General features: G+C 70.9%; 51 protein-coding genes, 1 tRNA gene, 2 pseudogenes, 1 riboswitch and 1 other annotated feature (2 of these 56 cut by a window edge). Of the genes and pseudogenes, 48 read left to right on the plus strand and 6 right to left on the minus strand.

Features of this window, described 5'->3' with window-relative positions:
- The 13 genes and pseudogenes from carB to ACYVLP_RS18590 all read left to right on the plus strand — a co-directional run.
- Positions 1-639: the 3' end of a carbamoyl-phosphate synthase large subunit gene (carB, locus tag ACYVLP_RS18530; protein WP_460628809.1), read on the plus strand. Its footprint begins 2691 nt before the window's first position; only the last 639 of its 3330 coding nucleotides appear in the window; its start codon lies beyond the left edge, outside the window; the stop codon is at positions 637-639.
- Positions 636-1541 (plus strand): dihydroorotate dehydrogenase electron transfer subunit, encoded by a 906-nt coding sequence (locus ACYVLP_RS18535; protein ID WP_460628810.1) that lies wholly within the window; start codon positions 636-638, stop codon positions 1539-1541. The genes carB and ACYVLP_RS18535 overlap by 4 nt, the downstream gene beginning before the upstream one ends.
- Positions 1541-2488: a dihydroorotate dehydrogenase gene (locus ACYVLP_RS18540; protein ID WP_460628811.1), complete on the plus strand. Its 948-nt coding sequence runs from the start codon at positions 1541-1543 to the stop codon at positions 2486-2488. Before ACYVLP_RS18535 ends, ACYVLP_RS18540 begins: the two co-directional genes overlap by 1 nt.
- Positions 2489-2537: 49 nt before the next feature.
- The gene (gene pyrF / locus ACYVLP_RS18545) at positions 2538-3380 is read left to right on the plus strand and encodes an orotidine-5'-phosphate decarboxylase (protein WP_460628812.1); all 843 of its coding nucleotides are present in this window, start codon (positions 2538-2540) and stop codon (positions 3378-3380) included.
- A gap of 62 nt (positions 3381-3442) precedes the next feature.
- Complete coding sequence (locus tag ACYVLP_RS18550) at positions 3443-3817, plus strand: hypothetical protein (protein WP_460628813.1); 375 nt, start codon at positions 3443-3445, stop codon at positions 3815-3817.
- A 174-nt stretch (positions 3818-3991) separates the two neighbouring features.
- Positions 3992-4309 carry an integration host factor, actinobacterial type gene (gene mihF, locus ACYVLP_RS18555; RefSeq protein ID WP_460628814.1) on the plus strand — a complete coding sequence of 106 codons (318 nt, stop codon included), beginning with the start codon at positions 3992-3994 and terminating at the stop codon, positions 4307-4309.
- A complete protein-coding gene (gene gmk / locus ACYVLP_RS18560; protein WP_460628815.1) occupies positions 4309-4923 on the plus strand; it encodes a guanylate kinase in 615 nt (204 codons plus the stop codon). The genes mihF and gmk overlap by 1 nt, the downstream gene beginning before the upstream one ends.
- Positions 4924-5003: 80 nt before the next feature.
- Positions 5004-5267, plus strand: coding sequence for a DNA-directed RNA polymerase subunit omega (rpoZ, locus tag ACYVLP_RS18565; RefSeq protein ID WP_452271448.1), 264 nt, complete (start codon positions 5004-5006; stop codon positions 5265-5267).
- Positions 5268-5321: 54 nt separating this feature from the next.
- Positions 5322-6626: a bifunctional phosphopantothenoylcysteine decarboxylase/phosphopantothenate--cysteine ligase CoaBC gene (coaBC, locus tag ACYVLP_RS18570; RefSeq protein ID WP_460629055.1), complete on the plus strand. Its 1305-nt coding sequence runs from the start codon at positions 5322-5324 to the stop codon at positions 6624-6626.
- Positions 6627-6713: 87 nt separating this feature from the next.
- Positions 6714-7934 carry a methionine adenosyltransferase gene (metK, locus tag ACYVLP_RS18575; RefSeq protein ID WP_460628816.1) on the plus strand — a complete coding sequence of 407 codons (1221 nt, stop codon included), beginning with the start codon at positions 6714-6716 and terminating at the stop codon, positions 7932-7934.
- 16 nt (positions 7935-7950) lie between these two features.
- Positions 7951-10053 (plus strand): primosomal protein N', encoded by a 2103-nt coding sequence (locus ACYVLP_RS18580; RefSeq protein ID WP_460628817.1) that lies wholly within the window; start codon positions 7951-7953, stop codon positions 10051-10053.
- 181 nt (positions 10054-10234) lie between these two features.
- Positions 10235-11547, plus strand: a pseudogene (locus tag ACYVLP_RS18585) (IS3 family transposase).
- Positions 10532-10660: a sequence feature (AL1L pseudoknot), on the plus strand. (Overlaps the previous pseudogene by 129 nt.)
- Before the next feature lie 1190 nt (positions 11548-12737).
- Positions 12738-13184: pseudogene (locus ACYVLP_RS18590) on the plus strand (HNH endonuclease signature motif containing protein); the annotation flags it as partial.
- Between the two features lie 49 nt (positions 13185-13233).
- Here ACYVLP_RS18590 and ACYVLP_RS18595 read toward each other — a convergent pair.
- Complete coding sequence (locus ACYVLP_RS18595; protein WP_460629065.1) at positions 13234-13374, minus strand: hypothetical protein; 141 nt, start codon at positions 13372-13374, stop codon at positions 13234-13236.
- A 211-nt stretch (positions 13375-13585) separates the two neighbouring features.
- On the opposite strand from ACYVLP_RS18595, the gene ACYVLP_RS18600 reads away from it, so the two are divergent.
- From ACYVLP_RS18600 to ACYVLP_RS18675, 16 genes are all read left to right on the plus strand, one after another.
- The gene (locus tag ACYVLP_RS18600) at positions 13586-14848 is read left to right on the plus strand and encodes a saccharopine dehydrogenase family protein (RefSeq protein WP_460628818.1); all 1263 of its coding nucleotides are present in this window, start codon (positions 13586-13588) and stop codon (positions 14846-14848) included.
- A 92-nt stretch (positions 14849-14940) separates the two neighbouring features.
- Positions 14941-15480: an ArsR/SmtB family transcription factor gene (locus ACYVLP_RS18605; protein WP_460628819.1), complete on the plus strand. Its 540-nt coding sequence runs from the start codon at positions 14941-14943 to the stop codon at positions 15478-15480.
- A complete protein-coding gene (locus ACYVLP_RS18610; protein WP_460628820.1) occupies positions 15477-16802 on the plus strand; it encodes an MFS transporter in 1326 nt (441 codons plus the stop codon). The genes ACYVLP_RS18605 and ACYVLP_RS18610 overlap by 4 nt, the downstream gene beginning before the upstream one ends.
- 191 nt (positions 16803-16993) lie before the next feature.
- Positions 16994-17539: a peptide deformylase gene (gene def, locus ACYVLP_RS18615; protein WP_460628821.1), complete on the plus strand. Its 546-nt coding sequence runs from the start codon at positions 16994-16996 to the stop codon at positions 17537-17539.
- A gap of 1 nt (position 17540) precedes the next feature.
- Positions 17541-18572: a methionyl-tRNA formyltransferase gene (locus ACYVLP_RS18620; protein WP_460628822.1), complete on the plus strand. Its 1032-nt coding sequence runs from the start codon at positions 17541-17543 to the stop codon at positions 18570-18572.
- Positions 18565-20067, plus strand: coding sequence for an RsmB/NOP family class I SAM-dependent RNA methyltransferase (locus tag ACYVLP_RS18625; protein WP_460628823.1), 1503 nt, complete (start codon positions 18565-18567; stop codon positions 20065-20067). Before ACYVLP_RS18620 ends, ACYVLP_RS18625 begins: the two co-directional genes overlap by 8 nt.
- Positions 20068-20077: 10 nt before the next feature.
- A complete protein-coding gene (gene rpe, locus ACYVLP_RS18630) occupies positions 20078-20734 on the plus strand; it encodes a ribulose-phosphate 3-epimerase (protein ID WP_460628824.1) in 657 nt (218 codons plus the stop codon).
- A gap of 99 nt (positions 20735-20833) precedes the next feature.
- Positions 20834-20962, plus strand: a riboswitch (FMN riboswitch).
- Positions 20963-21083: 121 nt separating this feature from the next.
- Positions 21084-21845, plus strand: a complete 762-nt coding sequence (gene pnuC, locus ACYVLP_RS18635) for a nicotinamide riboside transporter PnuC (RefSeq protein ID WP_460628825.1) — start codon at positions 21084-21086, stop codon at positions 21843-21845.
- Positions 21846-21862: 17 nt separating this feature from the next.
- Entirely contained in the window at positions 21863-22990 is a 1128-nt protein-coding gene (gene ribD / locus ACYVLP_RS18640; RefSeq protein ID WP_460628826.1) for a bifunctional diaminohydroxyphosphoribosylaminopyrimidine deaminase/5-amino-6-(5-phosphoribosylamino)uracil reductase RibD, read from the plus strand.
- Between the two features lie 6 nt (positions 22991-22996).
- Positions 22997-23680 carry a riboflavin synthase gene (locus tag ACYVLP_RS18645; protein ID WP_460628827.1) on the plus strand — a complete coding sequence of 228 codons (684 nt, stop codon included), beginning with the start codon at positions 22997-22999 and terminating at the stop codon, positions 23678-23680.
- The gene (gene ribB / locus ACYVLP_RS18650; protein ID WP_460628828.1) at positions 23677-24927 is read left to right on the plus strand and encodes a 3,4-dihydroxy-2-butanone-4-phosphate synthase; all 1251 of its coding nucleotides are present in this window, start codon (positions 23677-23679) and stop codon (positions 24925-24927) included. Before ACYVLP_RS18645 ends, ribB begins: the two co-directional genes overlap by 4 nt.
- The gene (ribH, locus tag ACYVLP_RS18655; protein ID WP_460628829.1) at positions 24924-25406 is read left to right on the plus strand and encodes a 6,7-dimethyl-8-ribityllumazine synthase; all 483 of its coding nucleotides are present in this window, start codon (positions 24924-24926) and stop codon (positions 25404-25406) included. Before ribB ends, ribH begins: the two co-directional genes overlap by 4 nt.
- 122 nt (positions 25407-25528) lie before the next feature.
- Positions 25529-25792, plus strand: a complete 264-nt coding sequence (locus ACYVLP_RS18660; RefSeq protein ID WP_460628830.1) for a phosphoribosyl-ATP diphosphatase — start codon at positions 25529-25531, stop codon at positions 25790-25792.
- 46 nt (positions 25793-25838) lie between these two features.
- A complete protein-coding gene (hisG, locus tag ACYVLP_RS18665) occupies positions 25839-26684 on the plus strand; it encodes an ATP phosphoribosyltransferase (RefSeq protein ID WP_460628831.1) in 846 nt (281 codons plus the stop codon).
- Positions 26685-26727: 43 nt separating this feature from the next.
- Positions 26728-27234 (plus strand): PH domain-containing protein, encoded by a 507-nt coding sequence (locus ACYVLP_RS18670; RefSeq protein WP_460628832.1) that lies wholly within the window; start codon positions 26728-26730, stop codon positions 27232-27234.
- On the plus strand, positions 27231-27770 hold the full coding sequence (locus ACYVLP_RS18675) for a flavin reductase family protein (RefSeq protein WP_460628833.1): 540 nt from the start codon (positions 27231-27233) through the stop codon (positions 27768-27770). The genes ACYVLP_RS18670 and ACYVLP_RS18675 overlap by 4 nt, the downstream gene beginning before the upstream one ends.
- A gap of 33 nt (positions 27771-27803) precedes the next feature.
- On the opposite strand, the gene ACYVLP_RS18680 is transcribed toward ACYVLP_RS18675, so the two are convergent.
- From ACYVLP_RS18680 to ACYVLP_RS18695, 4 genes are all read right to left on the minus strand, one after another.
- The gene (locus ACYVLP_RS18680; RefSeq protein ID WP_460628834.1) at positions 27804-30812 is read right to left on the minus strand and encodes a hypothetical protein; all 3009 of its coding nucleotides are present in this window, start codon (positions 30810-30812) and stop codon (positions 27804-27806) included.
- Between the two features lie 81 nt (positions 30813-30893).
- Positions 30894-32084, minus strand: coding sequence for an MFS transporter (locus tag ACYVLP_RS18685; protein WP_460628835.1), 1191 nt, complete (start codon positions 32082-32084; stop codon positions 30894-30896).
- On the minus strand, positions 32081-32656 hold the full coding sequence (locus ACYVLP_RS18690) for a DUF5655 domain-containing protein (RefSeq protein ID WP_460628836.1): 576 nt from the start codon (positions 32654-32656) through the stop codon (positions 32081-32083). Before ACYVLP_RS18690 ends, ACYVLP_RS18685 begins: the two co-directional genes overlap by 4 nt.
- A 3-nt stretch (positions 32657-32659) precedes the next feature.
- Positions 32660-33247, minus strand: a complete 588-nt coding sequence (locus ACYVLP_RS18695) for a nucleoside/nucleotide kinase family protein (RefSeq protein WP_460628837.1) — start codon at positions 33245-33247, stop codon at positions 32660-32662.
- A 44-nt stretch (positions 33248-33291) separates the two neighbouring features.
- Here ACYVLP_RS18695 and hisF point away from each other — a divergent pair, with 44 nt between their 5' ends.
- The gene (gene hisF, locus ACYVLP_RS18700; RefSeq protein ID WP_460628838.1) at positions 33292-34065 is read left to right on the plus strand and encodes an imidazole glycerol phosphate synthase subunit HisF; all 774 of its coding nucleotides are present in this window, start codon (positions 33292-33294) and stop codon (positions 34063-34065) included.
- Between the two features lie 53 nt (positions 34066-34118).
- Here the strand turns inward: hisF and ACYVLP_RS18705 are convergent, their stop codons facing one another.
- Complete coding sequence (locus ACYVLP_RS18705; RefSeq protein WP_460628839.1) at positions 34119-34760, minus strand: TIGR03085 family metal-binding protein; 642 nt, start codon at positions 34758-34760, stop codon at positions 34119-34121.
- Positions 34761-34847: 87 nt separating this feature from the next.
- Between ACYVLP_RS18705 and ACYVLP_RS18710 the strand changes: the two genes are divergently transcribed.
- From ACYVLP_RS18710 to ACYVLP_RS18795, 18 genes are all read left to right on the plus strand, one after another.
- A complete protein-coding gene (locus tag ACYVLP_RS18710; protein ID WP_460628840.1) occupies positions 34848-35897 on the plus strand; it encodes a GNAT family N-acetyltransferase in 1050 nt (349 codons plus the stop codon).
- A 79-nt stretch (positions 35898-35976) separates the two neighbouring features.
- Entirely contained in the window at positions 35977-37842 is a 1866-nt protein-coding gene (locus ACYVLP_RS18715) for an ABC transporter ATP-binding protein (protein WP_460628841.1), read from the plus strand.
- Complete coding sequence (locus ACYVLP_RS18720; protein ID WP_460628842.1) at positions 37839-39650, plus strand: ABC transporter ATP-binding protein; 1812 nt, start codon at positions 37839-37841, stop codon at positions 39648-39650. The genes ACYVLP_RS18715 and ACYVLP_RS18720 overlap by 4 nt, the downstream gene beginning before the upstream one ends.
- Before the next feature lie 113 nt (positions 39651-39763).
- A complete protein-coding gene (hisI, locus tag ACYVLP_RS18725) occupies positions 39764-40153 on the plus strand; it encodes a phosphoribosyl-AMP cyclohydrolase (protein ID WP_460628843.1) in 390 nt (129 codons plus the stop codon).
- Between the two features lie 108 nt (positions 40154-40261).
- Entirely contained in the window at positions 40262-41848 is a 1587-nt protein-coding gene (locus tag ACYVLP_RS18730) for an anthranilate synthase component I (RefSeq protein ID WP_460628844.1), read from the plus strand.
- Positions 41845-42429, plus strand: coding sequence for a Trp biosynthesis-associated membrane protein (locus tag ACYVLP_RS18735; protein ID WP_460628845.1), 585 nt, complete (start codon positions 41845-41847; stop codon positions 42427-42429). Before ACYVLP_RS18730 ends, ACYVLP_RS18735 begins: the two co-directional genes overlap by 4 nt.
- Before the next feature lie 70 nt (positions 42430-42499).
- Positions 42500-42769: an HGxxPAAW family protein gene (locus ACYVLP_RS18740; protein WP_452269577.1), complete on the plus strand. Its 270-nt coding sequence runs from the start codon at positions 42500-42502 to the stop codon at positions 42767-42769.
- A 5-nt stretch (positions 42770-42774) separates the two neighbouring features.
- The gene (gene trpC, locus ACYVLP_RS18745; protein WP_460628846.1) at positions 42775-43608 is read left to right on the plus strand and encodes an indole-3-glycerol phosphate synthase TrpC; all 834 of its coding nucleotides are present in this window, start codon (positions 42775-42777) and stop codon (positions 43606-43608) included.
- Entirely contained in the window at positions 43605-44873 is a 1269-nt protein-coding gene (gene trpB, locus ACYVLP_RS18750; RefSeq protein ID WP_460628847.1) for a tryptophan synthase subunit beta, read from the plus strand. The genes trpC and trpB overlap by 4 nt, the downstream gene beginning before the upstream one ends.
- Positions 44870-45670 (plus strand): tryptophan synthase subunit alpha, encoded by an 801-nt coding sequence (gene trpA, locus ACYVLP_RS18755; RefSeq protein ID WP_460628848.1) that lies wholly within the window; start codon positions 44870-44872, stop codon positions 45668-45670. Before trpB ends, trpA begins: the two co-directional genes overlap by 4 nt.
- Positions 45667-46779 (plus strand): prolipoprotein diacylglyceryl transferase, encoded by a 1113-nt coding sequence (lgt, locus tag ACYVLP_RS18760; protein ID WP_460628849.1) that lies wholly within the window; start codon positions 45667-45669, stop codon positions 46777-46779. The genes trpA and lgt overlap by 4 nt, the downstream gene beginning before the upstream one ends.
- Before the next feature lie 255 nt (positions 46780-47034).
- Entirely contained in the window at positions 47035-51600 is a 4566-nt protein-coding gene (gene gltB, locus ACYVLP_RS18765) for a glutamate synthase large subunit (protein ID WP_460628850.1), read from the plus strand.
- Positions 51593-53050 carry a glutamate synthase subunit beta gene (locus ACYVLP_RS18770; protein ID WP_460628851.1) on the plus strand — a complete coding sequence of 486 codons (1458 nt, stop codon included), beginning with the start codon at positions 51593-51595 and terminating at the stop codon, positions 53048-53050. The genes gltB and ACYVLP_RS18770 overlap by 8 nt, the downstream gene beginning before the upstream one ends.
- 194 nt (positions 53051-53244) lie before the next feature.
- Entirely contained in the window at positions 53245-54702 is a 1458-nt protein-coding gene (pyk, locus tag ACYVLP_RS18775; RefSeq protein WP_460628852.1) for a pyruvate kinase, read from the plus strand.
- Positions 54703-54883: 181 nt separating this feature from the next.
- Positions 54884-54966, plus strand: a tRNA-Leu gene (locus ACYVLP_RS18780).
- A 140-nt stretch (positions 54967-55106) separates the two neighbouring features.
- The gene (locus ACYVLP_RS18785; RefSeq protein WP_460628853.1) at positions 55107-55751 is read left to right on the plus strand and encodes an ANTAR domain-containing response regulator; all 645 of its coding nucleotides are present in this window, start codon (positions 55107-55109) and stop codon (positions 55749-55751) included.
- 152 nt (positions 55752-55903) lie between these two features.
- Positions 55904-57049 (plus strand): branched-chain amino acid ABC transporter substrate-binding protein, encoded by a 1146-nt coding sequence (locus ACYVLP_RS18790; RefSeq protein ID WP_460628854.1) that lies wholly within the window; start codon positions 55904-55906, stop codon positions 57047-57049.
- A 114-nt stretch (positions 57050-57163) separates the two neighbouring features.
- On the plus strand, positions 57164-57671 hold the 5' portion of the coding sequence (locus tag ACYVLP_RS18795; protein ID WP_460628855.1) for a branched-chain amino acid ABC transporter permease. It continues 482 nt past the right edge of the window; the window shows 508 of its 990 coding nt (coding positions 1-508); the start codon lies at positions 57164-57166; its stop codon lies beyond the right edge, outside the window.

Here is a 57671-nt window from a genome sequence, read left to right on the forward strand (position 1 = left end):
TCGTGCAAGGAGGCGGTGCTGCCCTTCAAGCGGTTCCGCACCAAGGAGGGTGTGGCCGTCGACTCGCTGCTCGGCCCGGAGATGCGCTCGACGGGCGAGGTCATGGGCATCGACGTCGACTTCGGTTCGGCGTTCTCCAAGGCCCAGCAGGGCAGCGGCTCGGCCCTGCCGCGCTCAGGCGCGATCTTCGTCTCTGTCGCGAACCGCGACAAGCGCGCCATGCTCTTCCCGGTCAAGCGGCTCGTCGACCTCGGCTTCACGATCCTTGCGACGAGCGGCACCGCTGCGGTCCTCAAGCGCAACGGCATCGAGGCGACCCTCGTGCGCAAGATCACGGAGCGCGGCGACGCCGACCGTGGCGAGCCCTCGATCGTCGACCTCATCCTCGACGGCACCGTGCAGATGGTCGTCAATACCCCCTCAGGGCAGGATGCGCGTGCCGACGGCTACGCGATCCGGGCGGCGACGACCAGCGCCGACAAGCCCATCGTCACGACGATCGCGACCCTGGCCGCAGCCGTGCTCGGCATCGAGGCGCAGCTGACCGAGGAGATCCGCGTCAAGTCGCTCCAGGACCACGCCCGCGACCTCGACCTCTACGGTCGCCGGGCCCTCGTCGGCACGGGGGCGGAAGCGTGACGGGCTCGACCGTGGGTGGGACCGGCCTGCGGGCCAAGGTGGTGCAGGAGGTTGCCGAGGTGATCGCCACCCGGCGCGTCGGGGCCTACCAGCACATCACTCTCGTCGCGCCCGGCGTCGCCGAGCTGGCGCGGCCCGGTCAGTTCGTTGCGCTCGCCGTCGGCGGCGAGGCGTCGGCGACCCTGCTGCGCCGGTCGTTCTCGATCCACAGGGCCACTCCCAGCGGGACCTACGGCGGCACTGTCGAGATCGTGGTCTCCGCCGTCGGCGTCGGCACCCGGTGGATCGTCGAGCGCGAGCCGCACGACACCATCGACGTCGTCGGCCCGCTGGGCAAGCAGTTCCCCCTGACGACCGAGCCCGTCCCGTGTGTCCTCGTCGGCGGCGGCTACGGCAGCGCCCCGCTCTTCTGGCTCGCGTCCGACCTGCGCGAACGCGGCTGTCACGTCGAGATGGTGCTCGGCGCCGCGAGCGAGGACCGCCTTTTCGGCGTCGTCGAGGCACGACGCAGCTGTGACGGCGTGACCGTGACCACCGACGACGGGTCCGCCGGACAGCGTGGCTGGGTGAGCGACGTGCTGCCCGGCATCATCGAGCGCACCGGCGCAGCGGTCGTCTACGGCTGCGGGCCGATGGGCATGCTGCGCGCCATCACCGAGGTGGCCCGCGACCACGGAGCGGTCGCCCAGGTCGCGGTCGAGGAGTCGATGGCGTGCGGTGTCGGCGTGTGCATGACGTGCGTCATGCCGGTCGTCGGCACGGACGGGCTGACGAGGATGGTCCGTTCGTGCGTCGAAGGGCCCGTGTTCAGGGGGGATCGGGTGCGCTGGGACGCCTTCGACGGCAATCACGCCCGAGTGCCCGACGACGCGGTCGGCGCACCGAAGGTGGGGGGTCACTGATGGTCGACCTCGCCGTGGACCTGGCCGGACAGCGTCTGCCCAACCCGCTCATGACCGCATCGGGGTGTGCGGCAAACGGCAAGGAGCTCCACCGCTTCTTCGACGTCGCCGACCTCGGAGCGTTCGTCACCAAGTCGGTCATGGCCGAGCCGCGCTCGGGCCGGGGCACGCCCCGGATGGCCGAGACGCCCTCGGGGATGCTCAACTCCATCGGGCTCCAGGGGCCGGGCATCGAGGCGTTCGTCGACGAGGACCTCGCCTGGCTCGCGTCCGTCGGCGCTCGGGTCCTGCCGTCGATCGCCGGTAGCTCGAGCGCGGAGTACGCCCATGTGGCCGCGACCCTGCGGGCGAGCCGCCACGTCGGCGCCGTCGTCGGAGTCGAGGTCAACATCTCGTGCCCCAACGTCGCGAACCGCGGCCTGGTGTTCGCGTGCGACCCGGGGGCCTCGGCCAAGGTCATCGGGCTGGTGCGAGAGCAGCTGCCGCCGGAGATCCCGGTCTTCGCCAAGCTGAGCCCGGACGTCACGGACATCACCGCGATCGCGTCGGCTTGCGTCGATGCAGGCGCCGACGGTCTCACCATGATCAACACCCTGCTCGGCCTCGTGATCGACACCGACACCATGCGACCACAGCTCGGCGGCATCACGGGCGGTCTCTCCGGGCCGGCCATCCGGCCGGTCGCGGTGCGCGCCATCTGGCAGGTCCGTCGAGCGATGATCGAGGGCCGCATCCGGACCGTGCCGATCATCGGCGTCGGCGGCGTGCGGACCGGCCGCGACGCACTCGAGCTCGTCGCCGCCGGTGCCAGCGCCATCCAGGTCGGCACGGCCGTGTTCAACGACCCGTCGGCCCCGGTGCGGGTTCTCCGTGAGCTGTGCGAGCTGCTCGACGCCAAGGGGTACGCCCGCTTCGCAGACGCGGTGGGGATCGCCCACCGAGACTGAGTCGACACCGGGCTGCGAGCCCCTCCCAAACCAGAACTGGAGTCCGACGATGACCACAAGCTTCGGGGCCCGCCTCCAGGCCGCGATGCGCCTCAACGGTCCGCTCTGTGCCGGCATCGACCCCCACCGGTCACTCGTCGAGTCGTGGGGGCTGACCTACGACGTCGCCGGGCTGGAGCGGTTCGCGCTCACGTGCGTCGAGGCCTTCGCCGGCCGCGTCGCCGCGGTCAAGCCGCAGTCGGCATTCTTCGAGGTGTTCGGCAGCCGCGGGCTCGCCGTGCTCGAACGCGTCATCACCGAGCTCCGCGAGGCCGAGACCCTGACGATCCTCGACGCCAAGCGCGGTGACATCGGGTCGACGATGACGGCATACGCGGAGGCCTATCTCGGCAAGGACGCCGTCGCGCCACCGGACGCGCTCACCGTGAGCCCCTACCTCGGCTACGAGTCGCTCCGGCCTGCCATCGACCTCGCCGAGCAGACCGGCCGGGGTGTCTTCGTCCTAGCTCTCACCTCGAACCCGGAGGGCGCGACCGTCCAGCACGCCGTCCGAGATGGACGTTATGTGGCGGCCTCAATGGTGGAGGGCGCGTCAGCCGACAACGCCCAGGCTCGCGCTCGTGGCGAGCTGGGCAGCGTCGGCCTCGTCATCGGCGCGACCGTCGGCAGCGCGGTCTCCGACCTCGGGCTCGACCTCGTCGCCGCCGCGACGCCCGTTCTGGCGCCGGGCATCGGGGCGCAGGGCGGCACGGTGGACACGATCGCCGCGACGTTCGGTCGGGCGCGGGGACAGGTGCTCGCCGCGTCGAGCCGCGAGATCCTCTCCGCAGGTCCCGAGCCGGGACGCCTGGCTGCGCAGACCCGGCGCGTCGCCGAGTCGCTCCTGGCCTGACTCAGGGCACCCACTTGTGCCACTCGCAGGACGCACCAACGCGCACGGCATACGGTGGGGTCGTGCGAGCGACGACCGCGCGCACGGGGACGCTGATCCTCGTGGCGGCGATACTGTCGATCTCTGCCTGCTCGTCGTCGAGCCAGGCATACTGCGACGCGCTCACGTCGGCCGAGTCCGAGTGGGCGTCGGCCGGTGCCTCCCTGCAGAACAAGGAGGCCGCGACCCATTTCGTCGCGACCGTCAGGCAGATCGAGGTCAAGGCGCCCGACGAGGTGAGGTCGGAGTGGATCTCGCTCGAGTCACTGTTCGAGAAGTTCACCGTGGACAAGCCGGACCTCACGGCGCTCACGCAACAGATGCAGGGCTTCGAGAGCGCCGCCAAGAAGATCGAGACCCACGCGAAGGAGACCTGCGGGATCGACCTCTCCAAGTGAGGCGGTGCCGCCGCGACGATGCGCGGCGATGACCACGGCCGTGGGGATCGCGGCCGTGGGGATCGCGCCCCCGCGTTGCGGCGCGGACGTGCGGCTCGCTAGGTTCGGCGGAGACAACATCTGGATCGGGCGGGGGCGCAGTCGTTCCCGCAGGCAGCGAGGAGACCGAAGACCGTGGCGCTTCCACCGCTCACCCCTGAGCAACGGGCAGCAGCTCTTGAGAAGGCTGCGGCCGCTCGTCGGGAGCGGGCGGCGGTCAAGAACCGCCTCAAGTACTCCAGCGGCTCGCTCGCCGAGGTCCTCGAGGATGGCAAGATCGACCCCGTCATCGGCAAGCTGAAGGTGACCGAGCTGCTCGAGTCGATGCCGGGCGTCGGCCGGGTCCGGGCCAAGGCGATCATGGCCGAGGTCGGCATCGCCGAGTCCCGCCGCGTGCGCGGCCTCGGGGCCAACCAGGTCGCGGCCCTGTTGCGCCGCTTCGAACGGCAGTGATGTCGGCGGAGCCCACCACCAGGACGCCCTCGCAGAACCACGGCCCACGGCCGGGCAGTCTCACAGTGCTCGCCGGGCCGACCGCTGTCGGCAAGGGCACCATCGCCTCCTATGTCCGCACGCACTTCCCCGGAGTGTGGTTCTCGGTCTCGATGACGACGCGCAAGCCACGTCCGGGGGAGGTCGACGGGGTGCATTACCACTTCGTCGATGACCAGGAGTTCGACCGTCTCGTGGCCGCCGGACAGTTCCTCGAGTACGCCGTCGTGCACGGCGCGGCGAAGTACGGCACGCCGCGCGGTCCCGTCGAGCGGGCGATCCGCGAGGGCCGGGACGCCCTGCTCGAGATCGACCTGCAGGGAGCGCGCCAGGTGCGGGAGAGCTGGCCCGACGCGCTCTTCGTGTTCCTCGACCCGCCGAGCTGGGACGAGCTGGTGCGTCGTCTCGTCGGCAGAGGCACCGAGGGGGAGGCCGAGCGGGAGCGCCGGCTCGAGACCGCGCGGGCCGAGCTGGCAGCCAAGCCCGAGTTCGACGAGGTCATCGTCAACGACGATGTTCGGCGTGCGAGCGAGGAACTCGTATCATTGATGAGATCGGGGCACGCCACCCGGTGAGCCTTGCTGCGCGTCCATCCGCATGGAGCACAAGGTTCGCCCCGATTCACCACGATTCACCGAAACGAAACGAGATCACTGTGTCCGGTACCCAGGCTGCTCCCATCGGCATCACCAACCCGCCGATCGACGACCTCCTGACCGCCGCCGACTCCAAGTACGCGCTCGTCATCTACTCCGCGAAGCGGGCTCGCCAGATCAACGCCTACTACTCCCAGCTGCAGGAGGGTCTGCTCGACTACGTCGGCCCGCTCGTCGAGACCGAGGTCCACGAGAAGCCGCTGTCGATCGCGCTGCGCGAGATCAACGAGGGCCTGCTCACCTCCGAGCCGACCGAGGCCTGAGTCGGTCCGACACCCGGACCGAAGAGCAGGGAGCACCCACCACTGATGCAGTCGCTGCGGGTCGTCCTCGGAGTGAGCGGCGGGATCGCCGCCTACAAGGCGTGCTCCCTGCTACGGCTGTTCACGGAGAACGGCCACGACGTCACGGTCGTGCCGACCGAGGCTGCCCTGCGGTTCGTGGGGGCGCCGACCTGGTCTGCGCTCTCCGGCAAGCCGGTGAGCACCGACGTGTGGTCATCAGTGCACGAGGTCCCGCACGTGCGGATCGGGCAGAACGCCGACCTCGTTGTCGTCGCGCCGGCCACGGCTGACGTGCTCGCCAAGGCTGCCGCCGGTCTCGCTGACGACCTGCTCACCAACACGCTGCTCACGGCGCGCTGCCCGGTGGCGTTCGCGCCAGCCATGCACACCGAGATGTGGGAGCACCCTGCCACGCGCGCGAACGTCGCGACGCTCCGCTCGCGCGGCGCGCATGTCATCGACCCCGCCTCCGGGCGGCTGACGGGCGCCGACACCGGGCCGGGCCGGCTGCCTGAGCCCGAGGACCTGTATGCCGCGTGCCTGGCGATCGTGTCCCGCGGGCACTCCGAGGGCTCGTCGGAGGTGGTCGATCGCCCGCCGACTGTCGAGCGCCCCGTCGGTCGCCTCGACCTGGCCGGCCGCAAGGTCGTCGTCAGTGCTGGTGGGACCCGCGAGCCGCTGGACCCAGTGCGGTTCCTCGGCAACCGCAGCTCGGGCAAGCAGGGCTGGGCCATCGCGCGGGCTGCAGCCGCGCGTGGTGCCGAGGTCACGCTCGTCGCGGCGAACGTCGCGCTTCCCGCGCCCGACGGCATACGCGTGCTCCCGGTCGAGACCACCCTCGAGCTGATGGGGTCGGTGCTCGGCGAGGCGGCCACCTCCGACGTCGTCGTCATGGCGGCCGCGCCGGCCGACTTCCGCCCGGCCCAGGTGAGCGACAGCAAGATCAAGAAGGCAAGCACTTCCCGGGATGACGGTTCCGTCGACGGGTCGGGCAGCGCGCTGACCCTGCGCCTCGTCGAGAACCCCGACATCGTCCGTGCCCTCGTCGGCGAGCGTGCCGAGCGTGGCGACGGGCGGCGGCCGGTCGTGGTGAGCTTCGCCGCCGAGACCGGCGACGCCACCGGAAGTGTCATGGACCACGCGCGAGCGAAGTTCGAACGCAAGGGCAGCGACGTCCAGGTCGTCAACGAGGTCGGGGTCGACAAGACCTTCGGCCGCGACGACACGACCGTGCACATCCTGCTTCGCGGCAGCGACGACGTGACCACCGTCGGTCCGACGACCAAGGACGTCGTGGCCGATGCGCTGTGGGACGCCGTCGTGCCGCTACTGACCTGAGGATTACACTCGGCGCCCTACGCCGACCACGGGCTCATCGTGGTCGCGACGCGGCGCACAACCACCGCACAGAGCTAGGGAGAGCAAGTGACCGCACGTCTGTTCACGTCCGAGTCCGTCACCGAGGGGCACCCGGACAAGATCTGCGACCAGATCAGCGACTCGATCCTCGATGCCCTCCTCGCCGAGGACAAGCACGCGCGCGTCGCAGTCGAGACGTTGGTCACGACCGGCCTGGTGCACGTGGCCGGGGAGGTGTCCACGACGGGGTACGTCGAGATCCCCAAGCTGGTGCGCGACACGATCCTCGAGGTGGGCTACGACGGCTCGCAGAAGGGCTTCGACGGTCGCACCTGTGGCGTGTCCATCTCCATCGGCGCCCAGTCGCCCGACATCGCCCAGGGCGTTGACACGGCGCACGAGAACCGCCACGGCGGCGTCGACCCGCTCGACAAGCAAGGGGCCGGCGACCAGGGCCTCATGTTCGGCTACGCCTGCGACGACACCGCCGAGCTCATGCCCCTGCCGATCTTCCTGGCCCATCGGCTCGCCGAGCGCCTGACCCAGGTGCGCAAGAGCGAGGAGCTGGCCTACCTGCGCCCCGACGGCAAGACCCAGGTCACCATCGCCTACGAGGGCGACAAGGCGGTCAAGCTCGACACGGTCGTGCTCTCGACGCAGCACGCCCCTGACGTCTCGCTCGAGGGCATGCTCGAGCCGGACATCAAGGCACACGTGTTCGAGCCCGTTCTCGCCGAGCTCGCCGCCGAGGGGACCGACCTCGACACGTCCGACTTCCGTGCGCTCATCAACCCCACCGGCCGGTTCGAGATCGGCGGGCCGATGGGCGACGCCGGGCTCACCGGCCGCAAGATCATCGTCGACACCTACGGTGGCATGGCCCGCCACGGCGGTGGCGCCTTCTCGGGCAAGGACCCGAGCAAGGTCGACCGCTCCGGCGCCTACGCCATGCGCTGGGTCGCCAAGAACATCGTGGCTGCGGGTCTCGCTCGCCGTTGCGAGGTCCAGGTTGCGTACGCCATCGGCAAGGCCCAGCCCGTGGGCCTCTACGTCGAGACGTTCGGCACCGAGACCGTGCCGACCGACGCCATCCAGGGCGCCATCACGAAGGTCTTCGACCTGCGGCCCGCCGCTATCGTCGACGCGCTCGACCTGCTCCGGCCGATCTACCGGCCCACCGCGGCATACGGCCACTTCGGCCGCACCAAGGCCGACGGCGTCGAGAACGGCTTCACGTGGGAGCGGACCGACCGTGTGGATGCGCTGAGGGCCGCCGTCTCCGGCTGAGACTAGATTCGCCCCCGTGGGCGACGACCTCAATCCGCAGCGACCGGCCGACCGGCCGGTCGCTGCGGTTGTCGTGGAGACCCCGCTGGCCCATCTGGACCGCCTCTTCGAGTACGCCGTGCCTGACGAGCTGGCCACGGACGCCGTGCCGGGCGCTCGGGTGCGGGTGCGCTTCTCTGGCCGCGATCTCGACGGTTTCGTCGTCGAGCGACGCGAGCGGGCCGAGCACGCCGGACAGCTGACGCCCTTGCGCCGCGTGGTCAGTCCCGAGCCGGTGCTCACGCCGGAAGTGCTGGAGCTGTCGCGTGCCGTCGCCGGACGGTATGCCGGCACCGTGAGCGATGTGCTCCGGCTCGCCGTGCCCAAGCGGCACGCCACCGCGGAGCGGAACCTGCCCGTCGAGCCGCCACCGTGCGGGCCGGTGACGGCGCCCGCTCCGGGCCCGTGGGCGGCATACCCGGCCGGGCCCGCATGGCTGCGCCGCATAGCCGACGGTGAGGGGCCGGCCGCCGCCTGGCAGGCGCTGCCCGGACGGCGGACCGACGAGGACTGGCCGGCCGCCTTCGCGACCGCCGCCGCGACGGCCATGGCGGCGGGGCGCGGCTCCGTGCTCATCGTGCCGGACCATCGTGATGTCGACCGGCTCGAGTCCGCTCTCGTCGCCTTGGTCGGCAAGGGGAGGCACGTCCGGCTCACCGCGGACCAAGGACCGCAGGCGAGGTACACCGCGTGGCTGAAGGTGCTTCGGGGCCACGTTCGTGTCGTCATCGGCACGAGGGCCGCGGCCTTCGCGCCGGTGCACGACCTCGGGCTGGTCGCGTGGTGGGACGACGGGGATGACCTCCTGGCCGAGCCGAGGGCGCCCTATCACCAGGTCGGTGTCGTGCTCCAGCTGCGTGCCGCTGCCACCGGCGCCGCGCTGCTTTCGGGAGGGTTCGGCCGCAGCCTGCGAGTCCAGCTCGGCGTCGAGGCCGGGCTCATGGTGCCCGTCGAGCCGACCCCGGCCGCCCTGCGCGAGGCAATGCCGCGCGTCACCATTGCGGGCGAAGGCGCCGACGAGGAGCGTGACGGTCCTGCCGCACGCGCACACATCCCCTCCCGCGCGTGGCGGATCGCCAAGGACGGCCTCGTCGACGGGCCGGTCCTGCTTCAGGTGCCCAGGCGGGGGTACCTCCCCGCACTCAGCTGTGCGCAGTGCCGCACCCCGGTGCGCTGTGCTCGCTGCCAGGGTCCCGTAGCGCTCGGTTCGCCGGGGGCCGCGCCCACGTGTCGGTGGTGCGCCCTGCCGGTGGCCGGTGGACGCTTCGAGTGCGTCCATTGTGGCTCGCATCGGCTGCGGTCCGCGGTCACCGGAGCGCGGCGGACCGCCGAGGAGATCGGCCGGGCCTTCCCGGGTGTGCCTGTTCACACGTCCGGATCGGGGGAGGTGCTGGCGACCGTGGGGGCAGCGCCGTCGCTCGTGATCTCCACACCGGGCGCGGAGCCCGTGGCCGATGGGGGTTACTCGGCCGTCGTGCTCCTTGACGCCTGGGCGATGCTCGACCTTCCCGTGCTCGACGCACCGCTGGAAGCGGCTCGGCGGTGGATGGCGGCCGCCGCCCTGGCGAGTGAGGGTCGCGCTGTGGTCCTCTGCGGCGCTCCGGAGGCGATCGCTCTGCCAGCCGTCGAGGCGCTGGTGCGCTGGGACCCCGCGTGGCTGGCCGCCCGCGAGCTTGCCGACCGGCGCGAGCTGGGACTGCCTCCGGCCGTGCGAATCGCCCAGCTGACGGGCCGCCGGCGGGCCCTCGAGGAAGCGTTGACCCAGGTGGACCTGCCAGCGGCGGCCCAGGTGCTCGGTCCTCTGCCGTTCTCGCCGGGCTTCGGCGGAGCCAGGTCGGCGGGTGGGGAGCGCGGACCGGGTATGCCGGTGGGGTCGAGAACCTCGGCAGCGGGCGGAGGCGCGGGAGCGGTGGGAGCTGCGGGGGAGCGGTCACCGGCTGACCATCAGGTGCTGGTGAGGGTGCCCGTGGGGGACACCACGGCACTCACGCACGCGCTCGTGGCCCTGAAGGCCTTTCGGTCCGCACGCAAGGCGTCTGAGGTCGTCGCCGTGCGAGTGGACCCGCTGGACATGGGGTGACCGCGACCTGTGAGTTGCTGCTCGCGGCGATCCGGTGATGTTCCGGTGGTGATGAGGCCAAGCGGTGATTGCCTGGTGATTGCGTCGGGTGGTGACGCGGCCTAGTGGTGATGTCGGTCGGGTGGTGATTTGAATCGCCCCGGGTCTGGTGGAGGGTCTGATCCCACGAAAGGGTGGAGTCATGCCTGTTCCGAGGAAGTACACGGACGAGCTGCGTGAGCGCTCGGTTCGGATGGTCAAGGAGACGCTCGGGGACAACCCCGGGATGGGTCTGCGGACGGCCTGTAGCCAGGTGGGTGACCAGTTGGGGATCCCGGCGGCGACGTTGCGGAACTGGCTGGCGCTCGGGCCGGTCGAGCGCCCCGGGCCAGGTCGCGGGAGGGTCGCCGGGACCGGTCGACGCGGCCGGGCGGATTGCTCAGCTGGAGAAGGAGAACCGGGAGCTGCGCCGGGCGAACGCGATTCTGAAGAGCGCGTCGGCTTTCTTCGCGGCGGAGCTCGACCGCCCATCGCCACGTTGATCGCGTACATCGAGGAGTACAAGGACCAGTTCGGGGTCGAGCCGAGCTGCTCAGTCTTGACCGAGGCTGAGGCAAAGATCGCCCCGAGCACGTACTACGCCGCCAGGTCCCGGCCCCCGTCGCGGCGGGCGCTCAGTGACGCGGCGCTGGATGAGCGGATCGCGCGGCTGTGGGAGGCCAACTATGGCGTGTACGGGGCTCGCAAGATGTGGAAGGCGCTGAACCGGGAGCATCGCGCGGATGCGTTCGGTCAGGCCACGACCCAGCGGTACGAGCCAGTCGCGCGGTGCACGGTGGAACGGCGATGCGCGCGCTGGGGTACGTGGGTGCGGTCGCCGGTGACCACAAGCGGGCCCGCACCACGATCCGGGGCAAGGCGCCGTGCCCGCGGGACGCGCTGAACCGGGACTTCACCGCTGAGGCGCCCAACACCCGCTGGGTCGCGGACATCACCTACGTGCCCAGCTGGGCCGGGTTCGTGTACGTCGCGTTCGTGACGGACCTGTACAGCCGCCGCATCGTGGGCTGGCGGGTGGCCTCGACGCTGCGCTCGGACCTGGCGCTGGACGCCCTCGAGCAGGGCATCTGGCAGCGACGGCACGAGGGCCACGACCTGGCCGGGCTGGTGCACCACTCCGACCGCGGCGTTCAGTACCTGTCGATCCGCTACACCGAACGCCTCGACGAGGCCGGCATCATCGCCTCGGTTGGGTCCAAGGGCGACTCCTATGACAACGCCGCCGCGGAGGCCCTCAACCGGCTGTTCAAGACCGAGCTGATCCACCGAGCCGGCCCATGGCGGTCCCTCGAGCATGTCGAGTTCGAGGTCCTCAAATGGGTCGACTGGTACAACCGCGAACGACTCCACTCCTGGTGCGACGACATCCCGCCAATCGAGTACGAGACCAACTACTACGCTGCCAACACCGCTGCCCCGGCACCCGCCGAGGAAGCACACCTGACTCTCCACTGAACCCGGGGCGATTCAATTCGCGGCCTTTGAGACCGTGCCTCGTGGCGATCCGCTTCGATGATCGGTCGCCGCGTGGCCCTGTGGATGGCGGGACTGGACTGTCGGTGGTCGAACGTATGTTCTACTCATGACGACGACGACCCGTGAGCCGGTGGCCGGTGTGGAGGCTGGTCTGGGCCCGGCGCTGGACCCGGTGGCGGTGTTGGCGGCGCTGGCGTCCTCGGAGCCGGATCCGGGGGCCGAGCTGGAGGGGTTCCGGGGGTTGCCGGGGCTGGCGGCGCGGTTGGCGCGGATCGCGGCCGAGCTGCGGCTGGTGACCCGCTCGTTCCCGACGTGGTGCATGCCCGAGGCCGGGGTGGGTGATGCGATCGAGCAGGCGCAGGCGGTGCGGGAGCTGGCGCACAGCCTGTGCGCGGTGCTGGCCGGTGAGGTGACCTCGCGGGGGCTGGGGGCTCGGGAGGGTCTGTCGCGCAATGACTGGGTGGCGGCGCGGGCGCCGGTGCTGGAGGGGGCCGGGGCGGCCGAGCTGACCGCGGTCGGGGCGATCATGACCGAGCCGCGGTGGCGGGTGCTGGCGGGCAAGGTGCGCTGCGGGGCGGCCACGGTCGCGCAGGCGGCGGTGCTGGTGCGGTTCCACGACGAGGTGGCCGGGGTCGCCGACCGGGGGCAGCTGGACGCGGTGGTCGATGCGATGGTGGAGCAGGTCGAGGTGTTGGGGGTGCGTCAGCTGCGTCGGCTGGTGCGTCAGGCGCGGGTGTCGCTGCGCCCGCCGGAACAGGTCCAGGATGAGGAGGCGCGGCTGCGGGCCGGGCGGGCGTTGTCCCGGGTGGGCCGCTCGGCGGGTCTGATCGAGTACCGGCTGCGGCTGGACCCGGAGGGCGCCGCGGTGCTCGACGCGGCGATCGACCCGCTGGCCCGGCCCCGGCCGGACCTGGACTGGGACGCCGCGCCGGCCCCGTACCGGCACCCGGTCTGCGGACACCTGACCCGCCCGCCACACACCGACGACACGGCCGACACGGACGGCACGGACGACACCGACGGCACGGACGACACGGCCGGCACGGACGACACGGCCGGCACGGACGGCACCGACGGCACGGACGGCACCGACGACACCGACGCCGCGGCCGGCACGGCCGGCACGGACGGCACCGACGGCACGGCCGGTGCGGCGGGCGTGGCCGGTGATGCGACGCCTGCGGCGCGTGGGGTGTGTGGGGTGTGTGCCGGGGTGCCGGCGGATCCGCGGCTGCCGGCGACCCGGCGCGCGGACGCGTTGCTGGAGCTGGTCGCTCGGGCGGTCGCGGCCCCGCAGGGGGTNGGGGCAGGTCCGCGGCGCCGGGCTGGCCGACAACGACGAGGTCCTGTCCGCGGCCGCGGTGCGGCGCCTGGCGTGTGAGGCCGAGATCATCCCGGTCGTGCTCGGCACGCCCTCACGGGTGCTGGACCTGGGCCGCACGCAGCGGTTCTTCACCCCCGCGCAGCGGCTGGCGCTGGCGGTGCGGGACCGGGGCTGTTCCTACCCGGGGTGCACGGTCCCGCCGCAGTGGTGCGAGGCGCACCACGTCCAGCCGTGGTCCACCGGCGGGCCCACCGACCTGGGCAACGGGGCGCTGCTGTGCGGGCGGCACCACACCCGGGTGCACGAGCTGGGCCTGGACGCCGAGGTCACCCCCTGGGAAGTCACCTGGCACCGACCCCCACCACCAGCACCACCACCAGCACCACCACCGGCATCGGCGGCACCACCGGCACCACGGGCACTACCGGCACTACCGGCACTACCGGCACCACCGGCACCACCAGCAGCACCGGCAGCGACACCGGCAGTCCCGGATCGCCCGCCGCCCGTCGCCGCCACCGCGACCAGCGCTGGGACCCGGACCGAAGCCGGGTCCGGTGCCGGTCCTGCACCACCCTGACCCGCCGAGTCGGCGGGCGGGAAGGAAAACACTGTCCGGACTGTGATCGAGGCGCCCCGTCGTCTGGGGGGTAACGCGACGCCATCGGGGACCTGGACTGGCAGAGTAGCGGCATGGCCCCACGAGAGCTCGACGTCGTCCTTTACGGTGCAACGGGGTTCGTCGGTTCGCTGACCGCCGCACATCTGGCGAAGCACGCCGATCCGGACTTGCGAGTCGCACTCGCCGGTCGCTCCCGGTCCAAGCTCGACGCCCTCCGATCGGAGCTCGGCGACAGCGCGCGCGCCTGGGAGCTGGCCACCGTCGACGCCAGCGACGAAGCCGGGCTCCGTGCCCTCGCGGCGCGGACCACAGTGCTCGGGACCACGGTTGGGCCGTACGGGGCATACGGCAGGGACGTGGCGCGCGCCTGCGCCGAAGAAGGGACGCACTATGCGGACCTGACGGGCGAGGTGCTCTTCGTGCGCTGGTCGCTCGACGAGCTCGACGCGCGCGCCAAGGAGACCGGCGCCGCGATCGTCCATGCCTGTGGGTTCGACTCGATCCCTTCCGACCTCGGTGTTCTCATCACGGCCCAGCGCGCCAGCGCAGACGGTGAGGGGAGCCTGGGCGAGACCACGCTGCTCGTGCGGTCGCTGAAGGGCGGCTTCTCAGGTGGCACGGTCGACTCGGCCCGCAAGCAGGCGATCGCGGCCCGCGCCGACCAGTCCGCGCGCCGGACGTTGAGCGATCCGTACGCCCTCAGCCCGCGTCGGGCCGAGGAGCCGAAGTCCACGCGGACCCCCACGAACGGCATCGCAGGGACGCTGCGACGGTTCGTTCCTATCGACCGCGACCCCGGCACGGGCCGATGGACCGGTCCTTTCGTCATGGCGTCCTTCAACACTCGAGTCGTGCGGCTGTCGAACACCTTGAGCGACTGGTCATACGGACGCGGGCTGCGCTACCGGGAGGTGACCGACTTCGGGACCGGACCGATGTCGCCCGTGATGGCGGCCGGGATGGCCATCGGTCTGGGAGGGGTCGCCACCGGCCTGGCCTTCGGACCGACCCGAGCCGTGCTGGACCGAGTGCTTCCGCGGCCGGGAGAGGGCCCGAGCCCCGAGCAGCAGGCCGCGGGCAGGTTCCGGATGGACATCCGGGCCACGACGACCACCGGCGCGCGATACGTCACGCGTGTCGGCGCCGACCACGATCCCGGCTACAGCGGGACCGCGGTGATGTTCGGCCAGTCCCTCATCTGCCTGGCGCGCGACCAAGGAGTCCCGGGGCGGGTGGGTGTCTGCACGCCGGCTACCGCGATGGGCGACGCCCTGGTCGACCGGCTGCGCCAGCACGACTTCACCTTCGAGGTTGAGCGCGTCGCCTCGACCTGAGCGCCCACGACACCGAGCCCGGCGGCTGAGCGTTCCGCCACCCCCAAAGAAATGCTTGACAGTGCTCAGGCCTTCGCGCCATACTCCCAAACATGTCTTTGGAAGAGGGTCGCATCAGCGAGCTGCGGGCCACCGCGCACCCGCTCCGGCTGCAGATGCTCTCGCTGCTGACCGGTGCGGAGCTGTCGGCCGCCGAGGTCGCGCGTGAGCTCGACATCACGCAGGCGAACGCCAGCTACCACCTGAGGTTCCTCGAGGCAGCGGGACTGATCGTGGTGGCCGGTGAGGAGAAGGTCCGTGGCGGCCGCGCGAAGAAGTACCGGCATCCGTGGGACGCGCATCGCTCCCCGTCGACACCGGGCGACGAGACAGACCTTCGCCACTACGTCCGCGTTCTCGCCGATGCGATCCCGGCGCGCTTCGAGGATCGCCAACCGGGGGAGCAGACCCTCTCGACCGATGCCGACCTCTGGCTCGAGCCGGAGGACTGGCAGCGTGTCGTGGACCTCGTGACCGAGGCGAGCCTGCTCATGCACGCGAGCGCCAAGCCACCCCGCACGGCGGGCACGGTGCGCGCCAACCTGTCCGTGATCGCCTTCCGCATGAAGCCTGAAAGCAGGGGAACCCGATGAAGGTCAAGGAGTCGTTCGCCGCACTGGGGGACCGGCGTTTCGCGTGGTACTTCGCAGCTCGGACCGTGTCGACCGCGGGCACGGCCATGGTGCCCGTCGCCCTGGCGTTCGCCGTGCTGCACATCGACCAGTCCGCAGGAGCCCTGGCGCAGGTGCTCGGCGTGCGCACCCTGCTCATGGTCGTGTTCCTGCTCGTTGGGGGAGTGATTGCAGACCGCTTCTCGCGGATCGTCGTCCTGCAGGTGTCGCACGTGCTGACCATGCTCACGCAGGGCGTCGCGGCGGCGCTCATCATCAGCGGCCACGCAACCCTCACCCAGCTGACCATCCTCGAGGGCGTCAACGGTGCCGTCTCGGCATTCACGATGCCGGCCATGATGGGCGTGGTCCCGCTCGTCGTCGACCGCCGGCTGCTGCAACAGGCCAATGCGCTGCTGTCTTTCAGCCGAAGCGGGCTGACCATCATCGGCCCTGCCGTCGCGGGTGCCCTCGTCGTCGGCATCGGGCCCGGGTGGGCTCTCGCGGTCGACGCCTTCACGTATGCCGTCGCGATCGTCTGCCTGACCCGGATCCGGCTCCCGCGGCGTGAAGAGGAGAACCGCCCGGCCCGGGCCTCGATGCTGCGCGAGCTCCGCGAAGGGTGGGGTGAGTTCACCCGACGCCAGTGGCTCTGGGTCATCGTGCTCGCCTTCGGCCTCACCAACGCGATCCACGTCGGGGTCATCGGTGTCCTCGGGCCACTCATCGCCTCCTCCACTGCCGCCATCGGCGAGGCCGGCTGGGGGCTCATCCTCAGCGCAGAGGCCCTCGGGACCGTGCTCATGACGCTGGTCATGCTGCGGCTGAGGCTTGCCCATCCGCTCCGCGCCGGGATGATCGCGATCACGGTGGTCGCGATCCCGATGGCCCTGCTGGGGCTCGCGCCCGCGCTCGTGCCGGTTGCGGTCGGCTTCTTCCTGGCTGGAGCGGCAGTGGAGGTCTTCAGTGTCGGGTGGAGCACGGCGCTCCACGAGCACATCCCGCTCGGGGTGCTCTCGCGAGTCTCGAGCTACGACGCGCTGGGCTCGTTCGTGGCCATGCCGATCGGCACCTTCCTCTACGGCTGGCTGGCCTTCCACGTCGACGTCGAGACACTCCTCGTCGTGAGCGCGGCCGTCTACGCGGCGATCTCGCTCTCGGCACTGCTGTCGCGTTCCGTGCGCGACCTGGGCAGAAGCATCGAGGAACCGACCGACACACCCCGAGAGGGGACCGCTCCAGTGCCCGCCGACGGCGTGCCCGACCCAACAAGGGACCGGATTGTCGACGCCGTCGCCGACTGAGCCCGCAGCACGCCACCGCACACACCAGCGGCAAGCCGCTGGGCCAAGAGGTTGGGCCAAGCGGTTGGGCAAGCCGCTGGGGCAAGCCGCGTGGGCGCGCCGCGGGCTCGACGCTTGGCTCGCCACGCGAGGCTCGCTACCCGGCCCGGCCCTAGACTGTCGGTCGCCCCTTTGCCGACGTCAGGAGCCTCATGTCGATCAAGGACATCCGCCTGTTCGGGGACCCGGTGCTGCGCAGCCGCGCCGCCGAGGTCGCCGACTTCGACAAAGAGCTCCGTGCCTTGGTCAAGGACCTCGAGGACACGATGATGGACGCGCCCGGCGCAGGCCTGGCCGCCCCCCAGCTCGGCGTCGGACTGCGGGTGTTCACCTACCACGTCGACGGAGCCCTTGGTCACCTCGTGAACCCGGTGCTGGACCTGTCTGACGAGGAGCAGGACGGCCCGGAGGGGTGCCTGTCGATCCCCGGCCTCGCATTCGACACCAAGCGCGCCCTGTCCGTCGTGGCCAAGGGCCAGAACATGTGGGGTGAGCCGGTCGTCGTCGAGGGCAGCGAGCTGCTCGCCCGCTGCGTGCAGCACGAGACTGACCATCTCGACGGGATCCTCTTCATCGACCGGCTCGACCCGGAGGCCCGCAAGGAGGCCATGCGCGCGATCCGCGAGGCGGAGTGGTTCGCAGAGAACCCGCCCGAGGTACGGATCAGCCCCCACTCCACCTTCGGTCGGGCGATGTGACATGAGGGTGGTGTTCGCGGGCACACCCGAGGCGGCCGTGCCTAGCCTCGACGCGGTGGCTGCCTCGAGCCACGAGCTCGTCGCGGTGGTGACGCGGCCTGATGCGCCCTCGGGGCGAGGGCGGCGTCTCGAGGCGTCTCCGGTACGCCTGCGCGCAGACGAGCTCGGCGTGCCCGTGCTGACGCCGACCCGGGTGCGCGATGACGACTTCCTCGAGCGGCTTCGCGACATCGGTCCGGATGCATGTCCGGTCGTCGCGTACGGCAACCTGATCCCGCCGGTCGCACTCGACATCCCGCGACACGGATGGGTCAACCTGCACTTCTCGTTGCTGCCCGCCTGGCGGGGAGCGGCCCCGGTCCAGCACGCGGTGATGGCAGGTGACGAGGTCACCGGCGCGTCGACCTTCCTCATCGAGAAGGGCCTCGACACCGGACCGGTCTACGGCGTGATGACCGAGGCGATCCGGCCGACCGACACCGCGGGCGACCTTCTGGACCGCCTCGCCGTTGCCGGGGCAGGTCTGCTGGTGGCCACTCTGGATGGCATCGAGACCGGTGCGCTCGTCGCGAAACCGCAACCGGCGGAAGGTGTTTCACTGGCGCCGAAGATCGACGTCGAGGATGCCCGCATCGGGTGGGGCCGACCTGCCCTCGCCATCGACCGCCTGGTCCGAGGCTGCACCCCGGCTCCAGGTGCGTGGACGACGTTCCGTGGGGAGCGCCTCAAGGTCGCCCCGCTCGTCCTCGCGACGCCCGATGAGCTGCCCGATGAGCTGCCCGACGAGCTGCCCGGCCAGGTGCCTGGTAGCTCCCACGCGGACGCGCAGGCCGACGGACCCGGCGACGGCACGCGTCCCACCCGGCTCGACCCGGGCCGAATCATCGTCACGAAGCGCGCCGTGTTCGTCGGAACCGGCAGTGTTCCCGTACGGCTCGGCGTCGTTCAGGCGCACGGAAAGAAGCCGATGCCGGCGGCGGACTGGGCCCGCGGCTCCAGGATCGAGCCGGGGGAGGGCTTCGGCGATGGGTGAGTCCAGAGGTCGCGGGCGGCAGCGCCCACCCGCGCGCGAGCGGTCTGCCCAGCACCGTTCGGCACAGCGGCCGGCGGAGCGAAGCCGACGCACCGACCTTCCCCGCCTCACGGCATACACCGTCATGCGGGAGATCGCCGAGGGCGCCTATGCCAACCTCGTCCTCCCGCGACTGTTGCGCGAGAAGCGCCTCACCGGCCGCGACGCCGCCTTCACGACCGAGCTGGTCTACGGCGCGACGCGCCTGCACCGTCTTTACGACGCCGTCGCGGCGCGAGCTGCCGACCGCCCGGTCGACAAGATCGACCCGCGGGTGCTCGACACGATCCGGCTCGGCGCTCACCAGCTGCTCGGCATGCGCGTCCCGACACACGCCGCGGTCGACGAGACCGTCGCGCTGGCGCGGCAGGTCAACGGGGCCGGGGCGGCGGGTTTCGTCAACGCGGTGATGCGACGGATCAGTGAACGTGACCTCGACGAGTGGCTCGAGGTCGTCACGGCCGGGGTCACCGACCCGTTGGAGGCTCTCGCGATCCGCACCTCGCACCCGCTCTGGGTCGTCAAGGCCCTTCGGGCTGCCCTCATCGGTCATGGGGCGGCGACATCAGCGACCGTCGACGGGCCGCTGACGGCGCTGCTCGAGGCCGACAACGCGCCCGCCAAGGTGACGCTCATTGCCCGCCCTGGCCTGGCGAGCGTGGACGAGCTGGTCGCTGCAGGGGCCACGCCGTCGACGACGAGTCCGGTGGGAGCCGTTCTGCCAGAAGGCGACCCGGGTTCGATCGCGGCTGTCCGCGAGGGTCGCGCGGCTGTCCAGGACGAAGGGTCTCAGCTCCTGGCGCTCGCACTCGCCGCAGCGCCCGTCGAGAGCCGCCCCGGCGCGGAGCGGTGGCTCGACCTGTGCGCGGGGCCCGGAGGCAAGGCCGGCCTGCTCGCCGCACTCGCCGTTCAGCGGTCGATTCCCTTTGTCGCCAACGAGATCAGCGAGCATCGGGCGGGACTCGTGCGTCAGACGCTCGGTGCGGCCTCTCGTGCGGCTACGGCCGCAGGGACGACTCTGGAGGTCCGGCAAGGCGACGGTCGCGACGTCGGGACCGCGGAGCCGGCGGCATACTCCCGCGTGCTCATCGACGCTCCGTGCACCGGCCTCGGAGCTCTTCGTCGCCGTCCGGAGGCCCGCTGGCGGCGCAGCCCCGGCGACGTCGCCGCCCTGGCGGGGCTCCAGCGCGAGCTGCTCGCATCGGGGATCGAAGCCACGATGCCGGGTGGGCTCATCGGCTATGCGACGTGCAGCCCCCACCTCAACGAGACGCGCTTCGTCGTCCAGGACGTCGTGAAGAAGCGCTCGGACGCCGAGGTCGTCGACGCTCGTGAGCTGTTCGTCGACGCCGCCGGTATGCCGCTGGGTGGGCTCGGTGACGGCCCGTTCGTCCAGCTGTGGCCGCATGTGCACGGCACTGATGCGATGTTCTTCGCACTCCTGCGCAAGCTCTAGGGTGGCTGCCGTGCAGATCTCACCGAGCATCCTGTCGGCGGACTTCGCCAACCTCCAGTCGGAGCTCGAGCGCATCCGGAACGCGGACTGGGCGCACGTGGATGTCATGGACGCCCATTTCGTGCCGAACCTCACACTCGGCCTGCCGGTCGTGGAAGCCCTGCTCAAGGTGAGCCCTGTCCCGGTCGACGCTCACCTGATGATCGAGGACCCTGACCGCTGGGCGCCGATGTACGCCGAGGCGGGCTGTCAGTCGGTGACGTTCCACATCGAGGCGGCGCGCGACCCTCGCGGCCTGGCGCGCGCGCTGCGCGCGGCTGGGGCTCGCGCATCGATGGCGATCAAGCCCGCCACGGAGTTCGCGCCGTACGAGGACCTGCTGCCCGAGCTCGACATGGTCCTGGTCATGACCGTCGAGCCCGGATTCGGCGGCCAGTCGTTCATGGCCGACCAGATGCCCAAGGTCGCGCAGGTGCGAGAGGCCGTGCGGCGGCACGGCGGCGAGATCTGGGTCCAGGTGGACGGGGGCGTCAGCCTCGAGACCATCGAGCAGTGCGCCGAAGCCGGCGCAGACGTCTTCGTTGCAGGCTCGGCGGTGTACGGCGCAGACGACGCGGCCGGGGCCATCGAGCAGCTGCGGGCGCTCGCCGACCAGCACGCGCACTGAGCGCGGCCACCGGGTCCGGCGGGCCTCGTGGCATCCGAGTGCGGACCATCACGTGGGCGGGCGGGGGGCGGCGAGTGCGCCCGGTGGCATACTGGGGCTTACGTGCTCCGGGGTCGGTGTAATTCCGAGCCGGCGGTGATAGTCCGCGACCCGGCCGCAGCCAGCGGCCGGTTGACCTGGTGAAACTCCAGGACCGACGGTGAAAGTCCGGATGGGAGGCAGCACGAGACAGGCCGTCGTCGGCCGGTGTGCGGCACCGTGAGGTCCTCCGCCATCCGAACCGACCTGTGGAGTCCCCCGGAGTTCGTCCGTTCAGCATCACTACACGAACTTCGAGGACGAACACCACATGGTCACTCTCGCGCTCGCGGACGAGTCGAAGAACGTCTTCCAGCAGCTCATCGACGCTGCGATCCCGGTCGGGCAGTACCAGCTGCACTGGCTCGAGCTCATCGGCGTGCTCATCGGCGTCGCGTCGGCCTGGCTCGGCATGAAGCGCCTGGTCTGGGCCTGGCCGGTCGGCATCGTCGCCAACGTCATGCTCTTCTTCGTCTACCTCGGTGCCCTTTTCGGGGCCGACGAGCGGATCCCGCTCTTCGGCCAGGCCGGACGCCAGGTCTTCTTCATCATCACCAGCATCTACGGCTGGTGGCGCTGGTCCCGGATCCGTCGGCTCAACCACGCCGACGACCCGTCCGGGGCTGCGATCACCCCACGCTGGGCCACGGCCCGTGAGCGGACGGCCGTCATCGCGCTGTGGCTGGTCGGCACCATCATCGTCGCCCAGGTCTTCAAGTGGATCTGGAGCCTCGCCCCGAACCCGTTCTTCACGCCCGAGTGGTGGTTCTACTGGTGCGACGCGTGGATCTTCGTCGGCTCGATCGCGGCGACCTATGCGATGGCGCGCGGCTGGAACGAGTTCTGGCTGGCCTGGATCGGCGTCGACCTCGTCGGCGTCCCGTTCGGGCTCGCCACCGGCTACGTGCCGACCGCGGTCCTCTACACCTTCTACGGCGCGTTCGTCGTCTACGGGTTCATCCAGTGGGTCAAGGTGTCCCGCACGGCCAAGCCTGACGTCGAGCCGGCCCTCGCGGACGCGAAGGCCGGCTGATCGGGCGGTCGCGCGACATGACGGACACGTCCGACTCGACCGAGAGCATGGGACCGGCAGCGGCGTCCTGGATGCGGCGGGCTCTCCACCTCGCCGCATCCGGGCCGTGGCCTGACCCGAACCCTCGGGTCGGCTGCGTCCTCGTGGGTCCCGCGGGTGAGGTCGTCGGTGAGGGGTACCACCGGGGTGCCGGCTCACCCCACGCGGAGGTCGACGCGGTGGCTGCCGCGGGCACGCGCTCACGGGGCAGCACGGCATACGTCACGCTGGAGCCGTGCTCGCACGCGGGCCGCACCGGGCCTTGCGCCGACCTGCTGGTCGCTGCCGGCGTCGCACGCGTCGTCTACGCCCAGACCGACCCCAACCCTGAGGCGGCCGGCGGTGCGGAGGTGCTCCGACGCGCCGGAGTCGACACCGTGGGCGGCGTGCTCGCCGACGAGGCCGCCGCGCTCAACGACCGCTGGTCGCGCACCGTGGCCCTCGGTCGCCCGCTCGTGACGTGGAAGTTCGCGGCAACGCTGGACGGTCGCAGCGCGGCGTCCGACGGCAGCAGCCAGTGGATCACCGGGGAGGCGGCACGCGCGGACGTCCACGTTCAGCGGGCCACGCGCGACGCTGTCCTCGTCGGGACCGGCACCGTGATCGCCGACGACCCCAGGCTCACCGTTCGTATGCCGGATGGCCGGGAGGCCGCCCGACAGCCTCTGCGCGTCGTCATGGGAGAGCGCTCGGTGTCTCGCGATGCCCGCCTCCATGCCGGCCCCGGAGAGGTGCTGCACCTCGCCACACGCGAGCCGGGCGCAGCGCTGCGCGCCTTGTGGGACAGGGGAGTCCGCGATGTGTGGCTGGAAGGAGGCCCGACGCTGGCGGCGGCCTTCCTGACCGCCGGGCTGGTGGACGAGGTCTACGCGTACCTCGCACCGGCACTGCTCGGGGATGGCCGCGCAGCGGTGGGCGACCTGGGCATCGGCACGGTGTCGGACATGGTGCGGCTGGTGCCGATCGAAGTCACTTGCGTCGGCGACGACATCCGGGTCCACGCCATCACACGGGCGCGTGCCGACCTGTCCGGTCGTGCCGATTCGGGGCCGGGCGGCCCGAACGAGGCATGGGAAGCAGCAGAGGGTACGAGGAACAGGGAGTAGGAGCAGATGTTCACCGGAATCGTCGAAGAGCTCGGCACGGTCGCGTCGATCACGCACGGGCCGGAGTCAGCCGTGCTCCGCGTCCTCGGGCCACAGGTGGTCACCGATGCCACCCACGGCGCATCGATCGCCGTCAACGGGGTGTGCCTGACGGTCACCGAGCACGACGCGCAGGGCTTCACGGTGGATGTGATGGCCGAGACCCTGCGCCGCAGCAGCCTCGGGGCGCTGCGTCCGGGTGACCGGGTCAACCTCGAGCGTGCGATGCCCGCTGACGGGCGTTTCGGCGGTCACATCGTTCAGGGGCACGTCGACGGCACCGCCTCGATCATCGGGCGGACGCCTGGGGATCGTTGGGAGACGGTCGTGCTCACGCTCCCGCCGCAGCTGGCCGGATACGTGGTCGAGAAGGGCTCGATCACCGTCGACGGCGTCTCGCTCACCGTGGCTTCCGTCGAGGACGGCTCGTTCACCGTGTCGCTGACCCCGACGACGTTGGAACTGACGACGTTGAGCCGAAAGGGAGTCGGCGACGTCGTCAACCTCGAGGTCGACGTTCTGGCCAAGTACGTCGAGCGCTTGCTCCAGCAGGGCGGGCGCCTTGCGCGGAGCGCAGGACACCGTGAGCGGAGCGCAGGGCACCTCGAGCGGCCCGAACCACCGAACACCAACCAGGAGGTCCCGTCATGAGCGTGCTGTCGACCATCGAGGAGGCGCTCGAGGCGCTTCGTGAGGGCCGACCGGTCCTGGTGCTCGATGACGAGGACCGGGAGAACGAGGGTGACCTGGTCCTGGCGGGCACGACGGCGACGGCGAAGTGGATGGCGTGGACGATCCGGCACTCGTCGGGGTACCTGTGCGCGCCGATGCCGGCGGAGGTCGCCGACCGGCTGGACCTGCCGCTCATGGTCGCCGCGAACCGTGACCCGTTGCGGACGGCATACACGGTCTCGGTCGACGCCGCGTCGGGCGTGTCGACGGGCATCTCCGCGGCCGACCGCCTCCGCACGCTGCAGGTGCTCGCCGACCCGTCCTCGACCGCGGCCGACCTGATCCGTCCTGGGCATGTCCTACCGCTTCGCGCTCGTCCTGGTGGGGTGCTGACCCGTCCGGGTCACACGGAGGCTGCGGTCGACCTGGCCCGGCTCGCAGGGCTGCCGCCGGTGGCACTGATCGGTGAGCTGGTCCATGACGACGGCCGGATGATGCGGATGCAGGGCGTCGTCGACCTGTCACGTGAGTTCGACCTGCCGGTGATCACCATCGAGCAGCTGATCGGCTGGCGGCAGCGCTATGACCGGGTCGAGCGCCTTGCGACGACGCGGATCCCGACGGTGCACGGCACCTTCACCGCGCACGGCTACCGCGACACCCTGACGGGTGACGAGCACGTGGCGCTGGTGAGCCCGCGGGGGCTCAAGGGCCTCAGCGACTCGGGGCCGGTGCTGACGCGACTGCACTCGGAGTGCCTGACCGGTGACGCGTTCGGGTCGCTGCGCTGCGACTGCGGCCCGCAGCTGCAGGCCTCGCTGTCCCGGGTCGGGCGTGACGGGGGTGTCGTGGTCTATCTCGGTGGCCACGAGGGCCGCGGGGTAGGCCTGGTGGACAAGCTGCGCGCCTACGCCCAGCAGGACCGTGGCGCCGACACCGTGGATGCCCAGACGGCACTGGGTCTGCCGGTCGATGCCCGCGAGTACGCCGCCGGAGCCGCGATCCTGCACGACCTCGGCGCCGAGCAGGTGGTCCTGCTGACGAACAACCCCGCCAAGGTGGAGGCGCTGCGCCACCTGTCCATCGACGTGGTGGCGGTCGAGCGGCTGCACGGCCCGATCGGCCGGGACAACGAGCAGTACCTGGCGACCAAGCGTGTCCGGCTCGGTCACGACATTCCGCTGGCCGGCGAGCGGCGCGGCACCCACGGACTGGAGACCGCATGAAAGAGGGAGCCCCCGTCATCTCCACCGACGGAAGCGGACTGTCCGTCGCAGTCGTCGCCGCGAGCTGGCACGAGCGGGTCATGGACGGACTGCTCGACGGCGCCCGCCGCGGGCTCGCAGACGCGGGGGTGACCGAGGTCGACGTCGTCCGTGTCCCGGGCACCTTCGAGCTGCCGGTGGCGTGCGCCGCGCTCGCCGACCGGTACGACGCGCTCGTCGCGCTCGGGGTCGTCATCCGCGGTGGCACGCCGCACTTCGACTACGTCTGCCAAGCGGCGACCGTCGGCATCACCGAGGTGTCGGTGCGCACCGCGACCCCCATCGGGTTCGGGGTGCTCACCTGTGACGACGAGGCCCAGGCGGTGGACCGGGCCGGCCTTCCGGGCTCGGCCGAGGACAAGGGCCACGAGGCTGCCTCCGCTGCTGTGGCCACCGTGGTCGCGCTCCGAACGGCCACTGCGTCGCACGGCCTGTGGTGACCCCGGCAGCAGGGCCTTCCGGGGCACCGTCCCGACCCGTCATGTCCCAGGGGCCGGGCGGGATCGGCCGCCAGCCGGACGGCATTCAAGCCCCGGCGAACGCGCCCGTAGGCTTGGGCACCGTGAAGAGCTTTGAGCAGCTGTTTGCCGAGCTGGCCGACAAGGCGGCGACACGTCCCGAAGGGTCAGGGACGGTCGCCGCACTCGACGCCGGCGTGCACGCGATAGGCAAGAAGATCGTCGAGGAGGCGGCCGAGGTCTGGATGGCGGCCGAGTACCAGTCGACCGACGAGACGGCCGAGGAGATCAGCCAGCTGCTCTACCACCTTCAGGTCCTCATGCTCGCGAGGGGGATCTCGCTCGACGACGTCTACTCCCACCTCTGAGGCCGCTCGCACCGAGCGCCCGAGGACCATCCCAAGGAACCGAGAAATGCTGCGAATCGCCGTGCCCAACAAGGGGTCCCTGTCCGAGGCCACCGTCGAGATGCTGCGCGAGGCCGGATACCGGACGCGCCGCGACGCCAAGGAGCTGGTCGTCTCCGACCCCGACAACGACGTGGAGTTCTTCTACCTGCGGCCCCGCGACATCGCCGTCTACGTCGGGTCCGGCACCGTCGATGCGGGCGTCACCGGTCGGGACCTGCTCCTCGACTCGGGCTCCACCGCCGTCGAGGTCATCGCGCTCGGCTTCGGCGGTTCCACCTTCCGGTATGCCGCTCGGCCGGGTCACGTCTCGAGCATCGATGAGATCGCGGGCAAGAGGGTGGCGACGTCGTACCCGGGGCTGGTGCGGGCGGACCTCGCTCGGCGTGGGTTCACTGCCGACGTGGTCCGGCTCGACGGGGCCGTCGAGACCGCGATCACGCTCGGCGTCGCGGACGTCATCGCGGACGTCGTCGAGACGGGAACGACTCTGCGCAACCAGGGGCTCGAGGTGTTCGGAGAGCCGATCCTGCGCTCGGAGGCGGTTCTGATCCGCGGCGACCGGCCGGGCGAGGCGCAGGCCGTCTCCGTGCTCGAGCGACGGCTCGCCGGCGTCATCACGGCACGCACGTACGTCATGCTCGACTACGACTGCCCGAGGGAGCTCGTCGACAAGGCGACCGAGCTGACTCCGGGCCTGGAGTCGCCGACCGTCTCCCCGCTGCAGGACGAGGACTGGGTCGCCGTGCGCGCCATGGTGCCGCGGATCGGCCGCAACCGGCTCATGGACGAGCTCTACGACCTGGGCGCCCGCGCGATCCTCGTCACCGACATCGCCGCATGCCGCCTGTGAGGGCCACCATGTCGCATCGCCACCACGCCCGCGAAGTGCTCCCGTGAGCCACGACCTGCCGCAGCAGCCGGCGACCGAGGCGCTGGCTCCGTTCCGCCCGCGCCGCGGCCGGGCCGTCGCGCTCGGCGTGGTCTGGGGGTCGCTGCTGGTCTTCGGCGTCATCGCCGTCATCATGCCGACGCAGGCCGACGGGCGCTGGGGCCCCGGCGACCGCCTCATGTTCTTCGGGCTCGGCGTGCTCATCGCGCTCGTCGCCTGGCGGTATGCCGCGATCGTGGCGGTCCCCAGCCGCGAGGGCCTCGTCGTCCGGAACCTCGTCGTGACGCGGACCCTCGAGTGGCCGGAGATCGTCGGCATCCAGTTCGGCGGTGGGGAGCCCTGGGTGAGCCTCGACCTCGAGGACGGAGACACCGTCGCGGTGATGGCGATCCAGAAGGCGGACGGGGACGTGTCCTCGCGGGAGGCGTCGCGGCTGGCCGCCCTGATCCAGGCGTTCGGCGAGGCTCGCGAGCCCGGCCCGGACGCGCGGCCGGACGGCGGCCTGACGTGAGTGGTGAGCCCACGCCGGACCGGATGCGCCACGCTCTCGGGCACTTCGCGACCGGGGTCACCATCGTGACCGGGTATGCCGCCGACGGGGAGCCGGTGGGCTTCGCCTGCCAGTCATTCGCCTCGGTCTCGCTCCATCCGCCGCTGGTGCTGTTCTGTGCCGACCACCGGGGACGGTCCTGGCCGCGGATGCGTGACGACGGCCGCTTCACGGTCAACGTGCTGCGCGACGAGCAACGTGACCTGATCGCACGGTTCGGATCCCGGGCCGGCCGGCGCTTCGACGGGCTGGAGTGGTTCGAGTCCGAGCACGGTGGGCCGAGCCTGCCGGGGGCGATCATGCGGGTCCACGGCGCAGTAGACGGGGTGCACGTGGCGGGCGACCACGACGTCGTCGTCGGACGGGTCATCGAGCTCGAGGATGGCGAGCAGGGCCGCCCGATGCTTTTCTACCGGGGCCGGTTCACGGTCACCGAGCGCCGCGGGTCGGCGGTCTGGGACGAGGCACCCGAGCCGCTGGACGACTACTGGGGCTGACCTGCCCGAACGCTTGCTCGTGCCGGCGTCGCGTCAGCCGACCCGGGCCGGCTGCCGCAGGCGAGACGCGCGCCAGGCCAGCGGCCCCGCCACGAGCAGGACGATCGCACCCAGCCCGACGGCATACCACGGCAGGTCCGTCGGGATGCCGAGGTACACCGTGATGCCGAGGATGCGTGACAGACCCCAGGGCAGCAGGGCGAGCTGGTCGTTCCACACGGTCAGCGCCCGCTCGGTCCCGACCGCGCCCACGAGCCCGCCGACCGAGAGCAGCGCCGTGCCGACGACGGCGAGCGCCGTCCACGCCGCACCGGCTCGGCCGAGGTCCGGGCGCAGCGACCATGCGGCCGCGACGAGCACCCACGCCAAGAGCGCGAATGAAACGACGACGTATGCCGTTCGGCCGGCCGGGTCGGTCCAGAAGCCGAACCAGTAGCCACCCGGTCCGCGCGGTGACAGGACCGCGCACAGGAGCGCGACCCGAAGCAGCACCGAGCCACCCACGGCTGCGATGACCGGCCATGGGTCCCGGCGGCGCAGCGCCAGGGCGAGGACGACTGCGAGGGCAAGCCAGCCGAGTGCGACCACGGCGATGTGGGCCGGGGCGAGGAACCAGGTCTGGACGAGACGGCTCGCGGCAAGGGCTACGAGGGGGACGGCGACGAGCAGGACCCGGCTGGCCCGTCCCAGCCCGCGCGTGACCTCCGACGCGCGCCAGGGCCTCGTGCCGGCGACCCACAGGGCACGGGCGGCCGGCAGCGAGAACCGGCCCCGCCCGAGTGCGCCGAACGCCAGCCAGCCGACGACGAGGACGAGCAGCACCCGGGCCAGCCAGGCCATGGCCGGGTCACGATCCGCGCGCTCCGTCCCCAGACGGGCCGCCGTCAGGTTGTATGCCGGCAGGTCGACGTCGCCCGCCCACCTCCGCTCGTGGGTGCTCGCGGCTGCCTCGAACCGTCCTCGTGCCGCCGTCCACTCGGCCCGAGCCTGGGCAGATCCGGTGTCGAGCCACTCGGCATGGCGCAGGACCATCGTGCGGTAGGCCGACAGCGTCGTGAGCAGGTCGACCTCGTAGTCGAGAGTCCGGACCAGGTGGTCGCGCAGGGCCGGGTCACGCCATCCTTGTGACGGCGCGTGGGTCACGGCGTCGCGCATCCGCTCGGCCGCGGCCACTGCGCGCTCGCCCCCCGCGATCGCGTCGTTCAGCCGATCGCGGCTGACGGCATAGACGAGGTCGAGCACGCCGCTGTCGCCCGTGAGGATGTCCCACTCGAAGACCCACATCATCGGTGGCGGCTCGAGCCCCAGCGCGAACACGCGCTTCGCGGCGAACGGGCCGACGTAGAGTCCCTCCGTTATCGCCTGCCTCGAGTCCGCCATCGCGGTGGTCACGGCGGCCACGATGGCCGGTTCACCCGAGAACCACCGTCGGGCCCAGCCGGCCGTGACCTGGGCCGGGTCCGTCCCCGGGTCGCGAGCGAGCCGGACGGCAAGGACAGTGTTCAGCTCGTAGAGCTGCCAGAAGCCCGCCTTCAGCTCGAGCGTCATCGGCCCTGCGCGCCACGGGCCGCCGTCCTGGGTCCAGGTCCAGATCCCCTCCACCCGTGGGTTGGCGGCGACGAACCGCTGGATCGCCTGCTGGTAGAGGTCACCGAGGTCGTTCGGAAGCGCCCCGGAACCCTCGAACTCACGGCGGCTCTGCAGCTCGATGATCCGGCGCTGGGTGCCGGTCTCCAGGGTGTGGTTGAAGGGCAGGTGGCTGTAGAAGTCTCCGAGGGAGTACTTCGTGGATACGACCAGATGGTCCGAGTCGATCCCGTCGAGTACCGCGTGGAACGACGCGGGATCGGTGTGCATCGCGCCGACGGCGCCCACGCCCACGCTCCACGTGCGGAACACGACCTCTCGGTCCGCTCGCTCGGCCTGCGCGACGAACGTACGCAACATCGACCGCACCGCCGGGACGGTGGTGACCCCCAGCTCGGAGTAGTAGTCCCAGCCGGGCAGGTCGTAGACCCGTCCGGCCTCGCCGATGCGGATGACGACCCCGTCGACGTACGGCATGGTGCGGTAGAGCTCGTCCAGCCCGGCGGCATACACCTGCCAGAAGTCGTCCCGCTCGGTCGCGAGCGACCCGAACTGCTTCTCGAGGTAAGCCTGCAGCGGGGTGCTCAGGGTCAACATGTCCGTGCGGAAGTAGACCTTGAGGCCGAGGTCGTGTGCATGACGCCAGATCGCACCGAACGACTCACGCATCGCGAGCGCGCGTCCCACGTGGTCGTCGCCTGCTGCATACACGGTGTGACCGTCGCCGACGTCGGAGAAGGTCAGGTACTCCAGCAGCCCGGGGACGGCGACCGCGGTGTACCCCTCAGCGAGCAGGTGCCGGAAGTAGGCGTCGGCATCGGACCGGACCGACTTCAGGGCGGACTCGTCGACGAACGGCGCGGTCGGGAGGATGGCGTCGGCGAAGGCCTTGGAGTTGTGCGAGTAGTCGTCGCCGCGTGACCACGCCCCAGGGTCGGGTGTGACCCCGACCGCTCCCAGGTCAGCCATCCGGAACGGCAGTCGCGAGCTGACCTCTTGTCCGAGCCGCTCCGTCAGTGGTCGCCCCTCCCGGACGGCGAGCGCAAGGTCGTAGATCCCTCTGACCGCGCCCGCAGGAGTAGTGGCGCGGACGACCAACGCGCTCGGTGTGCCCTCCAACCGGTAGGTGTCGCTGTCGTTCCCCGCAGTGGCATCGGTGACGTGCACGGTGAGCGTGGTGGTCCCCTGCGTCTGGCCTGCGTCGCCGACTGCGTCGCGCAGCTCGGCAACCGCGGCTGCCGTCCGCTCGTCGGTGGGGGCGGTGACCCGGGTCAGAGCCGGTGGCGCGACGGCGGCCGCGGCCGTGGCGACTCGGGGCGACTCGACCGGCACCTGCTTTGCCTCGGTCCGGATGCCGAGCGTGCTTGACAGCCCGGTCGCGACCGCGAGGCCGGCCAAGAGCAGGACGAGGAACACGACGCCGAAAGCGACCCGGCGTCGCACTCCCGATTTCACGGGGAGCAAGATAGACCACGGAACTGTCCCAGCAGCACCGCCGCGAGATCGACGCCCTGGCGGTAAGTGGCGGACCAGGTGTCAGTCGACGCGTCGGAGGTCCGGCCGCAGCCGGAGGACCACGATTCCTTGGACCACGCCGATGGCGGCGAGGATCGCCCACACGGGGGTCAGCCCGCCTGTCGTGTCGCGGACCAGGCCCATGGTGATGGGGCCGATCGAGGCGACCCCGTAGGAGAAGAGGAAGGCCATTCCGGTCAGCCGGCCGCTGGCCTCCGGCGTCGACGTGTAGCGCACGAGGAGCACGAGAGCCAGGGAGAACGCAGCACCCTGTCCGAGGCCCGTCACGGCCGCCCAGACCCATGGGGCGGCGAGGGGAGCGAGCCAGATCGCGACGCAGCCGGCCACCCCGAGCACGGCCGCCGGGAACAGCAGCCGGCGCATGTCGGACGTCCGGTCGCTCAGGACGGGACCGAGCAGCCCGGACACGATCTGTGCCCCGCTGAACACGGCCGCGAGATAGCCGGCGGACGCGCGGGACCAGCCCTGCTCGACGTAGGTCGGCGCCAGCCACGTGACGGCCGAGTAGAAGCACCACGACTGGAGGGCGAGGTAGGCCGCGACGAGCCAGGCGGTGGGGTGGCGCCACGGCAGCCGGCCCGGCCCCTCTTCGCCGGGCGTGTGGTGCGGGTTCGCCCGCACGGTGAACGGCGTCCACGCGAGGAGACCGACGAGCGCGACGACACTCCACGAGCCGAGCGAGGCCTGCCAGGAGCCGAGCCGGTCGGCCAGGGGGACGGACAGAGCCGAGCTGAGTGCGGCACCGCCCATCATGGCCAGCATGTAGAGGCCGGTGATGAGACCGGCCCGCTCGGGCGGGAAGAAGGCCTTGACCAGTCGGGGGAGGAGTGTGCCGGCGAGCGCGATGCCGACGCCGCACACGAAGGTCCCCGCATAGAGCACGAAGCGGTTGTCGCCCGCGAAGCGGCTGGCGGTGCCGACGAGGATGCTCGCGACGGCGGCGAGCACGGCGGCAGCGGCCCCCAGCCGGTGGGCGATGCGCGAGGCCACCGGCGCGAAGATCCCCATGCAGAGCACGGGGAGGGTGGTCAGCGCGCCGGCTGCGGCGTGGCTCAGGCCGAGGTCGCTGGAGATGGCGTCGAGCAGGGGCGGGACGCTCGTGATGGCGATGCGCAGGTTCGCGGCGACGGCCACGAGGGCCACGGTCATGACCCACACGGGCGGGAGGGGGCGGATCGCTCGCGTGCTCATCCGTTGTCGCCGTATGCCGCAGCGACGAGTGGCGTCAGCGACTCGACGTCGGCTTGGGTGGAGTCGGCGGCTAGGTGGACCCAGTGGGTCGCTTGAGCGAATCCCTTTGCAGGAGAAAGGCGTTCGTCGGCGGGTGCGTCACCCCGGTAGCGAAGGCCGATCCGCAGAGTCCCTCGCGGCCCCGGAGCGACGGCGACGAACTGGGTCTTGCGCACCACCGGGATGTACGTGCTGCGACCCTGTGCCTCGGTGTCTTCCCCCATGGACAGGGCCAGCTCGACGACGGCGTCGTGCAGCGGGCGCAGCCCGGCCCGCGGACCGGTGTAGAGGTCGTCCGTGTAGCCGGTGACGGTCGGACGCTCCCACCCGGCCGCCGTGGCCGCGGCGTCGGCGATCGCCCACTGGCTGTTCTGGGCGACACCGTGGGCGTCCTTCAGCCAGCTGCGGACCGCCTTCTGGTCCAGCGGGTCGGGACCCTCGGCCCGCACGAGGGCGACCCACTCGTCGAGCGTCCGTCCTGTGCGCTCCTTCATCGACGCGGCCACTCCGGCCATCATGTCCGCGGGTTCCATGACTCAGAGACTAGATGTGTCGAGGACGAGGTCCGCACGCTCCCTCGTGCGGTCGGCCGCGAAGACCGCGGTCTCCTGGTCTGCCCAGCGCTCCCAGTGCGGCCGGTACGCCTCACCGTCGCGAGCGATGCCGCGCCGCATCCGCAGCGGGCGGTCAGCCTCGACGAAGACGGCCACTGCGGCATACTGCCCGGCCGGCTGCACGCTGGAACCGCACCCTTCGACGACGAGGAACTGCGATGGTGCCACCGTGCTGGTGCCGTCCCACTCGTCCCGCGCCCAGTCCCACATGCGGAATGCCGCCCGGCGGCCGCGCGAGATCGGGGCCAGCACCTGGTCGGCGAGCAGGGAAGGCGCGACCGCGAGCCCGTCCCACCCCGGGTAGACCCGGTCCATGTGGACGACCTCGACGGAGCCGTGGATGCCGAGGGCCTCGGACACGCCGAGGGCGAGCGTGGTCTTGCCCGACCCGCTCGGCCCGTCGATCGCGACGACCACCACGGCACCGCATCGCGGGGACGCGTGGGTCGCGAGCGAGACCACGGCATCGACGTGCTCCGGCAGTGCCGGCTCCGTCACCTGGTGCCACATGAACGGGACACTACCCATCGGGCGCGCTGGCCTAGATTAGGGCCATGCCGGTCGCCACCAGAGTCATCGCGTGCCTCGATGTCGACGCCGGCCGGGTGGTCAAGGGCGTCAACTTCGAGAACCTGCGTGATGCCGGCGACCCTGTCGAGCTCGCCAAGGTCTATGACGAGCAGGGCGTCGACGAGCTGACGTTCCTCGACGTGACCGCGAGCAGCGGCAACCGGGCGACGACCTACGAGGTGGTCAGCCGCACCGCGGAGCAGGTGTTCATCCCGCTCACCGTCGGCGGCGGCGTCCGCACGGTCGATGACGTCGACCGGCTGCTGCGCGCGGGCGCGGACAAGGTCGGGGTCAACACGGCCGCGATCGCGCGCCCCGAGCTGATCTCGGAGATCGCGAGCCGGTTCGGCGCTCAGGTGCTCGTGCTGTCGGCGGATGTCCGGCGGCGGATCGGTGACGACGGTGCCCCGACCGCCGACTTCGTCATGACCACGCACGGAGGACGCACGCCGGTCGACCTCGATGCCGTCGAGTGGTGCGCTCGGGCGGCCGAGCTCGGCGCGGGCGAGATCCTGCTCAACTCGATGGACGCCGACGGCACGAAGGACGGCTTCGACCTCGAGCTCATCAGGAAGGTGCGCGCGGCCGTGTCGGTGCCGGTCATCGCGAGCGGTGGCGCGGGTCGGGTCGAGCACTTCGCCCCGGCGGTCGAGGCGGGAGCGGACGCCGTCCTTGCGGCGAGCGTCTTCCACTTCGGCGAGCTCACCGTCGGAGAGGTCAAGGACGCGCTGCGAGCCGCCGGCGTCACCGTGCGCTGACGCACTGCAAGCCCCCTCGGCCCGCTCGGCTCGCTCGGCTCGCCCAGACTCGCTCAGCTGATGCCGAGGTGGACTCCCTGCAGCGCGGCGATGTCGTCGGCGTCACCCTCGAGCTCGACATCGGCGACCGTCGTGCGCCCGTAGGAGTAGAGCATCAGCTCTTCCGGACGTCCGCGCAGGATGACGGTGCCATGCACGTCGGGGAGCTTCGCGGCATAACGCCCCTGGCCCTCGGCGATGAGCACGATCCCGGTCGGGACGCGGCGGTACATCAGCCGCGCCGAGCGGCGCAGCCCGGTCCACAGGGCGGCGCGGCGGTCGGCAGGCAGCTCGCGCGGCTGCCACTGCGGCTGCGCCCGGCGAACGTCCTCGAAGTGGACAAAGAACTCGACGAGGTTGGTCAGCTCGTCGATCCGGGCGTTGCGCATCGGGTTCCACACCGGCGGGCCCATCCGGACGCGCCCGACGAGCGCGGGGTAGTCGCCGAGTGCCATCGCGCGCTGCTCGCGCTCGAGGTGGCCTCGCAGGAACGGGATGAAGCGCCCGGCGGACAGGTCGGGCCGGTGCTCGCGGACGACCAGGTGCGCCGCCATGTCACGCGTCTCCCAGCCCTCGCACAGGGTGGGCTCGTCGGGGCCGAGACGGTCGAGCTCGTCGCAGAGCTGCAGACGTTCGGACTGGGCGTGGCGCATCATGCGGTCATCCTCTCAGGTCGGGTTCGGCGGGCCGTCCACGTGGTAACTCGCTGGCTCCCACTGCCTGCGAGTCTCTAGGGTCGTCTGGTGATCGAGCTGGTGCGTCCCACGGTCGACCTGGCCGACTCGTGGTGGGAGATGGTCGACGAGTTCGACGGAGAGCTGATCCACGGGTCGAGCTACCGGGCCTCCGACCGCGACGTCCTGCGTGACCCGGATGCCTTCGAGGAGTGGGTCGACGCACTGGGCCGGATGGAGCGATCGGACGAGCCGCTGCCCGAGGGGCGTGTGCCTTCGTCGAACCGCTGGATCGTCGAGGACGGCCGGGTGCTCGGCACCATCGCCCTGCGCCATGGCCTCACGCGATCCTTGCTCGCGGAGGGCGGCCACATCGGGTATGCCGTCCGGCCGGGGTCACGTCGGCGCGGGGTCGCGACGGCCGCGCTGGGCATCGCCCTCGACCTGGCCGCCGCCCGTGCGATCGACCCGGTGCTGGTCACGTGCGACGACGACAACCTCGGGTCCGCCCGCACGATCGAGGGGCAAGGAGGGGACCTCGAGGACGTGCGGGACGGCATACGCCGGTACTGGGTAGCCACCGGCGCACCCGCCACGCCCATCTCGGCAGGCGTCGTGGAGACCCGGCTCGCCCGGCTGGTGCCGGTGACCCGCGACGAGGCCGACGCCATGCGCGCGGGGGAGAGGCGACCCGGCTGGGCAGAGGGCTATCCGCGCGAGGACGACCTCGACGCGGTCGGGATGATGGGCGACCCGGACGCGTGGTCGCCGCGCCACATCGTCCGCCGGGCGGACTCGCTCACCGTCGGGACGATCGGGTGCTTCGGGCCGCCGGACGAGCGGGCCGTCGTCGAGGTGGGCTATGGGCTGGTGCCTTCGGCACGCGGTGGTGGCCTCATGACGGATGTGCTGTCCGCGATGTGCCGCTCCCTGGAGGCCGCAGGCCTTGAGGTGGTCGCGCACACGGAACCCGACAACGTGCCGAGCCACCGGGTCCTTGGCCGGCTCGGCTTCGTGCGCGTGGACGAGCCGGAGGCCCTGCCGGCGGCGGACGGGCCCGGCGATGGGGCCGAGTGGCTGTGGGTGAGGCGGCCGCGCAGGGTCGTCGGTGGCTCATGAGAGGCTGAGTGGTCGCCACGGCATCGACCGTCGCAGGCGCAACCGTCAACAGAGCGCAGCATCAGGGGAGCCCCAGACCGTGAACGTCCCGACCACCTCGACCCTTCGCGAGGGCTTTGCCGTCATCGGTAAAGGGATCAAGGGTGAGCCGCGGTGGTTCGCCCTGGCTGTGGTCGGCAGTGTCATCTACGGCGTGATGACCGGCCTCACCGCGTGGGCGATCGGATGGGTCGTGGACGCGGCCGTCGCGCCCGCGATCAAGGCCGGGTCGGTGACTGGTCAGCAGCTGTGGTTCATCGGCGGCGTCGTCGCCCTCGTCGTCCTCGTCACCACCGTGGGGGTCATCGGACGCCGCCTCGCCGGTGGTATCGCGATGTTCAACCTGGGCGCGACCTACCGCCGCAAGGTCACCCGGCAGTACCTCCGGCTCCCCCTGAGCTGGCACCACCGGCATCCGTCCGGGCAGCTGCTGTCCAACGCGAACGCCGATGTCGAGGCGACCTGGAACATCTTCGCGCCCCTGCCCATGGCACTCGGGGTCATCGTCATGCTGGTGTTCGGGATCGTCCAGATGGTCATCGTGGACCCGTGGCTCGCCCTCGTCGGCCTGACGGTCTTTCCCATGCTGTTCTTCGCCAACGTCCTGTTCCAGCGGGCCATGTCGCCCCGCGTGACCCGTGCGCAGCAGCTGCGCGCAGACGTCTCGGAGGTCGCCCACGAGAGCTTCGAGGCCGCCCTCATCGTCAAGTCGCTCGGCCGCGAGGACCACGAGGCGGACCGGTTCCGCGTCGTGACCCATGAGCTGCGCGATGCCAACATCGAGGTGGGCCGCACCCGCGGCCGGTTCGACCCCACGATCGAGGCGATCCCGACCATCGGCACGCTCGCCGTCCTGCTCGTCGGCACGCTGCGCGTCGAGTCCGGCCAGCTGACCGCCGCCCAGGTCGTGCAGATCGCCTACCTGTTCTCGATCCTCGCGTTCCCGGTGCGCGCCCTCGGCTGGGTGCTCGCCGAGATGCCCCGGGCCGTGGTCGGGTGGAACCGCGTCAACGCGGTGCTGGAGGCGACCGGCAGCATGGAGTACGGCGCGAAGGAGCTCCCGCGCGGGTCGGCCAGCCACCTCCAGTCCGATGGCCTCGCCTATGCCTACGAGATCGAGACGGAGGACGGTGAGCCGGACCTCAACCCGGCCGTCGTCGACGTCACCCTCGACATCGCGCCGGGGGCGACGGTCGCGCTCGTCGGGCCCACGGGCAGCGGCAAGTCGACGTTGACCAACCTCGTCATGCGCCTCGTCGACCCCGACTCCGGCGCCGTGCTCGTCGACGACGTCGACCTTCGCGAGGTCCGCAAGGGAGGCGTGAGTGACGTCGCCGCGCTCGTGGCACAGCAGACCTTCATGTTCGACGACAGTGTGCGTGGCAACATCACCCTCGGCACGGCCCATGACGACGATGCCGTCTGGGCAGCGCTCCACGTGGCTCAAGGGGCAGGCTTCGTGGAGCGGCTGCCCGACCGGCTGGATACCCACGTGGGGGAGCGCGGCGCAAGCCTCTCCGGAGGCCAGCGTCAGCGGATCGCCTTGGCCCGCGCTGTGATTCGCGAGCCGCAGCTGCTTGTCCTCGACGACGCGACGTCTGCGGTCGACCCGAGCGTCGAGCAGGCGATCCTCAACCGGCTGCGCGAGGCGAGCTCCGGCACGACGGTTCTCGTGGTCGCCTACCGGATGGCCACGATCCTGCTCGCCGACGAGGTCGTCTACATCGAGCAGGGGCGCGTCGTCGACCACGGCACCCACGAGCAGCTGCTCGGCCGGTGTGTCGGCTACGAGCGGCTCGTCACGGCATACGCCCGCGAGGCCGCCGAGCGCGAGGCCATCGCGGCCGACGAGGAGCTCGGTGAAGACCATGGCCGCGGTGAGGTCGAGCAGGAGGTCTCACGATGAGCATGCGTTCTCAGGCGCTGGTCGAGCACCACGGGATCGCCACCGGCAAGGGGATGACCACCTGGCAGACGCTTCGGCGCGGCTTCGAGCTCTCGCCGGAGATGCGCAAGGGCATCTGGGTCACCGTGGCGCTCGCGGTGCTCTCGACCCTGGGCCGGGTCCTCGTGCCGTTCGTGGTCCAGCGGATCACCGACGACGGGCTGCTCGCCGCGGGCGGGCCCTACCTCGATGTCGTCGTCCGCTATATCGGCCTCGCCCTCGTCGGTGTGGTCATCACCGCCTTCTCTGCCTACTTCGTGAACGTCCGCCTCTTCACGGCCTCGGAGAGCGGCCTGGCCACCTTGCGGCTCAAGGCGTTCCGCCACATCCACGACCTCGCCATGCTGACGCAGAACACCGAGCGTCGCGGGTCCCTGGTCTCGCGCGTGACCTCCGACGTCGACACGATCTCGATGTTCGTGCAGTTCGGCGGCCTCATGCTGATGATCAACGTCGCCCAGATCAGCCTCGCCACCGTGCTCATGGTGATCTACAGCCCGGTGCTGGCTCTCGTCGTCTGGCTCTGCTTCGTGCCGCTGTTCGTCATCATCCGCAAGTTCCAGGGGATCGTCGGGCGCGCCTACACCCGCGTGCGAGAGCGGGTCGGAGACATGCTGGGCGCCATCTCCGAGGCGGTCGTGGGAGCCCAGGCGATCCGTGCCTACGGCGTCGAGGACCGCACCGCCGAGCGGATCGACGACGCCGTCGAGGCCCATCGCACAGCGGCCATCGGGGCCCAGGCCCGTTCGGTCGTCGCCTTCACCTCCGGCCAGCTCGTGTCCGGGCTCACCACCGCCGTCGTCCTCGTCGTCGGCACGGTGCTCGGCGCTCGAGGCAGTCTCACACTCGGTGAGCTGCTCGCGTTCCTGTTCCTCGTCAACCTCTTCACGATGCCGGTCCAGCAGGCGACCGAGATCCTCAACGAGATGCAGAACGCCGTGGCCGGATGGCGGCGCGTGATCGGCATCATCGACACCGCCGCCGACGTGGCCGACCCTGCCGACGACGGCGTGTCGCTGCCTCGAGGACCGATCACCGTGCAGTTCACCGGCGTCGGCTTCGCCTACCCCGGCGGCGAGCCGGTGCTCCACGACATCGACCTCACGATCGCGCCGCGCAGCCGCGTGGCCATCGTCGGGGAGACCGGTTCGGGCAAGTCGACCCTCGCGAAGCTGCTGACCCGGCTGATGGACCCGACGAGCGGCCAGGTCCTGCTCGACGGAGTCGACCTGCGCACGATCCGCTTCTCGTCGCTGCGGTCCCGGGTGGTGCTGGTGCCGCAGGAGGGGTTCCTCTTCGACGGCACGCTGCTCGACAACCTCCGGTTCGGCCGTCCGCATGCCAGTGCCGACGACGTCCGGCTCACGCTGACCGAGCTCGGGCTCGACGCGTGGGTGGCGACTCTGCCGCTCGGCCTGTCGACCGACGTCGGCCAGCGGGGGGAGTCGCTGTCGGCGGGCGAGCGCCAGCTCGTGGCGCTGGCCCGCGCCTACCTCGCCGACCCCGACCTGCTGGTCCTCGACGAAGCGACCTCGGCGGTCGACCCGAGCACCGAGGTGCGGCTCCAGCGAGCCCTCGACTCCCTGACTCGGGGGCGGACCTCGATCGCGATCGCGCACCGCCTGTCCACCGCCCAGGCCGCCGACGAGGTGATCGTCGTCGACGCCGGCCGGGTCGTCGAGCGCGGACATCACAGCGAGCTCGTCGGCCTCGGCGGTGTCTACTCGCGGCTGCACGAGTCGTGGGTCGCCCAGCAGCAGGCCATCTGACCGGGAGTCCTGGCCTGCCTCCGCGTGCGGTGGAACCGCTCGACATGCCGCACCCGCAGCTTGGTTTCGAGACCACCGGCAGAGCCTGGTGACGTCCCGGGCAGAATGTCGGAGTGACCGACCTGACCGACCCGACCATCCTCGACCCGAAGATCGCCGACCTGCTCAAGCGCGACGCGCAGGGCCTGGTCGCAGCCGTGGTCCAACAGCATGACACCCGCGAGGTGCTCATGGTCGGCTGGATGGACGACGAGGCGCTGCGCCGCACCCTGACCGAGGGGCGGGTGACCTTCTGGTCCCGCAGTCGGTCCGAGTACTGGCGCAAGGGGGACACGAGCGGGCACGTCCAGCACGTCAAGGCCGTCCGGCTCGACTGTGATGGTGACGCCGTGCTGGTCCAGGTCGACCAGGTGGGCGCCGCCTGCCACACCGGCGACCGCACCTGCTTCGACGCCCGGGTGCTGCCCGTCGTCGTGGGCGCTCCAGACGCCGCCACCCCCTGACCCCCGCCAGACCACGTCGAGTGAGCGCGCGGTCCCACCCGTCACATGCGGCGGTCCGGGGGGCGAGCCGGCCCGCCGGCATACCTCGGCGTGGGACACAATGTCCCGGTGTCTGAATCGACCACGTCGCTGACCGCCGCGCCCGTGCCACACGCGGAGCTCGCGTGGGGCCGGACGTGGCCCAGCCTCGCCGTGTTCACCGAGCTGGCCCTCGAGCACCGGCGAGTCATCCCGGTCGTGCGGCGCGTGCTGGCCGACGCGGAGACGCCGGTCGGCGTCTACCGCAAGCTCGCCAAGGACGCGCCGGGCACCTTCCTTCTCGAGTCGGCCGAGCATGGTGGCGTCTGGTCGCGATACTCGATCGTCGGTGCGCACAGCGCCGCCACGCTCACGGAGCGGGACGGGGAGACGCACTGGATCGGCGAGCCTCCGGTGGGGCTGCCGACCTCAGGCGACCCGACCGTCGCGGTGCGGGACACCGTGGCGGCGCTGGCGACCCCGCACATCCCGGGGCTGCCGCCGCTCACCGGCGGGCTCGTCGGTGCGATCACGTACGACGCCGTCCGGCGCTGGGAGCGCGTGCCGGACCATGGGCGCGATGACCTCCACCTGCCCGAGGTCGGCATGATGCTGGCCACCGACCTGGCCGTGTTCGACCACAGCGACGGCTCGCTCCTGCTCGTGGCCAACGCCGTCAACCACGACGCCACCGACGAGCGCATCGAGGAGGCCTGGGCGGACGCTGTGGCCCGCCTCGACCGGATGACCCGCGAGCTGGCCGAGCCCGCGCCGAGCACGGTGGCCACGATCGAGCCGCGGGTGAGCGAGCCGACGAGCAGCCACACGCAGGAACAGTTCGAGGCGATGGTCGAGGACGCCAAGGAGGCGATCCGGGCGGGCGAGGCGTTCCAGATCGTCGTGTCCCAGCGCTTCAGCGTTCCGTGCGAGGCGGACGCACTCGACGTCTACCGTGCGCTGCGGGTCAGCAACCCCAGTCCGTACATGTACCTGCTGCGCATCCCGCACCCCGACGGGACGGCATACGACATCGTGGGGTCCAGCCCTGAGGCGCTGATCAAGGTCACCGGCCGGCAGGCGATCACGCACCCGATCGCCGGATCCCGGCCCCGGGGCAAGTCCCCGGACCACGACCACCATCTTGCGGAGGAGCTGCTCGGCGACGCCAAGGAGCGGGCCGAGCACATCATGCTCGTCGACCTGGCCCGCAACGACCTTCAGCGCATCTGCCGGGCCGGCAGCGTCGACACCGTCGACTTCATGTCGATCCGGCGCTACAGCCACATCATGCACATCGAGTCGACCGTGGTCGGCGACCTCCGCGACGACCAGACTGCCTACGACGCGCTCGTCGCAACCTTCCCGGCAGGCACCCTGAGCGGCGCTCCGAAGCCGCGTGCCATGGCGCTGATCGACGGCTACGAAGGCGTGCGCCGGGGCCTGTACGGCGGGGTCGTCGGCTACCTCGACTTCGCCGGCGACCTCGACATGGCCATCGCGATCCGCACCGCGCTCATCAAGGACGGGGTCGCCCACGTCCAGGCGGGGGCCGGGATCGTCGCCGACTCCGTGCCTCACCTCGAGTACGAGGAGACGGTCAACAAAGCGGCCGCAGCACTGCGGGCGGTCGCCGCGGCCGCGGGGCTCCGACCGGTCCTGGACGGGGCCGACCGATGACCCTCGACAAGAAGCGGTCGGCGCTCGTCGTGCTCGTCCCGGCACTGCTGCTGGTCGGCCTGAGCACTCTCACCTGGGCCACGGGCGAGGCGAAGGACGTCCTCAGCCGTGGCGTCGTCGACGTCTCGGGCGGCTCGGCCGCGCCCGGTGTCGTGGGCCTCGCCGTGGTCTGCATCGTCGCCCTGCTGGGCATGATGACCGGCGGCCGGGTCATCCGATCCGTCTCGGCCGTGGTGCTCGTGCTTGCGGCGCTCGGCACGCTCCTGCTCACCGTCCTCGTGGTGCTCCGACCCGTCGACGCCGTCGCTTCGGCGGTCGCGCGAGAGCTGGCGCGCACCACGTCGCCCGCGACGTCCGGCTCGGCCACGGCGTGGGCGTGGGTCGCGCTTCTCGTGTCCGCCGTCCTGGTCGCCGGTTCCGTGCTCGCCGCGCTGTCGAGCCGGTCGTGGGCGGGCCTGTCAGGCCGGTACGACCGGGGCAGCCGTCCCGACGCCGGACCGCGCGGCCAGGTGCGCACCGCCTGGGACGAGCTGAGCGAGGGCCAGGACCCGACGTTGCACGACGCCCCTGACGAGACCTGACAACAAGACCTGACAGAATGTCGTGCGTCGGTCCCGACGGCACGGGACGGACCATACGAGAGAGGGAGCCATGGAAGAGCAGCACGAGGACCACGGGCACAGCGTCGCGGCGTGGACAGGGGTGGGAGTCATCCTGCTCGGGTCCCTCATCGCCGCGATCGGCGTCCTGCTGCCCAACCTGGCGCTCGGCATCGTCGGCGCGGTGGTCATCATCGGCGGCGTCGTGTCCGGCAAGGTCCTGTCGATGGCCGGCTACGGCAACAAGGGCCACGCGGCTCAGGACGGCAGCGTCGTCGACGCGCCGCACGAGTCCGGGCGCGGCACGCTCGGCAAGAGCTGAGAGCAGTGCCCACGGTTCTCGACGGGATCATCAGCGGCGTCCGCGAGGATCTCGAGCGCCGTCGTGCCTCGACGCCGATCTCCGAGCTCGAGCGGCGCCTCACCTATGCCGCTCCGGCGCTCGACCCGGTCCCCAGCCTCCGGGCTGCGCCCGGCGTCGCCGTCATCGCCGAGGTGAAGCGGTCGAGTCCGAGCAAGGGCGCGCTCGCAGACATCCCGGAGCCCGGTCGGCTCGCCGGGTCGTATGCCGCCGGGGGAGCGAGCGCCGTCAGCGTCCTCACGGAGGAGCGGCGTTTCGGCGGCAGCCTCGCCGACCTCGACCAGGTCCGCGACTCTGTCCGGGTTCCCTTGCTGCGCAAGGACTTCATGGTCGACGCGTACCAGGTGACCGAGGCCCGTGCCCACGGTGCCGACCTGATCCTGCTCATCGTCGCCGCACTCGACGACACGCTCATGGCCGACCTGCACGACCAGGCACGCGAGCTCGGCATGACCGCACTCGTCGAGGTGCACGACGCCGCCGAGCTCGACCGGGCGCTCGCGGTGCGCCCCGCACTCGTGGGCATCAACGCCCGCAACCTCAAGACGCTCGAGGTCGACCCGCGCGTGGTGACCGACCTGCTGCCGCATGTCCCGGGCGATGTCGTCGCGGTCGCCGAGTCCGGGGTGACCGGGCCGGCCGACGTGGCGGCCTACGTCCGCGCCGGCGCGGGTGCGGTCCTCGTCGGCGAGGCGCTGGTCCGGGACGGCGCACCGGAGCGGGCGGTCCGCGCCTTCATCGAGGCCGCCATCGCAGTGCGTGGCGAGCGTCAGGACGACGTGACCAGGGAGCCGGCGTGACCACGACGGAGCAGCACCCGGCATTCGGCCGGTTCGGAGCGTTCGGCGGGCGGTACGTCCCTGAGGCGCTCATCCCCGCCCTCGAGCAGCTCGAGGAGGTGTGGCGCAAGGCCGTCGTCGACCCGCAGTTCGTCGGCGAGCTCGAGCGGCTGCACCGCACCTACACCGGGCGTCCGAGCATCATCACCGAGGTGCCGCGCTTCGCCGAGCACTGTGGCGGCGCGCGGGTGATCCTCAAGCGCGAGGACCTCAACCACACCGGGTCGCACAAGATCAACAATGTCCTCGGCCAGGCGCTGCTCACCAAGCGGATGGGCAAGACGCGTGTGATCGCCGAGACCGGAGCCGGTCAGCACGGCGTCGCGACGGCCACCGCCGCGGCCCTGCTGGGTCTCGAGTGCGTGGTGTACATGGGCCGCAAGGACACCGAGCGCCAAGCGCTCAACGTCGCCAGGATGCGGCTCCTCGGCGCGGAGGTCGTCCCCGTCGACAACGGCAGCCGGACCCTCAAGGACGCCGTCAACGAGGCCTTCCGCGACTGGGTCGCCAACGTCGCCACGACCCACTACGTGCTCGGCACGGTGACCGGTCCGCACCCCTTCCCGGAGATGGTGCGTGACTTCCACCGGGTCATCGGCGTCGAGGCGCGCCAGCAGGTCCTCGACCTCGTCGGGCGGCTGCCTGACGTCGTCTGCGCGTGCGTCGGCGGCGGGTCCAACGCGATGGGCATCTTCCACCGCTTCATCGACGACGCGACCGTCAGGCTGGTCGGGTTCGAGGCGGGCGGGTCCGGCATCGCCTCGGGCAAGCACGCCGCGCGGTTCTCGGCAGGCACGCCCGGCGTGCTGCACGGGGCCTACACGTATGTGCTGCAGGACGACGACGGCCAGACGATCGAGTCCCACAGCGTGTCCGCCGGCCTCGACTACCCGAGCGTCGGGCCCGAGCACGCCTACCTTCTCGAGTCAGGGCGCGCCGAGTACCGCCCGATCACCGACGACGAGGCGATGGAGGCGTTCCGTCTCCTGTCGCGCACCGAAGGGATCCTGCCGGCCATCGAGAGCGCGCACGCACTCGCGGGTGCGATGCAGCTCGGCCGTGAGCTCGGTCCCGACGCAGTCATCCTCGTCAACCTGTCGGGGCGGGGCGACAAGGACGTCCACACGGCCGCGCAGTGGTTCGGCCTCATCGACGACTCGGGCCGGTCCACGGTCGGGCGCGTGCCCGACGACCCGGGCGCCAAGGGCATGGGGGAGCAGAGTTGAGCGTCGGTCCGATCCTCGAGAAGTGCCGCGCGGAGGGCCGTCCGGCACTCATCGGCTACCTGCCGGTCGGCTTCCCGACCGTCGAGGGGTCCATCGAGGCGATGTGCACCCTCGTCGACAACGGCGTCGACATCCTCGAGATCGGGGTGCCGTACAGCGACCCGGTCATGGACGGCCCGGTTATCCAGGACGCCGCGGTCCGCGCCTTGGAGGGCGGCGTGCGTCTCAAGGACGTGTTCACCGCCACCCGTGAGGTGTCGGCGGCCGGCGCGGGAGCGCTCGTCATGACCTACTGGAACCCCGTCCTGCACTACGGCGTCGAGCGGTTCGCCGCCGATCTGGCCGCTGCTGGGGGAGCGGGCCTGATCACGCCCGACCTCATCCCGGACGAGGCCGCGGAGTGGATCTCGGCCGCCGACGCCCACGACCTAGACAAGGTCTTCCTCGTCGCCCCCAGCTCCACACCCGAGCGCCTCGCGGCGGTCACCGCCGCATGCCGAGGCTTCGTCTACGCGGCGGCCGTCATGGGTGTCACCGGTGCGCGCGCAAGCGTCGGCGAGGCCGCCGACGACCTGGTCTCCCGCACTCGTGCCGCCTCGGACGTGCCGGTGTGCGTCGGGATCGGCGTGTCCAGCGGTGACCAGGCCGCCCAGGTCGGCAGGTTCGCCGACGGAGTCATCGTCGGCTCGGCGCTCGTCCGGTGTCTCACCGAGGCCAGCACTCCCGAGGCCGGCCTCGAGGCGCTGGGCCGCCTCTCCAGAGAGCTAGCCGACGGCGTCAGGAAGGCCCGAGCATGAGCATGCTGACCGGCATACCCACCTTGGTGTCGGCCCTGCCGGCCGAGATCCCCTCACCGACGGTGGGGGTCTGGCACCTCGGCCCCATCCCGATCCGTGGCTACGCCATGTGCATCCTCGCCGGGATCATCGTCGCGGTGTGGCTCACCGCCAAGCGACTCACGGCGCGCGGCTACCGCCCCGGTGTGACGATCGACGTCTCGGCGTGGGCGGTGCCTTTCGGCATCCTCGGAGGCCGTCTCTACCACCTCATCACGACGCCACAGCCGTACTTCGGCAAGGGTGGCGACCCGTGGAAGGCGTTCGCCATCTACGAGGGTGGGCTCGGCATCTGGGGCGCGATCGCACTGGGCGCGCTCGGTGCCTGGATCGGCTGCCGCCGCCACCAGGTGCTGTTCCGGGACTTCGTCGACGCCGCGGCGCCGGGCATCGCCATCGCCCAGGCGATGGGACGCTTCGGCAACTGGTTCAACAACGAGATCTACGGCGCACCCACCGATCTGCCGTGGCGCCTGAGGATCTACGAGTGGGACACCTCGGCCGGCCGCGCCGTGGTCGACGCGTCAGGCAACCCCATCGTCAAGGGGTACTTCCAGCCGACGTTCCTCTACGAGGCGCTGTGGTGTCTGCTGCTGGCCGCCTTCCTGATCTGGCTCGGCCGCAGGTACCCGCTGAAGCCCGGCCAGGTGTTCGCGGCATACGTCATGGGCTACCCCGTCGGCCGCATCGTCATCGAGAACATGCGCAGCGACGAGGCCAACCTCATCCTCGGCCAGCGCGTCAACACCTGGGTCTCGATCCTCGTCTTCCTCCTCGGTCTCTACCTGTGGCGCCGCTTCGGGCAGATGCCTCTGCCGGAACGCCCTGAGTCGCCGGACTCCGGCGCGTCGACGGTCGGCGACGAGCCCGATGCCGGGTCGCCCGAGGCAGCCCAGAAGCCGACCGAGGAGGCCGTCACCGACGGCGACGACGACCCGGCACGGGCCGACAGCGACGAGGTCGTCGCGGGCTCGGGCGCCGACGAAGATCCTTCGGCAGCTGCCGTCGGCAACGGGGCAAACGCCGCCGCCGCGGGCGCCGGGAAGAAGGAGCGCCCGTCCGCGTCGTGATGTGACGTCCGCGTGAACGGCGTGTGTCCTCTCGCACGACGTCTCACCATACGGAATCCCGCGTATCAACAGGTAGGACGACGCGCCGCTCCGATATCGTCGTCCCACTGCCTGTGGCCAAAGCCGTCCACTGCGCTTTCCGGGATGAGAGGTCGTTCCCCCAGCACGCCTGGGGGGAGGTGCACCTGCCCGGCTCCAGTCATGTCACGCGGCGCCGTCCAGGTCGCCTCCGGGACCAACAGAAGGACGGTGAAGATGTCGCCGCACACCCGCACCCGTGCCCTCTTCAGTGCACACCCGGAGAACTCCGGCCTCTACCGTCGCGAGTTCGAGCATGACGCCTGCGGGGTCGCGCTCATCGCCACGATGCGCGGGACGGCTGGACACGACATCGTCGAGCACGCCATGACGGCCCTGCGCAACCTCGACCACCGCGGTGCCACGGGCGCCGACCCGCACGTCGGTGACGGCGCCGGCATCCTCCTGCAGATCCCTGACGAGTTCTTCCGGGCGGTCGTCCCGTTCACCCTCCCCAACAGCGGGGCGTATGCCGCCGGCATCGCCTTCCTGCCCCAGAACGCCGTCGAGCGCGCCGCCGCGAAGGCCCGGATCGAGGAGCTCGCGGTCGCCGAGAACCTCAAGGTCCTCGGCTGGCGGCCGGTGCCCGTGGAGGCCGACCTCGTCGGCCAGGTGGCCCGCGACTGCATGCCGTTCTTCGAGCAGCTCTTCGTCAGCAGCTCGATCGGACGCCAGGTCGCGCTCGGCCTCGACCGGCTCGCGTTCTGCCTGCGCAAGCGCGCGGAGCGCGAGGTCGAGGTCTACTTCGCCTCGCTCAGCTCGCGAACCATCGTCTACAAGGGCATGCTGACCACGGGTCAGCTGGAGCCGTTCTTCCCTGACCTGTCCGACCCGCGCTTCGCCTCGGAGCTGGCACTGGTCCACTCGCGGTTCTCGACGAACACCTTCCCGTCGTGGCCATTGGCCCACCCGTACCGCTTCATCGCGCACAACGGAGAGATCAACACCGTCAAGGGCAACCGCAACTGGATGCGGGCCCGCGAGAGCCAGCTGACCTCCGACATCATCCCGGGAGACCTCGAGCGGCTCTACCCGATCTGCACCCCGGACGCGTCCGACTCGGCGAGCTTCGACGAGGTGCTGGAGCTGCTGCACCTCGGCGGCCGGTCGCTCCCGCACGCCGTGCTCATGATGATCCCCGAGGCGTGGGAGAACCACGAGACGATGGACCCGGCCCGCCGGGCCTTCTACGAGTTCCACTCGACCTTCATGGAGCCGTGGGACGGCCCGGCCAACGTCTGCTTCACCGACGGCACGCTCGTCGGCGCCGTGCTCGACCGTAACGGTCTGCGCCCCGGGCGGTACACCGTGACCGACGACGGCCTGGTCGTGCTGGCCTCCGAGTCCGGCGTGCTCGAGCTCGACCCGGCCACGATCGTGCAGCGGGGCCGGCTCCAGCCGGGCCGGATGTTCCTCGTCGACACCGAGCACGGCCGGATCGTCAGCGACGACGAGATCAAGAGCCAGCTCGCGGCGGCCAAGCCGTATGCCGAGTGGCTCCACGGCGGTCTCATCCGGCTCGAGGAGCTGCCGGAGCGGGAGCACATCGTGCACACCGCCGCGTCGGTCGCCCGCCGGCAGCAGACCTTCGGCTACACCGCGGAGGAGCTGCGCATCCTCCTCACGCCGATGGCGCGATCCGGCGCCGAGGCGCTCGGCTCGATGGGCACGGACACGCCGATCGCCGTGCTGTCTTCGCGCCCGCGGCTGCTGTTCGACTACTTCACCCAGCTGTTCGCACAGGTGACCAACCCGCCCCTCGACGCGATTCGCGAGGAGCTCGTCACCTCGCTCGGCACGTACATGGGGCCCGAGGGGAACGCTCTTTCCGCAACCCCGTCGCACGCTCGGCAGCTCGTGCTCGACTTCCCGGTCATCGACAACGACCAGCTCGCGAAGATCGTGCACATCAACGCCGACGGCGACCTGCCGGGCTACGCCACTCATGTGGTGCGCGGCCTCTACGACGTCACCGGCGGTGCGGCGGCCATGCGCGAACGGCTCGACGAGATCTTCGCCGAGGTCTCGCGGGCGATCTCGCGCGGTGCGCGCTTCGTCGTGCTCTCCGACCGCGACTCCGGCCGCGACCTCGCACCGATCCCGTCCCTGCTGCTGACCGCTGCCGTGCACCACCACCTGATCCGTGAGAAGACGCGCACCCAGGTCGGTCTGCTCGTCGAGGCGGGGGACGTGCGCGAGGTGCACCACGTCGCGCTCCTCATCGGGTACGGCGCGGCGGCGGTCAACCCGTACCTCGCGATGGAGACCGTGGAGGACCTCGTCCGGTCCGGCGACATCGAGGGGGTCACCCCGGAGAAGGCGGTCCGCAACCTCATCAAGGCACTCGGCAAGGGCGTCCTCAAGGTCATGTCGAAGATGGGCATCTCGACCGTGGCCTCCTACCGCGGCGCCCAGGTGTTCGAAGCGATCGGCCTCTCCCAGGAGCTCGTCGACCGCTACTTCACCGGCACGGTGTCGCAGCTCGGCGGTGTCGGCCTGGACGTCATCTCCCGTGAGGCGGCGGAGCGGCACGCACGCGCGTACCCACCGGACGGCGTCCACCAGCCGCACCGGGTCCTCGACGTGGGCGGTGAGTACCAGTGGCGCCGCGAGGGCGAGCCGCACCTGTTCGACCCCGAGACGGTGTTCCGCCTCCAGCACTCGACCCGCCAGCGGCGCTACGACATCTTCAAGCAGTACACCGAGCGGATCGACGATCAGACCACGCGCCTGATGACGCTGCGGGGGCTGATGGCCTTCAAGCCGACCGGCGTGACGGGCCGACTGCCCGTGCCGATCGAGGAGGTCGAGCCGGTCAGCGAGATCGTCAGGCGGTTCAACACCGGCGCGATGAGCTACGGCTCGATCTCGCTGGAGGCGCACGAGACACTCGCGGTGGCGATGAACCGCCTCGGCGGACGGTCCAACACCGGCGAGGGCGGCGAGGACAAGGAGCGGCTGCTCGACCCCGAGCGCCGGTCAGCGGTCAAGCAGGTCGCGTCGGGCCGGTTCGGCGTGACGAGCCTCTACCTCACCCACTCCGACGACATCCAGATCAAGATGGCGCAGGGCGCCAAGCCCGGCGAAGGGGGCCAGCTGCCCGGGCACAAGGTGTACCCCTGGGTGGCCAAGACCCGGCACTCCACCCCCGGAGTGGGACTGATCTCCCCCCCGCCGCACCACGACATCTACTCGATCGAGGATCTGGCGCAGCTGATCCACGACCTCAAGAACGCCAACCCCTCCGCACGCGTCCACGTCAAGCTCGTGGCGGAGATCGGCGTGGGCACGGTCGCGGCGGGTGTCTCCAAGGCACACGCCGACGTCGTGCTCATCTCCGGCCACGACGGTGGCACCGGCGCCTCGCCCCTGACCTCGCTCAAGCACGCCGGTGCGCCCTGGGAGCTCGGCCTTGCCGAGGCCCAGCAGACGCTCGTCCTCAACGGGCTCCGCGACCGGATCGTCGTGCAGGTGGACGGCCAGCTCAAGACCGGCCGCGACGTCGTCATCGCGGCGCTGCTCGGCGCCGAGGAGTTCGGCTTCGCGACCGCGCCGCTCGTGGTGTCGGGCTGCGTCATGATGCGGGTCTGTCACCTCGACACCTGTCCGGTCGGCATCGCGACCCAGAACCCCGAGCTGCGCGCTCGCTTCACCGGCAAGCCCGAGTTCGTCGAGACCTTCTTCGAGTACATCGCCGAAGAGGTTCGCGAGCACCTCGCTGCGCTCGGGTTCCGCTCGATCGAGGAGGCCGTCGGTCAGGTGGCGAGCCTCGACCTGGACAAGGCCATCGCGCACTGGAAGGCATCCGGTCTCGACCTGACGCCGATCCTGACCATCGCCGACAACCCGACGGGCGGCACTCTGCACCAGTCGACGGTGCAGGACCACGGGCTCGACAAGGCCCTCGACAACGAGCTGGTCAGCCGGGCACTTACCGCGATCGAGACGGGCGAGCGGGTGCGCAGTGAGATCGCGGTCCGCAACGTCAACCGCACCGTCGGCACGATGCTCGGCCACCATGTCACCAAGGCACACCCGGAAGGCCTCGCCGACGACACCATCGAGCTGGTGATGACCGGCTCCGGCGGCCAGTCCTTCGGGGCCTTCCTCCCCGCCGGCATCACGCTCCAGCTGTTCGGCGACGCCAACGACTATGTCGGCAAGGGCCTGTCGGGCGGCCGAGTCGTCGTGCGACCGGACCGCCGGGCGACCCTCGTGGCCGAGGAGAACGTCATCGCGGGCAACGTCATCGCCTACGGCGCCACGACCGGCGAGCTGTTCCTGCGTGGCGTGGTGGGCGAGCGCTTCTGTGTCCGCAACTCCGGTGCGCGGGCCGTCGTCGAAGGGGTCGGCGACCACGGCTGCGAGTACATGACCGGTGGCACCGCGGTCGTGCTCGGCAGCACCGGGCGCAACTTCGCCGCCGGCATGTCGGGCGGCGTGGCGTACGTCCTCGACCTCGACCCGGCCCTGGTCAACGGTGAGCTCGTCGACCTGCTGCCCCTGCGTCCCGCCGACGAGTCCGCGCTCGCCGAGCTGCTCGAGGCGCACGTCCGCTGGACGGACTCCCCGGTCGCCCGAGCACTCCTCGACGACTGGGCAGCCGCCAGCCAGCGGTTCACGCTCGTCCTGCCGCGTGACTACCAGCGCGTCCTCGACGTGCGCGCCGAGGCGACACAACACGGCCTCGACCTCGACGGCCCCGAAGTGTGGAACCGGATCATGGAGGCGTCCCGTGGCTGACCCGCAAGGCTTTCTCACGACCCGCGAGCGCGAGCTCCCAGCCCGCCGACCGGTCCCCGTCCGCATCCGGGACTGGAAGGAGGTCTACGAGGAGCAGGAGGCCGCCCAGCTCCAGCGCCAGGCCGGCCGCTGCATGGACTGCGGCATTCCCTTCTGCCACTCCGGCTGCCCGCTTGGCAACCTCATCCCAGAATGGAACACCCTGGCCTGGCGGGGCGACTGGGCCGATGCGATCGAGCGGCTCCACGCGACGAACAACTTCCCGGAGTTCACCGGACGTCTGTGTCCGGCGCCGTGCGAGACCGCCTGCGTGCTCGGCATCAACCAGCCCGCGGTGACGATCAAGCAGGTCGAGGTGACCACGATCGACCGCGCGTTCGCGAGCGGTCTCGTCAAGCCGCTGCCGCCCGAGCGCCTCTCGGGCAAGACGGTCGCCGTCGTCGGCTCGGGCCCGGCCGGCCTGGCCGCCGCGCAGCAGCTGACCCGGGCCGGCCACACGGTCGCGGTGTTCGAGCGGGCCGACAAGCCCGGTGGTCTGCTTCGCTACGGCATCCCCGAGTTCAAGATGGAGAAGTCGGTGCTGGACCGCCGGCTCGCGCAGATGGAGGCCGAGGGCACCCGGTTCCGCAACAGCGTCGACATCGGCGTCGACATCACCGGCAAGCAGCTGCTGGACCGGTACGACGCGGTGGTGCTGGCTGTCGGTGCAACCGTCCCGCGCGACCTGTTGGTGCCGGGGCGTGAGCTCGGCGGCATCCACCAGGCGATGGACTTCCTCCCACAGTCCAACCGCGCCTCGCTCGGCACGGACGTGCCGGACCAGATCCTCGCGACCGGCAAGCACGTCGTCGTCATCGGCGGCGGCGACACCGGGGCCGACTGCATCGGCACCGCGCACCGCCAGGGCGCCGCGTCGGTGACGAGCCTGGAGATCCTGCCGCAGCCCGGCGACGACCGACCCGGCAACCAGCCGTGGCCGACCTACCCGATGATCTACCGGGTCGCCAGCGCGCACGAGGAGGGTGGCGAGCGGGTCTACGCCGTCAGCACGTCGGAGTTCGTCGGAGACGACGACGGCAACGTCCGTGCCCTGCGCCTCACCGAGGTCGAGCTGGTCGACGGCCGGTTCACACCGAAGCCCGGCACCGAGCGGGAGATCCCCGCCGGGCTCGTGCTGTTCGCGATGGGCTTCCTCGGCCCGCAGGGTCCCGGGGTCGTGGAGCAGCTCGGCGTCGAGCTCGACGAGCGCTCGAACGTCCGGCGCGACAAGAACTTCATGTCCTCCGTTCCCGGCGTCTTCGTCGCCGGTGACGCGGGCCGCGGGCAGTCGCTCATCGTGTGGGCGATCGCGGAGGGCCGCGCCGCAGCGGCAGGCGTCGACGCGTGGCTCACCGGATCGTCCTCGCTGCCGAGGCCGATCGCGCCGACGGACCGCCCGCTCACCGTCTGAGCGGTCCCGACCCGGGGCAGCACCTCGAGCGTGCCTCGGACCCGTCCCGCAGCACCACCCAGGACCTACCGGTCAACGACGCCCGGTCATGGTGGCCTGCCCTCGGCAGGCGGCCGTCCCACCCCGCCACGCGGGTTCGTCCAGAAGGCGAACCCTCGTGGTGACCCACGTCACAGCACCCATAAGGTTGAAGCATGCGTCGCGCCAAGATCGTCTGCACGATCGGTCCCAAGACCTCATCCCCTGAGCAGCTTCGAGCCCTCGTCGACGCCGGTATGGACGTCGCTCGGCTCAACCTCTCCCACGGCGACCACTCGATCCACGAGCAGGTCTACCGCGACGTGCGTGCCGCGAGCGACGGCTCCGGCCGCGCCGTCGGCATCCTCGTGGACCTGCAGGGTCCCAAGATCCGCACCGGCCGCTTCGCGTCCGGCCCGGTGACCCTGAGCAAGGGCCAGCGCTTCACCATCACCACGCGTGAGGTGGAGGGCGACGACACGATCGTCGGCACGACGTATGCCGGCCTGCCGGGCGACGTGAAGCCCGGCGACGTCCTGCTCATCGACGACGGCAAGGTCATGCTCCGGGCCGTCGAGGTCACCGACACCGACGTGCTCACCGAGACGGTCGTGGGCGGCGAGGTGAGCAACAACAAGGGAATCAACCTGCCCGGAGTCGCGGTCAGTGTCCCGGCCTTGTCGGCGAAGGACCGTGAGGACCTCCGTTTCGCAATGCGCCTCGGCGCCGACCTGATCGCCCTGTCGTTCGTGCGCGCTGCCGACGACATCATCGACGTGCACGAGATCATGGACGAGTTCGGGTATCGCATCCCGGTCATCGCCAAGATCGAGAAGCCGCAGGCCGTGGACAACCTCGAGGCGATCGTCCAGGCCTTCGACGGCATCATGGTCGCCCGTGGCGACCTCGGCGTCGAGATGCCGCTCGAAGACGTCCCGCTCGTGCAGAAGTCCGCGATCGAGCTGGCCCGCCGGGAGGCCAAGCCGGTCATCGTCGCGACCCAGGTGCTCGAGTCGATGATCGAGAACCCCCGGCCGACGCGCGCCGAGGCCTCCGACGCCGCCAACGCCGTCCTCGACGGTGCGGACGCCCTCATGCTCTCCGGCGAGACGTCGGTCGGCGCCTGGCCGATCGAGGCCGTGCACACGATGGCTCGGATCATCGAGAGCACCGAGGAGCACGGCTACGACAAGATCGCGCGGATGAAGACCAACCCGAAGACCGTCGGTGGCGCCGTCACCAAGGCGGCCGTCGAGATCGGCGAGGTTGTCGGGGCACGGTTCCTCATCACCTTCAGCGAGACCGGCGGCTCGGCCAAGCGCATGGCGCGGATCCGGCCCCGGCTGCCGATGCTGGCGTTCACCTCCGAGCAGCGCGTCCGGTCGCAGCTCGCCCTGGTCTGGGGCGTCGAGACCTACCTCGTCCCGCGCATGCACCACACCGACCAGTTCGCGATGCAGGTGGACCTCAAGCTGATCCCCGAGGGGCGCGTGGCCGAGGGGGAGCGCGTCGTCATCGTCGCCGGCTCGCCGCCCGGCATCCCCGGTTCGACGAATGCACTGCGGGTCCACCGGGTCGGCGACGCCGTGCACCGCCGGGCGCCCGCCTACCGCCCGGAGGAGGTCACCGGCTGACGCGGCGCCACCTGGACAACCTGCGCTCGCTGCCTGACCCTGCGTATGCCGCTCGGCCCACCCGGCGGCATACGCAGGTCTGTGGTGGGTTCCCCGTTGCCCGGGGACTGGGCATGGGCGGCCATCCGCGCCCGGCGGCATACCGTGGCACGTCGCGCCGGTATGCTGGCCCGGCACTCCAGCCGGGGTGGTGGAATGGCAGACACGGGGCACTCAAAATGCTCTGGCCGCAAGGCCGTGCGGGTTCGAGTCCCGCTCCCGGCACCCTTGCCTCTGGCGCGCGGACGACGTCCGCGACCATGGCGGTCGGGGGGTCCGCGACCGTCGGTGCGCACGCGCTCACGGCGCCTGGGCGTCACGGTCCCGAAACGCGCCGGAAACCTCGCCCCGGCTAGGCTTTGCCCGTGAGCACAGACGAGAGCACCAGCCCAAAACCTCAGGCCACGCCGGCCAGCAAGCCCGCCCCGGTGGGCGGCGCCACCCGCATCCTCGTCGCCGAGGACGAGGCGCTGATCCGGCTGGATCTCGTCGAGATGCTCGGTGAGCAGGGCTACGACGTCGTGGGGCAGGCGAGCAACGGCGAGCAGGCTGTCGAGCTGGCCCGCGAGGTCAAGCCCGACCTGGTCATCATGGACGTCAAGATGCCTGTGCTCGATGGTCTTTCGGCCGCCGAGCAGCTGCACGAGGCGAAGCTGTGCCCGGTCATCATGCTCACGGCGTTCTCGCAGACCGAGCTCGTCGAGCGGGCCCGCGACGCCGGCGTCATGGCCTACATCGTCAAGCCGTTCACCGCTGCCGACCTGCGGCCGGCGATCGACATCGCCACCTCGCGCTGGCAGGAGCTCAAGGCGCTCGAGGCCGAGGTGGCGGACCTCGGGGAGCGGCTCGAGACGCGCAAGCTCGTCGACCGCGCCAAGGGCGTGCTCATGGCGCAGCTCAAGCTGAGCGAGGCGGACGCCTTCCGATGGATCCAGAAGACGGCGATGGACCGCCGCCTCGGGATGAAAGAGGTGGCGGAGGCGGTCATCAACGGATTCCCGGCGTCCTGACGGCCGATTACCGCAAATCGTTCGGCGCAAGCGTCACGCCGAGGTCACGGGTCGGTCACCGATCGGTCTTAGGTCGTGACCTCAGCACGAAATTGGGCCTAGTCTCCGTGTCAGCCCTCATCCGAGGGATGTGTGACATCAGGAGGACATCCGTGCGTTCCACCCTCAAGTTCGCTGTGCCGCTCGTGGCCGCGGCGCTTGCTCTCGGTGCCTGTGGTACCAAGGGCGGCGAGACTCCCTCTGCCGGCGGCACCGGCGGCGCCTCTGCCGCGTCGTGCGACCTGAAGATCGGCATGTTCGGTGCCCTCACCGGCCCGAACGCCAACCTGGGCATCTACATCCAGAACGGCGTCAACCTCGCGCTCGACGACTACAACAAGGCGCACGCCAACTGCAAGGTGACCCTCGAGAACTACGACTCGCAGGGTGACCCGACCCAGGCCCCGGCTCTGGCCAAGAAGGCCATCGACGACAAGAAGGTCGTCGGCATCGTCGGCCCCGCCTTCTCCGGCGAGTCCAAGGCTGCCGACCCGGCGTTCAACGAGGCCGGCCTCGTGACGATCACGCCGTCGGCGACCAACCCGAAGCTGGCCGACAACGGCTGGAAGACCTTCTTCCGCGCGCTCGGCAACGACGCGACGCAGGGTCCCGCCGCGGCCAAGTACATCAAGGACACCCTCAAGGCGCAGAAGGTCTTCGTCATCGACGACGCGTCTGAGTACGGCAAGGGTCTGGCCGACATCGTCCGCCAGGACCTCGGCTCGCAGGTTGTCGGCAGCGACACGATCCAGCAGAAGCAGACTGACTTCAGCGCCTCGGTCACCAAGGTGACCGCTGCCGGTGCCGACGCTCTCTTCTTCGGCGGCTACGCCCCCGAGGCCGCGCCGATGATCAAGCAGCTGCGCGACGCCGGCTGGAAGGGCACGTACGTCGTGGCCGACGGCGTCAAGGACCAGTCGTTCATCGACAACGCCAAGGAAGCCGCCGAGGGCACGATCATCACCTGCCCGTGCGTTCCGCCGGACGTCGCTCCGGACTTCCAGGCCGCGTACAAGGCCAAGTACAACGAGGACCCCAACACCTACTCCGGTGAGGGCTACGACGCCGCGACGATCCTGCTCAACGGCATCGGCGCCGGCAAGACCCGCGCCACGATGGTCGACTGGGTGAAGAACTACGACCAGAAGGGCGTCACGAAGCAGCTCAAGTTCGACGCCAAGGGTGAGGTCGTGGACATCAAGGTCTTCGCCTACAAGGTCGAGAACGGCAAGATCGTGTCGATCGGCGAGATCAAGTAACCGCCGAGTCCGAGCATGAAGGGCGGTCGGAGCAGTAGGCTCCGACCGCCCTTCGTATCCCTCGACGCGCTTGTCTGATCCCGCCCACCGCACCTGGCCCTCAGGAGGTCTTGGATGCAGTTCCTCATCGACAACTTCTGGGCGCTGACGATCACCGGCCTCACCCTTGGTGCGGTCTATGCCCTCGTCGCCCTCGGCTACACCCTGGTCTACGGCGTGCTGCGACTCATCAACTTCGCGCACTCCGAAGTGTTCATGTACGGCACCTTCGCCGCCCTCTGGGTGGTGATGTTCTTCGGCGGCAGGACCGGCGGCTCGGTCGGCCAGGTCATCTTCTGGGTAGCGGCGATGTTCATCGCCGCTATGGCCATGTCCGGCTTGATCGCCGTGCTCCTCGAGCGGTTCGCCTACCGCCCGCTGCGTAAGCGCAACGCCCCGCCCCTCATCGCCCTCATCTCGGCCATCGGTGCCTCGTTCGTGCTGTCGGAGCTCATGGGCCTTCGCGGCCGGATCGCGAGCTGGGTGGGCCTTGAGGACACCCTGAGCGACTACGTCCGCAACTCGCGCAACAACGCCGGCATGGCGACGATCATCCAGCCACAGTCGGTCGTCGAGATCGGCG

The organism is Intrasporangium mesophilum, assembly GCF_054783095.1.

Excerpts from the sequence above, each read along its gene's own strand:
- ACYVLP_RS18610 (WP_460628820.1), top strand. The coding sequence starts at position 15,477 with ATGAAGGTCAAGGAGTCGTTCGCCGCACTGGGGGACCGGCGTTTCGCG.
- ACYVLP_RS18690 (WP_460628836.1), bottom strand. The coding sequence starts at position 32,656 with ATGGAACCCGCGGACATGATGGCCGGAGTGGCCGCGTCGATGAAGGAG.
- def (WP_460628821.1), top strand. The coding sequence starts at position 16,994 with ATGTCGATCAAGGACATCCGCCTGTTCGGGGACCCGGTGCTGCGCAGC.
- gmk (WP_460628815.1), top strand. The coding sequence starts at position 4,309 with ATGTCGGCGGAGCCCACCACCAGGACGCCCTCGCAGAACCACGGCCCA.
- ACYVLP_RS18600 (WP_460628818.1), top strand. The coding sequence starts at position 13,586 with ATGGCCCCACGAGAGCTCGACGTCGTCCTTTACGGTGCAACGGGGTTC.
- hisF (WP_460628838.1), top strand. The coding sequence starts at position 33,292 with ATGCCGGTCGCCACCAGAGTCATCGCGTGCCTCGATGTCGACGCCGGC.
- gltB (WP_460628850.1), top strand. The coding sequence starts at position 47,035 with ATGTCGCCGCACACCCGCACCCGTGCCCTCTTCAGTGCACACCCGGAG.
- ACYVLP_RS18540 (WP_460628811.1), top strand. The coding sequence starts at position 1,541 with ATGGTCGACCTCGCCGTGGACCTGGCCGGACAGCGTCTGCCCAACCCG.
- pyk (WP_460628852.1), top strand. The coding sequence starts at position 53,245 with ATGCGTCGCGCCAAGATCGTCTGCACGATCGGTCCCAAGACCTCATCC.
- ACYVLP_RS18740 (WP_452269577.1), top strand. The coding sequence starts at position 42,500 with ATGGAAGAGCAGCACGAGGACCACGGGCACAGCGTCGCGGCGTGGACA.
- pnuC (WP_460628825.1), top strand. The coding sequence starts at position 21,084 with ATGGTCACTCTCGCGCTCGCGGACGAGTCGAAGAACGTCTTCCAGCAG.
- ACYVLP_RS18625 (WP_460628823.1), top strand. The coding sequence starts at position 18,565 with ATGGGTGAGTCCAGAGGTCGCGGGCGGCAGCGCCCACCCGCGCGCGAG.
- lgt (WP_460628849.1), top strand. The coding sequence starts at position 45,667 with ATGAGCATGCTGACCGGCATACCCACCTTGGTGTCGGCCCTGCCGGCC.
- hisG (WP_460628831.1), top strand. The coding sequence starts at position 25,839 with ATGCTGCGAATCGCCGTGCCCAACAAGGGGTCCCTGTCCGAGGCCACC.
- ACYVLP_RS18705 (WP_460628839.1), bottom strand. The coding sequence starts at position 34,760 with ATGATGCGCCACGCCCAGTCCGAACGTCTGCAGCTCTGCGACGAGCTC.
- ribD (WP_460628826.1), top strand. The coding sequence starts at position 21,863 with ATGACGGACACGTCCGACTCGACCGAGAGCATGGGACCGGCAGCGGCG.
- ACYVLP_RS18605 (WP_460628819.1), top strand. The coding sequence starts at position 14,941 with ATGTCTTTGGAAGAGGGTCGCATCAGCGAGCTGCGGGCCACCGCGCAC.
- ACYVLP_RS18720 (WP_460628842.1), top strand. The coding sequence starts at position 37,839 with ATGAGCATGCGTTCTCAGGCGCTGGTCGAGCACCACGGGATCGCCACC.
- ribB (WP_460628828.1), top strand. The coding sequence starts at position 23,677 with ATGAGCGTGCTGTCGACCATCGAGGAGGCGCTCGAGGCGCTTCGTGAG.
- ACYVLP_RS18620 (WP_460628822.1), top strand. The coding sequence starts at position 17,541 with ATGAGGGTGGTGTTCGCGGGCACACCCGAGGCGGCCGTGCCTAGCCTC.
- ribH (WP_460628829.1), top strand. The coding sequence starts at position 24,924 with ATGAAAGAGGGAGCCCCCGTCATCTCCACCGACGGAAGCGGACTGTCC.
- ACYVLP_RS18695 (WP_460628837.1), bottom strand. The coding sequence starts at position 33,247 with ATGTGGCACCAGGTGACGGAGCCGGCACTGCCGGAGCACGTCGATGCC.
- ACYVLP_RS18735 (WP_460628845.1), top strand. The coding sequence starts at position 41,845 with ATGACCCTCGACAAGAAGCGGTCGGCGCTCGTCGTGCTCGTCCCGGCA.
- ACYVLP_RS18685 (WP_460628835.1), bottom strand. The coding sequence starts at position 32,084 with ATGAGCACGCGAGCGATCCGCCCCCTCCCGCCCGTGTGGGTCATGACC.
- ACYVLP_RS18645 (WP_460628827.1), top strand. The coding sequence starts at position 22,997 with ATGTTCACCGGAATCGTCGAAGAGCTCGGCACGGTCGCGTCGATCACG.
- pyrF (WP_460628812.1), top strand. The coding sequence starts at position 2,538 with ATGACCACAAGCTTCGGGGCCCGCCTCCAGGCCGCGATGCGCCTCAAC.